General features: G+C 67.4%; 53 protein-coding genes and 1 tRNA gene. 36 read left to right on the top strand and 18 right to left on the bottom strand.

Features of this window, described 5'->3' with window-relative positions:
• Positions 1-121: 121 nt before the first annotated feature.
• The gene (locus tag NC7_RS25015) at positions 122-904 is read right to left on the bottom strand and encodes a crotonase/enoyl-CoA hydratase family protein (protein ID WP_067987320.1); all 783 of its coding nucleotides are present in this window, start codon (positions 902-904) and stop codon (positions 122-124) included.
• Between the two features lie 146 nt (positions 905-1,050).
• Between NC7_RS25015 and NC7_RS25010 the strand changes: the two genes are divergently transcribed.
• Positions 1,051-2,694 (top strand): acyl-CoA synthetase, encoded by a 1,644-nt coding sequence (locus NC7_RS25010; protein WP_067987316.1) that lies wholly within the window; start codon positions 1,051-1,053, stop codon positions 2,692-2,694.
• Between the two features lie 186 nt (positions 2,695-2,880).
• Here the strand turns inward: NC7_RS25010 and NC7_RS25005 are convergent, their stop codons facing one another.
• On the bottom strand, positions 2,881-4,059 hold the full coding sequence (locus tag NC7_RS25005; protein WP_067987313.1) for an FAD-dependent oxidoreductase: 1,179 nt from the start codon (positions 4,057-4,059) through the stop codon (positions 2,881-2,883).
• Positions 4,060-4,158: 99 nt separating this feature from the next.
• On the opposite strand from NC7_RS25005, the gene NC7_RS25000 reads away from it, so the two are divergent.
• Positions 4,159-4,734 (top strand): TetR/AcrR family transcriptional regulator, encoded by a 576-nt coding sequence (locus tag NC7_RS25000; RefSeq protein ID WP_067987311.1) that lies wholly within the window; start codon positions 4,159-4,161, stop codon positions 4,732-4,734.
• A 2-nt stretch (positions 4,735-4,736) separates the two neighbouring features.
• Here the strand turns inward: NC7_RS25000 and NC7_RS24995 are convergent, their stop codons facing one another.
• From NC7_RS24995 to NC7_RS24980, 4 genes are read right to left on the bottom strand one after another with little or no spacing between them, the layout of a single operon-like run.
• A complete protein-coding gene (locus tag NC7_RS24995; RefSeq protein ID WP_157102168.1) occupies positions 4,737-5,126 on the bottom strand; it encodes a type II toxin-antitoxin system death-on-curing family toxin in 390 nt (129 codons plus the stop codon).
• Positions 5,123-5,362 carry a type II toxin-antitoxin system Phd/YefM family antitoxin gene (locus tag NC7_RS24990; protein ID WP_067987308.1) on the bottom strand — a complete coding sequence of 80 codons (240 nt, stop codon included), beginning with the start codon at positions 5,360-5,362 and terminating at the stop codon, positions 5,123-5,125. Before NC7_RS24990 ends, NC7_RS24995 begins: the two co-directional genes overlap by 4 nt.
• A 54-nt stretch (positions 5,363-5,416) precedes the next feature.
• The gene (locus tag NC7_RS24985; RefSeq protein WP_067987305.1) at positions 5,417-6,649 is read right to left on the bottom strand and encodes an acyl-CoA dehydrogenase family protein; all 1,233 of its coding nucleotides are present in this window, start codon (positions 6,647-6,649) and stop codon (positions 5,417-5,419) included.
• 23 nt (positions 6,650-6,672) lie between these two features.
• Positions 6,673-7,866, bottom strand: a complete 1,194-nt coding sequence (locus NC7_RS24980; protein ID WP_067987340.1) for an acyl-CoA dehydrogenase family protein — start codon at positions 7,864-7,866, stop codon at positions 6,673-6,675.
• Between the two features lie 158 nt (positions 7,867-8,024).
• On the opposite strand from NC7_RS24980, the gene NC7_RS24975 reads away from it, so the two are divergent.
• The 12 genes from NC7_RS24975 to NC7_RS24920 all read left to right on the top strand — a co-directional run bounded on the left by NC7_RS24975 (position 8,025) and on the right by NC7_RS24920 (position 19,618).
• On the top strand, positions 8,025-8,213 hold the full coding sequence (locus NC7_RS24975; protein ID WP_067987302.1) for a ferredoxin: 189 nt from the start codon (positions 8,025-8,027) through the stop codon (positions 8,211-8,213).
• A gap of 43 nt (positions 8,214-8,256) precedes the next feature.
• Positions 8,257-9,159: a 3-oxoacyl-ACP reductase gene (locus tag NC7_RS24970; RefSeq protein ID WP_067987299.1), complete on the top strand. Its 903-nt coding sequence runs from the start codon at positions 8,257-8,259 to the stop codon at positions 9,157-9,159.
• A gap of 310 nt (positions 9,160-9,469) precedes the next feature.
• The gene (locus NC7_RS24965) at positions 9,470-10,234 is read left to right on the top strand and encodes an MlaE family ABC transporter permease (RefSeq protein ID WP_067492283.1); all 765 of its coding nucleotides are present in this window, start codon (positions 9,470-9,472) and stop codon (positions 10,232-10,234) included.
• 4 nt (positions 10,235-10,238) lie between these two features.
• Complete coding sequence (locus NC7_RS24960) at positions 10,239-11,090, top strand: MlaE family ABC transporter permease (RefSeq protein WP_067492284.1); 852 nt, start codon at positions 10,239-10,241, stop codon at positions 11,088-11,090.
• A 4-nt stretch (positions 11,091-11,094) separates the two neighbouring features.
• Entirely contained in the window at positions 11,095-12,294 is a 1,200-nt protein-coding gene (locus tag NC7_RS24955; RefSeq protein ID WP_067987297.1) for an MCE family protein, read from the top strand.
• A complete protein-coding gene (locus NC7_RS24950; protein ID WP_084458778.1) occupies positions 12,291-13,319 on the top strand; it encodes an MCE family protein in 1,029 nt (342 codons plus the stop codon). The genes NC7_RS24955 and NC7_RS24950 overlap by 4 nt, the downstream gene beginning before the upstream one ends.
• On the top strand, positions 13,312-14,379 hold the full coding sequence (locus NC7_RS24945) for an MCE family protein (RefSeq protein WP_067987294.1): 1,068 nt from the start codon (positions 13,312-13,314) through the stop codon (positions 14,377-14,379). Before NC7_RS24950 ends, NC7_RS24945 begins: the two co-directional genes overlap by 8 nt.
• On the top strand, positions 14,376-15,638 hold the full coding sequence (locus NC7_RS24940; protein WP_067987291.1) for an MCE family protein: 1,263 nt from the start codon (positions 14,376-14,378) through the stop codon (positions 15,636-15,638). The genes NC7_RS24945 and NC7_RS24940 overlap by 4 nt, the downstream gene beginning before the upstream one ends.
• 107 nt (positions 15,639-15,745) lie before the next feature.
• On the top strand, positions 15,746-16,972 hold the full coding sequence (locus tag NC7_RS24935; RefSeq protein WP_373861275.1) for an MCE family protein: 1,227 nt from the start codon (positions 15,746-15,748) through the stop codon (positions 16,970-16,972).
• The gene (locus NC7_RS24930; RefSeq protein ID WP_067987289.1) at positions 16,969-18,372 is read left to right on the top strand and encodes an MCE family protein; all 1,404 of its coding nucleotides are present in this window, start codon (positions 16,969-16,971) and stop codon (positions 18,370-18,372) included. The genes NC7_RS24935 and NC7_RS24930 overlap by 4 nt, the downstream gene beginning before the upstream one ends.
• Positions 18,369-19,133: an Rv1363c family protein gene (locus tag NC7_RS24925; protein ID WP_067987288.1), complete on the top strand. Its 765-nt coding sequence runs from the start codon at positions 18,369-18,371 to the stop codon at positions 19,131-19,133. Before NC7_RS24930 ends, NC7_RS24925 begins: the two co-directional genes overlap by 4 nt.
• Positions 19,130-19,618, top strand: coding sequence for a h domain protein (locus tag NC7_RS24920; RefSeq protein ID WP_067987285.1), 489 nt, complete (start codon positions 19,130-19,132; stop codon positions 19,616-19,618). The genes NC7_RS24925 and NC7_RS24920 overlap by 4 nt, the downstream gene beginning before the upstream one ends.
• A gap of 3 nt (positions 19,619-19,621) precedes the next feature.
• Here NC7_RS24920 and NC7_RS24915 read toward each other — a convergent pair whose 3' ends face one another.
• Together NC7_RS24915 and NC7_RS29645 are read right to left on the bottom strand one after the other, a co-directional pair.
• Positions 19,622-21,157, bottom strand: coding sequence for an alpha,alpha-trehalose-phosphate synthase (UDP-forming) (locus tag NC7_RS24915; protein ID WP_157102167.1), 1,536 nt, complete (start codon positions 21,155-21,157; stop codon positions 19,622-19,624).
• A 54-nt stretch (positions 21,158-21,211) separates the two neighbouring features.
• Positions 21,212-21,370 carry a hypothetical protein gene (locus tag NC7_RS29645; protein WP_166655756.1) on the bottom strand — a complete coding sequence of 53 codons (159 nt, stop codon included), beginning with the start codon at positions 21,368-21,370 and terminating at the stop codon, positions 21,212-21,214.
• Positions 21,371-21,477: 107 nt separating this feature from the next.
• On the opposite strand from NC7_RS29645, the gene NC7_RS24910 reads away from it, so the two are divergent.
• The 5 genes from NC7_RS24910 (at position 21,478) to NC7_RS24890 (ending at position 24,165) form a co-directional block, all read left to right on the top strand.
• Positions 21,478-22,311 carry an alpha/beta fold hydrolase gene (locus NC7_RS24910; RefSeq protein ID WP_067987283.1) on the top strand — a complete coding sequence of 278 codons (834 nt, stop codon included), beginning with the start codon at positions 21,478-21,480 and terminating at the stop codon, positions 22,309-22,311.
• Positions 22,312-22,416: 105 nt separating this feature from the next.
• Positions 22,417-22,653 (top strand): MbtH family protein, encoded by a 237-nt coding sequence (locus NC7_RS24905; protein WP_022565839.1) that lies wholly within the window; start codon positions 22,417-22,419, stop codon positions 22,651-22,653.
• A 127-nt stretch (positions 22,654-22,780) separates the two neighbouring features.
• Positions 22,781-22,852: transfer RNA gene (locus NC7_RS24900), tRNA-Thr, on the top strand.
• A gap of 66 nt (positions 22,853-22,918) precedes the next feature.
• Positions 22,919-23,308 carry a contact-dependent growth inhibition system immunity protein gene (locus tag NC7_RS24895; RefSeq protein WP_157102166.1) on the top strand — a complete coding sequence of 130 codons (390 nt, stop codon included), beginning with the start codon at positions 22,919-22,921 and terminating at the stop codon, positions 23,306-23,308.
• Positions 23,309-23,415: 107 nt separating this feature from the next.
• A complete protein-coding gene (locus NC7_RS24890) occupies positions 23,416-24,165 on the top strand; it encodes an SDR family NAD(P)-dependent oxidoreductase (RefSeq protein ID WP_067987278.1) in 750 nt (249 codons plus the stop codon).
• Between the two features lie 10 nt (positions 24,166-24,175).
• Here the strand turns inward: NC7_RS24890 and NC7_RS24885 are convergent, their stop codons facing one another.
• The 5 genes from NC7_RS24885 to NC7_RS24865 all read right to left on the bottom strand — a co-directional run bounded on the left by NC7_RS24885 (position 24,176) and on the right by NC7_RS24865 (position 27,753).
• Positions 24,176-24,931 carry an ESX secretion-associated protein EspG gene (locus NC7_RS24885; protein ID WP_067987274.1) on the bottom strand — a complete coding sequence of 252 codons (756 nt, stop codon included), beginning with the start codon at positions 24,929-24,931 and terminating at the stop codon, positions 24,176-24,178.
• Positions 24,928-26,262, bottom strand: coding sequence for a hypothetical protein (locus NC7_RS24880; protein WP_067987271.1), 1,335 nt, complete (start codon positions 26,260-26,262; stop codon positions 24,928-24,930). Before NC7_RS24880 ends, NC7_RS24885 begins: the two co-directional genes overlap by 4 nt.
• Before the next feature lie 14 nt (positions 26,263-26,276).
• A complete protein-coding gene (locus tag NC7_RS24875) occupies positions 26,277-26,669 on the bottom strand; it encodes a hypothetical protein (RefSeq protein WP_067987268.1) in 393 nt (130 codons plus the stop codon).
• 26 nt (positions 26,670-26,695) lie between these two features.
• A complete protein-coding gene (locus NC7_RS24870; RefSeq protein WP_067987267.1) occupies positions 26,696-27,217 on the bottom strand; it encodes a DUF3558 domain-containing protein in 522 nt (173 codons plus the stop codon).
• 110 nt (positions 27,218-27,327) lie between these two features.
• Positions 27,328-27,753, bottom strand: coding sequence for an HIT family protein (locus NC7_RS24865; RefSeq protein WP_067987264.1), 426 nt, complete (start codon positions 27,751-27,753; stop codon positions 27,328-27,330).
• Positions 27,754-28,084: 331 nt separating this feature from the next.
• Between NC7_RS24865 and NC7_RS24860 the strand changes: the two genes are divergently transcribed.
• Positions 28,085-28,678: a hypothetical protein gene (locus NC7_RS24860; protein ID WP_157102165.1), complete on the top strand. Its 594-nt coding sequence runs from the start codon at positions 28,085-28,087 to the stop codon at positions 28,676-28,678.
• A gap of 1 nt (position 28,679) precedes the next feature.
• Here the strand turns inward: NC7_RS24860 and NC7_RS24855 are convergent, their stop codons facing one another.
• On the bottom strand, positions 28,680-29,057 hold the full coding sequence (locus tag NC7_RS24855) for a PH domain-containing protein (RefSeq protein ID WP_067987258.1): 378 nt from the start codon (positions 29,055-29,057) through the stop codon (positions 28,680-28,682).
• 139 nt (positions 29,058-29,196) lie between these two features.
• Here NC7_RS24855 and purD point away from each other — a divergent pair, with 139 nt between their 5' ends.
• From purD to NC7_RS24845, 3 genes are all read left to right on the top strand, one after another.
• The gene (gene purD / locus NC7_RS24850) at positions 29,197-30,477 is read left to right on the top strand and encodes a phosphoribosylamine--glycine ligase (RefSeq protein WP_067987255.1); all 1,281 of its coding nucleotides are present in this window, start codon (positions 29,197-29,199) and stop codon (positions 30,475-30,477) included.
• An 89-nt stretch (positions 30,478-30,566) separates the two neighbouring features.
• Positions 30,567-30,782, top strand: coding sequence for an Rpn family recombination-promoting nuclease/putative transposase (locus tag NC7_RS28720; protein WP_084458776.1), 216 nt, complete (start codon positions 30,567-30,569; stop codon positions 30,780-30,782).
• Positions 30,783-30,858: 76 nt separating this feature from the next.
• Positions 30,859-31,338 (top strand): RpnC/YadD family protein, encoded by a 480-nt coding sequence (locus tag NC7_RS24845; protein ID WP_067987253.1) that lies wholly within the window; start codon positions 30,859-30,861, stop codon positions 31,336-31,338.
• A 2-nt stretch (positions 31,339-31,340) separates the two neighbouring features.
• Here NC7_RS24845 and NC7_RS24840 read toward each other — a convergent pair whose 3' ends face one another.
• The gene (locus NC7_RS24840; RefSeq protein ID WP_407940372.1) at positions 31,341-32,216 is read right to left on the bottom strand and encodes a M23 family metallopeptidase; all 876 of its coding nucleotides are present in this window, start codon (positions 32,214-32,216) and stop codon (positions 31,341-31,343) included.
• A 673-nt stretch (positions 32,217-32,889) separates the two neighbouring features.
• Here NC7_RS24840 and NC7_RS24835 point away from each other — a divergent pair.
• The 5 genes from NC7_RS24835 (at position 32,890) to NC7_RS24815 (ending at position 37,812) form a co-directional block, all read left to right on the top strand.
• On the top strand, positions 32,890-34,020 hold the full coding sequence (locus tag NC7_RS24835; protein ID WP_067987250.1) for a pyridoxal phosphate-dependent aminotransferase: 1,131 nt from the start codon (positions 32,890-32,892) through the stop codon (positions 34,018-34,020).
• 111 nt (positions 34,021-34,131) lie between these two features.
• Positions 34,132-34,785: a TetR/AcrR family transcriptional regulator gene (locus tag NC7_RS24830; protein ID WP_067492301.1), complete on the top strand. Its 654-nt coding sequence runs from the start codon at positions 34,132-34,134 to the stop codon at positions 34,783-34,785.
• Between the two features lie 6 nt (positions 34,786-34,791).
• Positions 34,792-36,213 (top strand): adenylosuccinate lyase, encoded by a 1,422-nt coding sequence (gene purB, locus NC7_RS24825; protein WP_067987325.1) that lies wholly within the window; start codon positions 34,792-34,794, stop codon positions 36,211-36,213.
• 79 nt (positions 36,214-36,292) lie between these two features.
• Positions 36,293-36,715: an HIT family protein gene (locus NC7_RS24820; protein WP_067987246.1), complete on the top strand. Its 423-nt coding sequence runs from the start codon at positions 36,293-36,295 to the stop codon at positions 36,713-36,715.
• Positions 36,716-36,879: 164 nt separating this feature from the next.
• A complete protein-coding gene (locus NC7_RS24815) occupies positions 36,880-37,812 on the top strand; it encodes an alpha/beta hydrolase (RefSeq protein ID WP_236573237.1) in 933 nt (310 codons plus the stop codon).
• Here the strand turns inward: NC7_RS24815 and NC7_RS24810 are convergent.
• On the bottom strand, positions 37,809-38,840 hold the full coding sequence (locus NC7_RS24810; RefSeq protein ID WP_084458775.1) for a DUF2330 domain-containing protein: 1,032 nt from the start codon (positions 38,838-38,840) through the stop codon (positions 37,809-37,811). The two genes, NC7_RS24815 and NC7_RS24810, sit on opposite strands and share 4 nt — an antisense overlap.
• A gap of 127 nt (positions 38,841-38,967) precedes the next feature.
• On the opposite strand from NC7_RS24810, the gene NC7_RS24805 reads away from it, so the two are divergent.
• The 5 genes from NC7_RS24805 (at position 38,968) to NC7_RS24785 (ending at position 45,303) form a co-directional block, all read left to right on the top strand.
• Positions 38,968-41,118 (top strand): S9 family peptidase, encoded by a 2,151-nt coding sequence (locus NC7_RS24805; RefSeq protein WP_067987243.1) that lies wholly within the window; start codon positions 38,968-38,970, stop codon positions 41,116-41,118.
• 63 nt (positions 41,119-41,181) lie between these two features.
• Positions 41,182-41,883: a DUF2334 domain-containing protein gene (locus NC7_RS24800; protein WP_067987241.1), complete on the top strand. Its 702-nt coding sequence runs from the start codon at positions 41,182-41,184 to the stop codon at positions 41,881-41,883.
• Between the two features lie 200 nt (positions 41,884-42,083).
• Positions 42,084-43,505 carry a glutamate/gamma-aminobutyrate antiporter GadC gene (gadC, locus tag NC7_RS24795; RefSeq protein ID WP_067987240.1) on the top strand — a complete coding sequence of 474 codons (1,422 nt, stop codon included), beginning with the start codon at positions 42,084-42,086 and terminating at the stop codon, positions 43,503-43,505.
• Positions 43,505-43,942, top strand: a complete 438-nt coding sequence (locus NC7_RS24790; RefSeq protein WP_067987236.1) for a hypothetical protein — start codon at positions 43,505-43,507, stop codon at positions 43,940-43,942. The genes gadC and NC7_RS24790 overlap by 1 nt, the downstream gene beginning before the upstream one ends.
• 8 nt (positions 43,943-43,950) lie before the next feature.
• Positions 43,951-45,303, top strand: a complete 1,353-nt coding sequence (locus NC7_RS24785; protein WP_067987233.1) for a dipeptidase — start codon at positions 43,951-43,953, stop codon at positions 45,301-45,303.
• Here the strand turns inward: NC7_RS24785 and NC7_RS24780 are convergent.
• Positions 45,300-45,944, bottom strand: coding sequence for an MBL fold metallo-hydrolase (locus NC7_RS24780; protein ID WP_067987230.1), 645 nt, complete (start codon positions 45,942-45,944; stop codon positions 45,300-45,302). The genes NC7_RS24785 and NC7_RS24780 overlap by 4 nt on opposite strands.
• A gap of 175 nt (positions 45,945-46,119) precedes the next feature.
• On the opposite strand from NC7_RS24780, the gene purS reads away from it, so the two are divergent.
• Both purS and purQ read left to right on the top strand, forming a co-directional pair.
• Positions 46,120-46,356 (top strand): phosphoribosylformylglycinamidine synthase subunit PurS, encoded by a 237-nt coding sequence (purS, locus tag NC7_RS24775; RefSeq protein ID WP_056818769.1) that lies wholly within the window; start codon positions 46,120-46,122, stop codon positions 46,354-46,356.
• Complete coding sequence (gene purQ, locus NC7_RS24770; protein WP_067987227.1) at positions 46,353-47,030, top strand: phosphoribosylformylglycinamidine synthase subunit PurQ; 678 nt, start codon at positions 46,353-46,355, stop codon at positions 47,028-47,030. Before purS ends, purQ begins: the two co-directional genes overlap by 4 nt.
• Position 47,031: 1 nt before the next feature.
• Here the strand turns inward: purQ and NC7_RS24765 are convergent, their stop codons facing one another.
• The gene (locus tag NC7_RS24765) at positions 47,032-48,096 is read right to left on the bottom strand and encodes a substrate-binding domain-containing protein (RefSeq protein ID WP_067987225.1); all 1,065 of its coding nucleotides are present in this window, start codon (positions 48,094-48,096) and stop codon (positions 47,032-47,034) included.
• Positions 48,097-48,156: 60 nt separating this feature from the next.
• Between NC7_RS24765 and NC7_RS24760 the strand changes: the two genes are divergently transcribed.
• Positions 48,157-48,588, top strand: a complete 432-nt coding sequence (locus tag NC7_RS24760; protein ID WP_067987221.1) for a MarR family winged helix-turn-helix transcriptional regulator — start codon at positions 48,157-48,159, stop codon at positions 48,586-48,588.
• The last annotated feature ends 3 nt before the right edge of the window (positions 48,589-48,591 follow it).

Raw genomic sequence — 48,591 nt, 5'->3', positions numbered from 1 at the left:
AACAAACACAGTCCAATACCTTTGTGGTGCACAAAACCCCGAGGTAGTGCGATACGGCTGAAAGCGCGACCGGCGGCCAACTCGAGTAGCGCCATGCGACTGAGACCGCCGCGACAGGACGCTATTGCCCGGTGAAGTTCGGCTTGCGCTTCTCGGCGAAGGCGCGAGGGCCCTCCTTGGCATCGGCGGATCTGAACACCTCGATGCCGATCTTCGCCTCGATAGGAAAGGCCTCGTTCTCCGGCATGGCCTCGGTTTCGCGCAGAGTGCGCAGCATCGCCTGGACGGCGAGAGGGCCATTGGCGGCGATCTGAGCGGCCAGTTCGAGCGCCTTGTCGAGGGCGGTGCCGTCGGGGACCACGTGGCCGATGAGGCCGATCTCCTTCGCCTCGGCGGCGGTGATGTGGCGCCCGGTGAGCAGCAGGTCGGCGGCTACGGTGTACGGGATCTGGCGGGCCAGGCGCACGGCGGAACCGCCGAGCGGGAACAGGCCCCAGCGGGCCTCGGAGACGCCGAACTTGGCGCCTTCCCCGGCCACGCGCAGGTCGGTGCCCTGCAGGATCTCGGTGCCACCGGCGATGGCCGGACCTTCGACTGCCGCGATGAGCGGCTTGCTCAGGCGCCGTCCCTTCAGCAGCGCGGGGAGGTAGGCCGGATCCCAGCCGCCGCTGGAGGCGGTGTCGCCGGGGTGTTGCGAGCTCATGGCTTTCAGGTCCATGCCCGCGCAGAAGGCACCGCCCGCACCGGTCAGGATCGCGACACGGATGTCGGGATCGCTGTCGACCTGGTCCCAGGCGTCGCGCATGATCGCCATCATCTCGCCGGACAGGGCGTTTCGCGCCTCCGGGCGGTTCATGGTGACGAGGAGGACGTGGTCGCGCTTCTCGACCAGACAGTGGGCCATCTGAATATCTCCTGACAGTTGAGCAGAGTCATCTGCGCGCTGGCGCGCGCAGGCTTTCGGCCTGATGTCGTCGCACTCTCCGGTCAGTCCAGAGCAAGACGCCGAAAACCTTGCCAGAAACAGTAACACGTTCTATTTTTGACACTGTGAGCTACAACATAGCCGATCTCGTCGAACATGCCGTCGACTTGATGCCCGACCGGATCGTGCTGGTCGGCGAGCATCGTGAGTCGACCTACGCCGAACTGGAGGAGCGGGCCAATAAATTGGCCCACTACCTGCAGGAACAGGGTGTGCGTCCCGGCGACAAAGTCGGAATCTACAGCCGGAACACCGTGGAGGCCGTCGAAGCGATGGTCGCCGTCTTCAAGGCGCGGGCGGTGATGATCAACGTCAACTTCCGCTACGTCGAGAACGAGTTACTACACATCTTCGACAACTCGGACATGGTCGCGCTGATCCACGAGCGCCGCTACACCGACCGGGTGGCCGCGGTCCGCGACAAGGTGCCCGCCCTGAAGACGGTGGTCGTCGTCGACGACGGCACCGACGGCCCGACCGCCGCGGGCACGGTGGAATACGAGGCGGCGCTGGCCGATTCGTCGGGCGAGCGCGACTTCGGCGAACGCTCACCCGACGACATCTACATGCTCTACACCGGCGGCACCACCGGCCTGCCCAAGGGCGTGATGTGGCGCCACGAGGACGTGTGGCGGGTGCTCGGCGCGGGCATCAACTTCGTGACCGGCGAATACGTCAAGGACGAGTGGGAGTTGGCCAAGGTCGGCGCCGCGAACCCGCAGATGGTGCGCTACCCGATCCCGCCGATGATCCACGGCGGCTCCCAGTGGGCCACCTTCCACAGCCTGTTCGGCGGCGGCAAGGCCGTGATGATCCCCGAGTTCAGCGGGCACGGTGTCTGGCAGGCCGTCGACAAGCACGGTGTGAACCTGCTCTTCATCACCGGCGACGCCATGGCGCGGCCGATGCTCGACGCGCTGGCCGAGGGGAACCCGGAAACCGGTGCGCCCTACGACCTCTCGACGCTCTACGTCCTCGCCAGCAGTGCGGCGCTGTTCTCGCCCTCGCTCAAGGACAAGTTCCTCGAGGTGCTGCCCAACCGGATGATCTCCGACTCGATCGGTTCCTCGGAGACGGGCTTCGGTGGTCTGGCGCTGGTCGCCAAGGGCGCCACCCACACCGGCGGCCCGCGCGTGAAGATCGACGCGGCCACCCAGGTGCTCGACGAGGACGGTAAGCCGGTTGAGCCGGGTTCCGGCGTCGTCGGCCTGCTCGCCCGCAGTGGTCACATCCCGCTGGGTTACTACAAGGACGAGGTGAAGTCGGCCGCGACCTTCAAGGAGTTCAACGGGATTCGCTACGCCATCCCGGGTGACTTCGCGCGCGTCGAGGAGGACGGTTCCGTCACCATGCTCGGGCGCGGCTCGGTGAGCATCAACAGTGGTGGCGAGAAGATCTACCCCGAAGAGGTGGAGGGCGCGCTCAAGGCCCACCCGGAGATCTTCGACGCGCTCGTCGTCGGTGTGGAGGACGAGCGGTGGGGGCAGCGGGTGTGCGCCGTCGTCCAGTGTCGCGGCGACAAGCGCCCGACCCTCACCGAACTGAGGCCGCTGCTCGCCCAGGAGATCGCCTCCTACAAGCAGCCGCGCAGCCTGTGGTTCGTCGACGAGATCAAGCGCTCGCCCGCCGGTAAGCCCGACTACCGCTGGGCCAAGGCGCAAACCGACGCCCGTGCGGCCGACGAACACGCCGACGCGGGCACTTCCTGAGTCCCATCACCGAATCGGCCCGTCCGGCTTCCCGCCGGACGGGCCGATTCTTTTGCGCGGATGTCCAGGACCGCATCTTTCACCGCTCAGAGCTTCGCGCTACCTGCTGGACATCTGATCACCACGCTTTGGTGGCGGAAGCCTCGCACGTTGCCGTCACCAGGGCGTGGTGATCGGGTGACAAGCTCAGCGGCTGCCGAGTTCGGCGAGTTGGTAGGCCAGTTTGGTGCGGATGGCGGGGATTCGGGTGAGGACGCTCATTGCGGTGTTGCGGAGGGTGCGGGCGGGGGCGGAGCCGAGGGTGGCCATTTTCGTCATGCGGTCGGTGAAGGCGACGACCTCGGTGGCGATCGGTCGGCGGATGGTCTCGTAGGTGTCGAGTACGGAATCCGGTTCGCCTGCGGCAACTTTCGCGAGGAGGGTGCCGAGGAGCGCGGCGTCCTGGATGCCGGTGTTCATGCCCTGACCGCCCGCGGGGCTGTGGACGTGGGCGGCGTCGCCCGCGAGGAGGACGTGACCGGCGCGGTAGTGGTCGGCGACGCGGTGGTGTACCCGGAAGCGCGAGCTCCACAGGACCTCGTCGACCTGCACCTCACCTGCCGGGCCGCGGGCATCGAGGAGGGCCTGGATGTCCTCGCGGGTCGGGTGTTCGGGCGCTTCGTCCACGGTGGCGACGACGCGGTAGCGCTCGTCGTGTGGGTCGGGCAGCGGGGCGACGACGGTGACGCCCTCGGGCGAAAGGTGCAGGGACACTTCGCTGCGCGGCGAGGGCCAGGCCATGCGGACGTCGGCGAGGATGAACGATGCGGGATAGGTGTCGCCGGTGAAGCCGATACCCGCGTGTTCGCGGACAACGCTGTGCATGCCGTCGGCACCCACCACGTAATCGGCGGTGATGCTGCCTGGCGTGCCGTCGACACCCACATATTCGACGGTGGCCGAGTCCTTTTCGTTGCGGACGGCGGTGACGGTGATCGGGCGGTGCACCTGGCCGCCTGCCTTGTGCAGCCGGTCGAGCAGGACCCGTTCGGTGACGTCCTGGGGCACCATCAGGGTGTACGGGAACGCCGTCGGCAGGCCGCCGAATTCGACGGTGGCCAGGGTTTTCGGGCCGTCGTGCATCTTGAACGTCGGGACCTTGATGCCGAGTCCGACGAGTTCGTCGGCAATGCCGAGTTCGTCGAGCACCTCGAGTGTCCTGGCGTGTACCACCGCGGCGCGAGAAGTGTTGGCGCCCTCGGCAAGACGGTCGATCAGCACGTAGTCGACGCCCGCTTCGGCGAGCACGATCGCGGCGGTGAGGCCGACGGGGCCCGCGCCGACGATGACGACGGAACTGGTTGCGGGGAGGGTGGTGACGGCCATTTCGACTCCTGGTCAACGTTTGTTTGCCAACGCTTGTAGGCATAACGATAAGCCCGGCCGCGCTAGGAAGTCAACAGTTGTTGGCCTACAATCGTTGGCATGAAATCCGCCCAGCAAGAGCATCCGATTCGCCGCTCCGACGCCACCCGTGCGGCCATCCTCGCCGCCGCCCGCACCCGCTTCGCCGCCGACGGCTATGCCAAAGCGACCATCCGTGCCATCGCCGCCGATGCCAAGATCGACCCGTCGATGGTGATGCGCTACTTCGGTTCCAAAGACGGACTCTTCGCTGCCGCGGCCCAGATCGATCTGGACCTCCCCGACCTCCGCGCGGCCGACCCGAACACGCTGGGGGAGCTCCTGATTCGCCGTTTCCTCACCATCTGGGAGGATAACGACAACACCGTCCTGCTGATCCTGCTGCGCACCTCGATCACCGATGAAGCGGTAGCGGCCCGCGTGCGCGAGATCTTCGCCGCGCAGGTCCTCCCCGCGGTCCTGCGTGTCGGTGACCCCGCCGACGCCCCCCGCCGCGCCGGTTTGATCGTCACCCAACTCCTCGGCCTGGCTCTGTGCCGCTACATCCTGCGTCTGCCCCCGGTAACAGCACTCGAGCCGGATCAGATCGTCACTGACATCGCGCCGACGCTCCGGCACTACCTCGCCGCAACGTAGCGTCAGTGCTTCAGGACGGCAACAAGTCCGGCGGCGATCGCGGCGACCTCGCTGGTCGTTCCGGTGGCCACGTCGATCATCAGGTCGTAGGCGAGTTCCTCGTCGAGTTGGCTTGTATCGATGCCGTTCCGGGCGAGGAAGACAATCGCTCCGGCGATGGCCAGCCTCTTGTTGCCGTCGACGAGTGGATGATTGGAGGCAATGGAGTGCAGCAAGGCTGCGGCCTTCTCCCGCAAGGTGGGGTACGCATCGACGCCGAAAACGGTTGTCGCGGGTCGCGCCGCCGCGGAGGCGAGTAATCCGACGTCTCGAATGGCATACTGCCCGGTGACGTCATGCGCAATGGCTCTGAGGTCGGCGACCGTGAGGTAGTAGATCGCCGCTTCGGTCATTCGGCGAGCCTGTCGAGCAGGCTCCTGTGGCGTAGGGCGAACTGCTGCGATAGGGCACGGACCTGTGCGTCTGCGGTCTCGGCCATGGCTTCCGGCACCACGGCTGCCACTCGACGGCCATGTCGGGTCAGGTGTACGACTTTGCCCGACTCCGCGGCGGCCAGCACCTCGGCCAGCCGCTCGCGAGCCTCGCTCACCGGGAGCTCCCAGTTCTCAGGTACGGGGGCACTTGTCATGCACAAAATTGTACATGTACAGCCAGATTCCGTACAGAATGCAGCGTCTCGGGTCTACCTCGCCAGTTCGGCGCCGAGGGCTAGGAGGTGGCCGGTGGCGGCGCCGAGGGCGAATTCGTGGTGTTTGGCGGCGGTGAAGTAGTTGTGGGTGATGTGGTCGCGGTCGATGCCGAGGCCGCCGTGGACGTGGACGACGGTATGCGCGACCTTGTGGCCCGCTTCGGCGGCCCAGAATTTGGCGATGTGAACCGCCTCGGTGGCGGGCAGGCCCTCGGACAGGCGCCAGGCCGCCTGGGTGACGGTGAGGCGGAGGCCGCCGATGTCGATGTAGGCGTCGGCCAGGCGCTGGGCCACCGACTGGAAGGAGCCGATGGCCTTGCCGAACTGTTCGCGGGTGCGGGTGTGTTCGGCGGTGATGTCGAGTGCGCGTTCCAGGGTGCCGAGCTGCAGGGCCGAGAGGCCGAGCCAGGCGCGCTCGCGTAGCCAGGTGAGGATGTCGGCGCCGGATTCCACGGTGCCGAGCAGTTCGGCCGGGGTGTCCGCGAACTCGACGAGGAATTCGGGGGACAGGTCGACGACCTGTTGCGGCCTCACCACGGCATTCGCCGGGTCGACCAGGAAGACCGCCACGGGCGCCGACGCTTCGCCGGAGAGCGACGCCGGCACCAGGATTCGCTCGGCACGGTCGGCATACGGGACGGTCGTCGCGACGCCGGACAACACCCACGCGGGTCCTGTGCGGCCAAGGGCTGAGCCCGCACTGACTGAAATAGCGGCCGATGCGGTGTCCGAGTCGGCGGCCGTAGTCACTGTCCCGACGGAGCTGCCGCCCATCGGATCGGCCGCAGTGGCGTTGTCGGCAGAAGCGGGGGTCGCAGTGATCCCCGGCGCGCCCATCGGATCGTGCAGCGAAGACGACAGGGCCGCCGTCAGCACCAGTTCGCCCGCGCCCGCGCGCTGCGCCAGTACCCCCTGACCCTCATCCCCGAACCGGGCGAGCGCACCCGCACCGAGCACGATCGACCACAGATACGGCACCGCGGCAACGACACGTCCGAGCTCGCGCAACACCGCGGACTGCTCGAGCTCGCCGAAATCGCTGCCGCCCAACGACTCCGGCAGGGCGGCAGCGAGAACACCGGTCTCGCCGAGCGCCTTCCAGAGCTGTTCGTCGAAACGGCCCGGTGTGTCGAGCTCACGCAACCGATCGGCGGTGACGAGTTTGGCGCACACCTCACCGGTGAGGCGGGCGAGGTCGGTCTGGGCTTCGGTGGGAGTGAAATCCATGGCGGGTTACCGGCTTTCGGGGATCAGCGGGCGGCGGCGGGCTGGCGCAGGGCGGTCATGGCGATGATGTCGCGCTGCACCTCGTTGGTGCCGCCGCCGAAGGTGAGGATGAGGGCGGCTCGGTGCATCCGCTCCAGCCTGCCGAGCAACACCGCGCCGGGGGAGTCCTGGCGCAGGTAGGCGTCGGCGCCGACCACTTCCATCAGCAGTCGGTAGGCCTCGGTGGCCAGCTCGGTGCCGTAGACCTTGCACGCGGAGGCGTCCCACGGGCGCGGCGCGGCCTCACCGCCCTGATCGGCGCGGCTGGCGATCTCCCAGTTCAGCAGCTTCAGATATTCGACCTTGGCGTGCACGCGGGCCAGATTCAGCCGTGCCCATTCCTGGTCGATCACGCGAGAACCGTCGGGCAGCAGCGTCTCTCGCGCCCACGCGGTCGTCTGCGCCACCGCGAGCGACAGCGGCCCGGCCGAGGTGAGCGCGACCCGCTCGTGGTTGAGCTGATTGGTGATGAGCGACCAGCCACCGTTCTCCGGGCCGACCATCGACGACGCCGGAACGCGAACATCCTGGTAGTAGGTGGCGCTGGTGTCGGGCCCGGCCATGGTGTGCACCGGCGTCCAGGAGAAGCCCTCGGCGGAGGTCGGCACGATGAACATGCTGATGCCCTTGTGCTTCTTGGCGGTCGGGTCGGTGCGCACGGCCAGCCAGATGTAGTCGGCGTAGGCGATGAGGCTGGTCCACATCTTCTGCCCGTTGACGACGAAGTCGTCGCCGTCGCGCACCGCGGCGGTGCGCAGCGAGGCGAGGTCGGTGCCCGCGCCCGGCTCGGAATAGCCGATGGCGAAATGCAGTTCACCGGCGGCGATGCGCGGGAGGAAGAACTTCTTCTGCTCCTCGGTGCCGTACTGCATGATGGTCGGCGCCACGGAGTTGAGCGTCAGGAACGGGACGGGCGCGCCCGCGATGGCGGCCTCCTCCACGAAGATCAGCTGATCCATGGTGGTCCGGTCCTGGCCGCCGTACTCCTTGGGCCAGCTCAGCGTGAGCCAGCCGTCGCGGCCCATCTGCCGCACCACCTCGCGGTACACATCGCCCTCGCCGTACTCGCCGGTCTGCAGGCTCAGCGCCTTCTTGCGCTCGGGTGTCATGAGCCCGGCGAAATACGCGCGCAGCTCGGCGCGCAATTCTTCCTGCTGCGGCGTGTACGCGACGCGCATGCTTCCCACCTCGGTGTCGAACTCCAGCTTCGGTGAACCGATCATTGCACAGCAACTGGAACATGTTCCAGTATTGACGGTGAATCGGTGCCGGTTCTCCCCGCGCGGGGTATGCCATCCGGGTTACTCTCGCCGAGACCGTCTGGAAGGAAGATCGCATGAAGATCATCGTCGATTTCGACCGCTGCGAAGCGAACGGCGTCTGTGTCGGAATCGCCCCTGACATGTTCGAACTCGATGACGACGATCAGCTGACCGTCATCGAGGGCGATGTCGCCCCCGACCGCGTCGCCGATGCGGAGGAAGCGGTGGCGCAGTGCCCGAAGGCCGCGCTGAGGTTGGCGTGATCGCCTCTTGTCGGATGGTGAAACACGTTCTAAAGTCGGCCCGATGAGTGTGATGAAGACTTCACTGGAGGGCCGGGTCGCCATCGTCACCGGTGCGGGCGCGGGTCTCGGCCGGGCCGAGGCGCTCGCGCTGGCCTCGGCGGGCGCGGCGGTGGTCGTCAACGACCTCACCGAGGATGCCGCGGCCGAAACAATCGCCGCGATCGGTGAACTCGGCGGAAAAGCGGAATTCGTCGGTGGAAGTATCGCCGAACGAGCCACCGCCGACGCACTGGTCGCCACCGCGCGAGAATCGCTCGGGGGCCTCGATATCGTCGTCAACAATGCGGGCATCACACGCGATCGCATGCTGTTCAACATGTCCGACGAAGACTGGGACGCGGTACTCGCCGTTCATCTGCGCGGCCATTTCCTTTTGTCGCGCAATGCTTGCTCGTATTGGCGAACGGCGTCCAAAGCGGCGGGCGAACCGGTGTACGGACGGCTGATCAACACGTCGTCCGAGGCCGGTCTGCTCGGGCCGGAAGGGCAGGCGAACTACGGTGCGGCCAAGGCGGGCATCACCGCGCTCACCCTCTCGGCGGCGCGTGGCCTGTCGCGATACGGCGTGCGCGCCAACGCGATCTGCCCCCGTGCCCGCACGGCCATGACCGAGGCGGTTTTCGCCGACGCGCCCGAGGGCGGGGTCGACCCGCTGGCTCCCGAGCACGTCGCGAAACTGGTCGCCTACCTGGCCTCCCCCGCGGCCGACGAGGTGAACGGCCAGGTCTTCGTGGTCTACGGCCCGATGGTCGCGCTGATGGCGCCGCCGACGGTCGAGCAACGCTTCGACGCCGCAGGCGAGCAGTGGGCCGAGGACGATCTCGCCTCCACCCTGCGCGAGTACTTCGCCGGGCGACCCGTCGACCACACCTTCTCGGCCCGCGCGCTGCGCGACCTCGGCTGAGATTGCCGGATGTTGGCCGGGCGGAAGGTTGCCGTCCCGGCTCGTCCCGCATCTGTTGTACGCCGGTCCAGGTATTGGTAGACATGGACGTCGGCATGTGTGGTGTCTCACAGGAGGTCTGGATGAAACGGTCAGGAGTCGTTTCAATTCCGGCGGCATTTTCCGGGAAAAACTCCTGGTACAAGTCTCCTGAAATCGCAGACATTCGTGAGAACGTGTTCTAGTCTTTGGGCAGTCTTCAGATCGGGGTGGCGGTGAAGTACGGAAACGCGGACGCCATGGTCCGCCCGTCCAACGAGGAGGATTGCCGGTGAACGACCTCCTTGCTGTCCCGTTGCGGGCGGTCGGTGGATTCTTCGAACTCGGCGCGGAAGTGGCAAGGGCCGCCTTCCGCAGGCCGTTCCAATGGCGCGAGTTCGTCGACCAGTCCTGGTTCGTCGCCCGCGTCTCCATCCTGCCGACGCTGCTGGTGGCGATCCCGTTCACCGTGCTCGTGGTCTTCACGCTCAACATCCTGTTGCGCGAGATCGGCGCGGCCGACCTGAGCGGGGCGGCCGCCGCGTTCGGCGCCGTCACCCAGGTCGGTCCGATCGTCACGGTGCTGATCGTGGCCGGAGCGGGCGCAACCGCGATCTGCGCCGACCTCGGTGCCCGCACCATTCGCGAGGAGATCGACGCGATGAAGGTGCTCGGCATCGACCCGGTGAGCCGACTGGTCGTGCCACGCGTGCTCGCCTCGATGTTCGTGGCGCTCATGCTCAACAGCCTGGTGTGCACGGTCGGCATCGTCGGCGGGTTCGCGTTCTCGGTGTTCCTGCAGGGCGTGAATCCCGGTGCTTTCGTCAACGGCATTCCGCTGCTGACCAATCTGCCGGAGCTGATCATCTCCGAGATCAAGGCCGGATTGTTCGGGCTCATCGCCGGAATGGTCGCCTGTTATCTCGGGCTGCAGGTGAAAGGCGGACCCAAGAGTGTCGGCGACGCCGTGAACCAGACCGTTGTCTTCGCCTTCATGGCGCTGTTCGTGGTGAATGTCGTCGTCACCGCGATCGGCCTGAAATTCACGGTGCGGTGAACACATGGCCTTTGTCGTTCGATCCAAATTCCCCCGGGCGGTCCGCCGGTACGAGCGGGCGTCCAAAGCGCTGGACTCCCTCGGTGACAAGGCGATCTTCTTCGTCAAGGCACTCGGCTCGGTACCGCGCGCCCTGGTGCACTACCGCACCGAGACCATCCGGCTCATCGCCGAGATCAGCATGGGCAGTGGCGCTCTCGCCGTGATCGGCGGCACCGTGGTGATCGTCGGCTTCCTGACGCTGATGGCGGGCGGCACCATCGCGGTGCAGGGCTACAGCTCGCTGGGCAATATCGGAGTCGAGGCGCTCACCGGCTTCTTCGCCGCCTTCATCAATGTGCGCATCGCGGCGCCGGTGATCTCCGGGATCGGCCTGGCCGCGACCATCGGCGCGGGCGCGACCGCCCAGCTGGGCGCGATGCGGGTGGCCGAGGAGATCGACGCGCTGGAATCGATGGCGATCCGGCCGGTGCCGTTCCTGGTCGGCACGCGGGTGCTGGCGGGCATGATCGCGATCGTGCCGCTCTACGCCCTGGCGGTGATCGCCTCGTTCATCGCCAGCCGCTTCGCGACCGTGGTGATCTACGGGCAGTCCGCAGGCGTCTACGACCACTACTTCTCGACCTTCCTCATCCCCAGCGACATCCTGTGGTCGTTCGCGCAGGCGATGGTGATGGCACTGGCCGTGATGCTGATCCACACCTACTACGGCTTCCACGCCGCGGGCGGTCCGGTCGGCGTCGGGGTGGCGGTCGGCAACGCGGTGCGGGCCTCGCTGGTCGCGGTCGTCACCGTGACGCTGCTGATCTCGCTGGCCATCTACGGCACCTCCGGCAACTTCCACCTCTCGGGATAGCGGTATGGACACCTCACGGATCGTTGCCGCACTGCAGGGCGGGCTCGGGCGCAAGCTCGCGGCGCTTGCCCTCGTCGGCCTGCTCGTCGCGGGCACCTCGCTCGCGATCGCGCTGTTCCAAGGCGCGTTCACCAACACCGCGGTGGTGCTGGTGAACGCGCCACGCACCGGCCTGGTGCTCGACCCCGACGCCAAGGTGAAGGTGCGCGGCGTCGAGATCGGCCGCGTCACCGATATCGACCTGCGCGACGACGGGGCCCGGTTGCGGCTGGAAGTCGACCCCGACCAGCTGAAGCTTGTGCCAGCGAATGCGGGCGTCGACATCCGCTCGACCACGGTGTTCGGCGCCAAGTATGTGAACTTCGTCGTGCCGGAACAGCCGTCGTCGACGGCGTTGGCCGCGGGCAGCACCGTCGAGGTGAGCGCGGTGACCGTCGAGTTCAACACGCTGTTCCAGCATCTGTCCGACGTACTGGCCCAGGTGGAACCCGAGAAGCTCAACGCGACGCTGACCGCGCTCGGCACCGCGCTCGAGGGGCGCGGCGACAAGTTCGGTGACCTGCTGGTGCGCTCGGATCGCTATCTGCGAGAGATGAATCCGTACCTGCCGACATTGCAGTCCGACCTGGACAAGACGGCCCAGGTGACCGATCTCTACAGCGAGGTCACCGACCCGCTGCTGCGCACCGTCGACAATGCGACCGTCACTTCGCAGACCATCGCCGAGATGCCGGGCCAGCTCGACAACGTGCTGGTGAACGTGATCGGGCTGTCCGACACGGTCGGCGCGGTGCTGCGCGAGAACGAACACGATCTGGTGACCGCGCTCGACCTGCTGCGGCCGACCACCGCCGTCCTCTACGACTACCGGGCCGCGGTCGGCTGTGTCGTCAACGGGCTCGGCCCGCTCATGCCCATCGCCGAGGAGATGATGGGCGGCCTGCTGCCTGGTGTCGGCATGAACGCGAGCTTCATGCTCGGTGCCGAGCCGTACTCGTACCCCAACGACCTGCCGAAGGTGAACGCCACCGGCGGCCCGCGCTGCGAGGGCGTGGTCGACCGGGTACCGGAGAGTCATTCGGACTACCTGGTGACCGACACCAGCGAAGGCGCACCGTACACGCCGAGCACCGAACACCAATTCAACGGTCTACCAAGGGTTTTCCAGCTGATGTTCGACGGGATGCCGGGAGTGACACGGTGAGGAACACGGGGACGACGATCAAACTGGCGATCTTCACCGTGGTGATGACGCTCGTTTTCGCCGGGCTGGCAATCGTCTTGAGTCAGGCGCGGTTCTCCAGCGAGAACGGCTATCACGCGGTGTTCACCAGTTCCTCGGGGATGGTGCCCGGCGCCAAGGTACGCATCGCCGGTGTGCCGGTGGGTTCGGTGACCTCGGTGGAGGTCGGCGACGACAACCGCGCGCACGTGGCGTTCGACGTCGACACCGAGTACGCGGTGCTGGCGAGTACCCGGCTCGCGATCCGGTACGAGAACCTGGTCGGCGACCGCTACCTGGAACTGCTGGAGGGACCCGGCTCGGCCCGGCGGCTCTCCGACGGTGACACCATCGGCCTCGAACAGACCGAGCCCGCCCTCGATCTGGATCTGCTGCTCGGCGGATTCAAGCCCCTGCTGCGCGGATTGGACCCCGCCCAGGTCAACGACCTGACCTCGGCGCTGCTGCAGATCTTCCAGGGCCAGGGCGGCACCCTGGTCTCGCTGCTGAACAGCGGCGGCAGCTTCGCCAAGACACTGGCCGACCGGGACGCGCTGATCGGCAGCGTGATCGACAACTTGAACACTGTGCTCGCCACCGTCGCCGATCGCGGCGACGAATTCGCCACCACCATCGGCGAATTGCAGCGCCTGGTCAGCGACCTGTCCGCGCAGCGCGACCCGATCGGCAACGCGCTGCCCCGGATCGCGGGCGCGACACAGGAGATCAACGACCTGCTCGTGCAGGCGCGCCCCGATCTGCGCGACACCATCGAACAGACCGGCAGGCTCGCCACCAACCTGGACGAAGGCTCCGACCACATCGAATGGGTGCTCGGCAAGCTACCGGAGACCTACAGGAAACTCATCCGCATCGGTTCCTACGGTTCCTTCCTGCAGCTGTATATCTGCGGCACCAACATCCTGGTCACCGGCCCGGACGGCAAGCCGATGGAAGTCCACCTGCCGGGTCTGCAGGCGACCGGAAGGTGCGCGCCCAATGAATGAGAACTCCTCGCCCGCGGCGACGATCGGCATCGTCGGCGTGGTGCTCGCCGTGACGATCTCGCTCGCGACACTGCAATTCACCGACCTGCCCTTCATCCGCTCCGGAGCGAGTTTCACCGCGAACTTCCTCGACGCCGGTGGCCTGGTCCCCGGCGACCCGGTGCACGTGGCCGGGGTGCGCTCCGGCGAGGTGCGCCAGGTCAGCCTCGACGGCGACAAGGTGCTGGTGAAATTCGACCTCGACGAGTCGATCGTGCTGGGGGAGAAGACCACCGCCGCGATCAAGACCAACACCGTGCTCGGTCGCAAATCGCTCGACGTGGTGCCGGACGGGCCGGGCGCGATCGGCGCCCGCGACACCATCCCGCTCGACCGCACCACCTCGCCCTATTCGCTCAACGAGGCGCTCAGCGAGCTCGGCGGGACGGTGCGCGATCTGGACCTGGCGCAGGTCGACCAGACTCTGGACACCCTGTCGTCGGCCTTCGCCGACACACCGGGCCCGCTGCGCAACGCGCTCGACGGTGTCACCGCGCTGTCGCGCACGATCAATGTGCGCGACCAGGCGCTGACCGACCTGCTGGCCCGGGCGCAGAAGGTCACCGCGATCCTGGCCGACCGCAGCGGCCAACTCAACACGCTGCTGCTCGACGGCAACGAGCTGCTCGGCGAGCTCGACCGGCGCCGGGCCGCGATCAACCAGCTCGTCGTCTACATCGACGACGTGTCGAGACAGCTCTCGGGTCTGGTCGCCGACAACGAGCCACAGATGCGGCCGACACTTGACCGCCTGAACTCGGTCCTCGCCCTGCTCCAGCGCAACGAACAGAACCTCAACGACGCCATCGACGGTCTCGGCCCCTACGCCGCCGCCCTCGGTGAGCAGGTCGGCAGCGGGCCCTGGTTCAACGCCTACGTGGTGAACGCGACGAGTACCGAATTGCGTCCGCTCGTCGACGCGCTGGTCTGGCCGGAACAACTGCCCCAGGACGTGATCGACATCTTCACCCATCCCAGGGCGCCGTACATCGCTCCTACCGAGGAGGATCCCCCGCGATGAGCTGGACTCAGCAGATGCGTGGATTGCCGCGCTGGACGATCGCGGTGGCGGCGGTGGTGATCGCGGCGCTGGTCGCGGTCGGCGTCTATCTCGTGACCGGTACCGGCAAGAACACCGTGACCGCCGCGTTCACCTCGACCACCGGCCTGTACGAAGGCGACGAGGTACGGGTGCTCGGTGTCACCGTCGGGCGCATCGACTCGATCGAACCGGGCCAGGGCCAGGTCCGAGTGCGGATGAGCGTCGACAGCAGCGTCGACCTGCCCGCCGACGCCCGCGCCGTCATCATCGCGCCGTCGCTGGTCTCGGCCCGTTTCGTGCAGATCGCGCCCGCCTACAGCGGCGGACCGAAACTTCTCGACGGTGCCCAGATCCCGCTCGAACGCACCGCTGTGCCGGTGGAGTGGGACGAGATCAAAGCCGAACTGACCAAACTGTCGGCGGCCCTCGGTCCGGTCGGTGACGACGCGCAGGGCTCCTTCGGTCGCTTCGTCGACACCGCTGCCGACAACCTCGACGGCAACGGCCAGAAGTTCCGCGACACCCTGCGCGAGCTGTCGGCGACCATGACCACACTGTCCGACGGGCGGACCGACCTGTTCGGCACCATCCGCAACCTGCAGAAGTTCGTCGAGGTGCTCTCGGCGAGCAACGAGCAGATCGTGCAGTTCAGCGGTCGGCTGGCGTCGGTGTCGTCGGTGCTGGCCGGTGCCTCGGCCGAACTCGGTGCCGGACTGGACAGCCTCGACGTGGCACTCGCCGATGTGCGGCGCTTCCTCGACGGCACCGGCGGCGAACTCACCGAGGGCGTGGAGAAACTCGCCGATGTCACCCAGACCCTGGTCGACAAGCGGCCCGAGATCGAACGGGTGCTGCACTCGGCGCCGACCGCGATGGTGAACTTCTACCAGCTCTACAAGCCCGCCCAGGGTTCGTTCACCGGCTCGGTGTCGCTGAACAACTCGGCCAATCCGTTGAGTTTCCTCTGCGGCTCGATCCGCGCACTCGAGCACAACAACTCGGACCGATCCGCGGACCTGTGCGCGGAGTTCCTCGCCCCGGTCATCAGCTCGCTGGCGATGAACTACGTGCCGATCATGACCAACCCCGCCACCGGCGTGACAGCCTTCCCCGAGCAGCTGGTCTACAGCGACCCGAGCCTGGCCGGTGCGGGACAGCCGAACCAGGCGCCTGTCGCCGCGCCGATCACCGTGCCCGAAGGTCTTGCCGGGCTTGCCGTTCCAGGAGGACCGCGGTGAACATCAGCGGCTGGCGCCGCGGGCTCCCGGTCCGTCGGCCTCGATTCCTCCCTCCCTCCGGGCACTCCTTCGTCGCACCCTCCAGTCAGTCCAGAATCGAGGCGGCCGTGAGCCTGAGGCGCCACCACACCATCGCCGCGCTGGCCGTCGCCGTCGCGCTCGGCGCCACCGGCTGTCAGTTCGACGGACTCAACTCGCTGCCCATGCCCGGCTCCGAGGGCCGCGCGCCGGGTTCCTATACCGTGCGCATCCAGATGCCCAATGTCACCACCCTCACCCGCAATTCGCCGGTGCGGGTGGACGACATCGAGGTCGGCAATGTCACCGGGATCGAGGTCGAGGGCTGGCACGCGCTGGTGACGGTCTCGCTCAACCCGGAGGTCCGGCTGCCCGCCAACGCGGTCGCCAAGATCGGCCAGACCAGTCTGCTCGGCAGCAACCACGTCGAGTTGTCCGCGCCGACGACCGGTGCGCCGACGGGCGAGTTGCGCGACGGCGATGTCATCCCGCTCGAGCGGGCGGGCGCCTATCCGACCACCGAGCAGGTGCTGTCCTCGCTGTCGGTGGTGCTCAACGGTGGCGGTATCGCGCAGCTCGAGACGATAACCACCGAACTGAACGCGATGCTCAACGGCCGCGAGGACGAGATCACCGACCTGCTGCCGCAGCTCAACGAGCTGACCACCGGGCTGGAACGGCAGACCGGCAGCATCATCGCCGCCATGGAGGGGCTCGACCAGCTCTCGGTCCAGCTGGCCGGTCAGAAAGCGGTGATCGCCGAGGCGATCGAGCAGATCCATCCCGCGCTCACCGCGTTGGCCGACCGCTCGGCGAACATCACCTCGGCGATCACCGCCCTCGGTGAGCTCGGTGACGTCAGCGAACGCCTCATCAAGGCCAGCGGCGACGACCTCGTCGCCAACCTGCGCAGCCTCGGTCCGGTGCTGCGGACGCTGGCGGACACGGGTACGAACCTGGTGCAGGCGATGGGCATCCTGCCGTCCTTCCCGTTCCCGATCAGGAACATCGACAACGCCATCAAGGGCGACTACATGAACCTGTTCATCACCTTCGACCTGACCGCCAGTCGACTCGACAGCAACTGGCTCACCGGCACCCCGCTCGGCGGACGCTTCGGTGGCGTCGAGGGTGTCGTCGGTTCGTTCGCGCCCTCGACCGCCACCGACGCGGGCGACCCGGCCACCGCGCCGTTCGCGGCCCCACCGACACCCGCCCCCGCACCGAGTATCCCTGGGCTGCCGTCCATTCCTGGCCTGCCCGCGATTCCCGGTATCACCGCGCCGCTGCCCGGCCAGGAAGGGGCGGGTCGATGAAACTCACCCGGTTCGTGCGAGCCCAGCTCGCGATCTTCGCGGTGCTCACCGTGGTCGGTCTCGTCGTGATGGGCGGCACCTACCTGCAGGTGCCCGCGATGTTCGGGATCGGCCGGTACGCGGTTACGGTGCGACTGGCCGCCACCGGCGGGCTCTATCCCACCGCCAATGTGTCCTACCGTGGCCAGAACATCGGCAAGGTCGAGGCGGTTCGCCTGACGACGGCCGGAGTCGAAGCCGAGCTGTCGATCGACAGCGATTACCAGGTGCCCGCCGATTCGAGCGCCTGGGTGCGCAGTGTCTCGGCCATCGGCGAGCAGTACGTCGATCTGGTGCCGAGCGAGCAACCGGCCGACGGACATCTGCGCGACGGCTCGGTGATCCCCGAGCAGCGCACGCACCTGCCCCAGGATGTCGGCGCGATGCTCGACCAGGCCGACAAGTTGCTGGCCACGGTCGCCGACACCCGTCTGCGTCAGGTGATCGACGAGGCGTTCCTCGCGTTCAACGGTGCCGGACCCGACCTGCAACGTTTCATCGATTCGGCGGCGCTGCTGGTGCAGCAGGCCGAGACCGATATCGAACCCACCAAGAAGCTGCTCGACCAGATCGGTCCGCTGCTCGACACCCAGACCCGATCCGCCGACGACATCCGTTCCTGGACAGCGGATCTGGCCACCGTCACCGATCAGCTGCGCGAGCACGATCCCACCCTGCGCAACCTGTTGAACAACAGCCCCTCGGCGATGGAGACGGTGAACAAGCAGTTCCAGGACCTGCGACCCACGCTGCCGTTGCTCGCCGCCAATCTGGTGAGCCTCGGGCAGGTTGGCGTGACGTACAACGCGAGTGTGGAACAGCTCATGGTGGTCTTCCCGCCGCTGATCGCGGCGCTGCGAACCGGCATCCGTGGACCGACGAAGTACGGCCTGATGGTCGACTTCATGACCGCGGTGCACGACCCGCCCGCCTGCACCACCGGCTTCCTGCCCTCGGAGCAGTGGCGCGAGCCGAGCGACCTCACACAGATCGACACCCCGCCCGGGCTGTACTGCAAGGTGCCGCAGGACTCGGAGATCGCCGTGCGCGGCATCCGCAACACGCCGTGCATGGAGTTCCCCGGGCGTCGCGCACCCACGCCCGAACTGTGCCGGACCGGGTACGTGCCGCAGGGCAACAACCCGCCGTTCGGTGAGGTCGAGCCGGTCGCTCCGGCCTCGGCCCCGGCAGGCGCATCGACGGGAACTGTGACGCCCGCCGCAGCGCGCCCCTATGATCCGTCGACGGGTACGTACCTCGGAACCGACGGACGCACCTACCGCCAAGGTGATGTCGCCACCGACGGCTCGGGCACCGTTCCGGCCAGCTGGCAGGCGATGTTGGAGGAGCAGCAACGATGAACGACAACGACAACCGCCGCCCCCGGCGGCGGGCCGCCCGCTCGGCCGGACCGCCGGTCGAGGAGACGGCGGCCGCGACGGACGCGACCGGGCCCGCCGCCGTGACGGTGAAGTTCGACATGGTTGCCGCGGAGCCTGCCGCACCGGCGGCGAAGAAGGACGAGGCCGCCGTCGATTCGGCTGCCCCGACCGTGAAACTGAACAAACCCGTCGGAGACCCGCCCACGCCGATCGCCGACGCGACCGTCCAGATCGTCCGCGACCCGGAGAAGAAGGCGCGCGTGCGGCGCGTCCTCGCGGTGGTGGCGGCGGCCGTTCTGGTGCTCGCGCTGATGGTCGGTGCCGGAGTCTCCGCCGTCGCCGCGTTCATGACCGACGCCGAAGAGGACCTGCGCGCCCAGTACACCGACACCGCCCGTCAGGCCGTGCTGAACCTGACGACCATCCGCGCCGAATCGGCCAAGGAAGACATCGACCGCATCCTGGCCGTCGCCTCGGGTGACTTCAAGTCCGAATTCGACGGCCGGGTCGACCCGTTCATGGACGTCGTCAAGCAGGCCAACGTCGTCTCCAACGGCACCGTCGTCGAGTCGGCCATCGTCTCGGCCGACTTCGAATCCGCGCAGGTGCTCGTGGCCGCCAAGCAGACCGTGAGCAACAACGGTTCCCGCGAACCCCAGGCGCGCCAGTACCGATTCCGGATCACCGTGTCCAACGGTGAGTCGGGCATGACCGTGTCGAAAGTGGAGTTCGTCGGATGAGCCGCACCAGCGCCCAGATCTTCTGCGGCATCCTCGCGGTCTTCGGGCTGCTCGCCGCCGCCGTCCTCGGCATCAGCAGCTACCAGATGTGGCAACACGACCGCACCGAACAGGCCCGCAGCGACGCGATGAGCACGGCCAGCCGGACCGTGAGCGCGATGTTCAGCTACGAAGCCGCCACCGTCGACACCGAACTCCCCAAGGCGGCCGACGGTCTCAGCGAGTCCTTCCGCAACGACTACCTGCGGCTCATCGAGGAAGCCATCGCGCCCGGCGCCAAGGAGAAGCAGCTCACCGTCAAGGCGACCACCCAGGCCGAAGGTGTGATCTCCGCCGAACCGGAGCATGCCGTGGTGCTGCTGTACCTGAATCAGGTGACCACCAGCAAGGACACCCCGCAGGGCACCGCCTCGGGCAGCCGGGTCCGGGTCGCGCTGGACAAGACCGGCGATCGCTGGCTGGTTTCCCAGGTCACGCCGGTCTGAGTCCTATCGACTGGTGTCGGGGTAGTTGTCGTCGTCTTCGCTGAGCAGTGCGGAGCCGGCGACATTGCCCTGGGAGAGCGCGTCGAGGAACGCGCGGGCCCAGCGGTCCACGTCGTGGGTGAGGACCTGGCGGCGCATGGAGCGCATGCGGCGGCGTTTGGTGTCGCGGTCGTCGTCGAGGGCGCCGACGATCGCGTCCTTCACACTGTCCAGGTCGTGCGGGTTGCACAGGTAGGACTGACGCAATTCGGCTGCGGCACCGGTGAATTCGCTGAGGACCAGCGCGCCGTTGAGGTCGCTGTGGCAGGCCACGTACTCCTTGGCGACCAGGTTCATGCCGTCGCGCAGCGGCGTGACGAGCATGGCGTCGGCGGCCACGAAGAAGGCGATCAGTTCGTCGCGCGGGATCGGGCGGTGCAGATAGTGCACCACCGGATAGCCGACGCGGGCGAATTCGCCGTTGATCCGACCCACCTGACGTTCGATGTCGCCGCGCATTTTGATGTAGCTCTGCACGCGCTCACGCGAGGGCGTCGCCAGCTGGACCATGACCGTCTCGGCGGGGTCGACGCGGCCTTCCTCCAGGAGCTCCTGGAGGGCATTGAGACGGATGTCGATGCCCTTGGTGTAGTCGAGGCGGTCGACGCCGAGCATGATGTTCTTCGGGTTGCCAAGTTCGGCGCGGATCTTGGCCGCGCGCTCACGCACCGATCGGCGACGGGAATGCTCGTCGAGTTCGGCGGAATCGATCGAGATCGGAAACGCGCCGACGCGCACCGTGCGGAAACCGACCTGGACGACACCCAGCTTCGACCGCACGCCGATGGTGCCGCGCGAGGTGGGCTGACCGGCCAGCCTGCGGGCCAGGTACAGGAAGTTCTGCGCGCCGCCGGGTAGGTGGAAACCGATCAGGTCGGCGCCGAGCAGGCCCTCGACGATCTCGGTGCGCCACGGCATCTGCATGAACAGCTCGACCGGCGGGAACGGGATGTGCAGGAAGAACCCGATCGTCAGATCCGGGCGCAGCATGCGCAGCATCTTCGGCACCAGCTGCAGCTGGTAGTCCTGTACCCAGACCGTCGCGCCCTCGGCGGCCACCTTCGCGGTCTCCTCGGCGAAGCGCCGGTTGACCTCCACGTAGGCGGCCCACCAGGCCCGGTCGTACACGGGCCGCACGATCACGTCGTGGTAGAGCGGCCACAGGGTGCCGTTGGAGAACCCCTCGTAGTAGTCCTCCACCTCCTGCGACGACAACGGCACCGGATACAGCTCCAGCCCGTCCTCGATGATGGGCTCGACGTCCACATCGGGAACGCCCGCCCAGCCCACCCAGGCACCCTTGTTGCTGCGCAACACCGGTTCCAGCGCGGTCACCAGGCCGCCGGGGCTGCGCTTCCACCGGGTGGTGCCGTCGGGCAGTTTCTCGAGGTCGACCGGGAGCCGGTTGGCGACGACGACGAATCCCGACCCCGCACCCGAAGGTGCCACGGATTCCTCGGACGGACGGTCGCTGGACTGTTCATCGATCATCTGGTCCATTCACGCATCCTTTGCGTCGCAGGGTGCCGTTTTGAGGTTGTAGTGACGCGTTCGTCAGCTGGGGCCGATGCCGAGCATCGACAGCAGCATGCGGCACTCGTCGGCGTCCTCGGCATATGCCGCGACCACGCGCTGTGCCTGCCGAGCGGTCTCGTCGGCCAGCGGCTCGAGCTCGTCGTCGGCGATGTCGTTGGCGGTGCTCTTCGCGGCCATAGTGGTTCGTCCTCCCGGTTTTCCAACGCTCTTCGTGCGAGTAGTCAATAGTATCGGGCGCCGGTTACCGTGGATTGGTTCGTCAACCCGACCGAAAGGTTTCCCCCATGCCACTGGCCACGGTGAACGGCATCGCACTGAATTATCAGGTCAAGGGCGACCGTACCAAGGGCACCGACGTCAAGGGCGGCGGTCCGCTGGTGGTGTTGATCATGGGGACCGGTTCGCCCGGACGGGTCTGGGAACTGCACCAGGTGCCCGCGCTGATCGCGGCCGGATACCGCGTGTGCACCTTCGACAACCGGGGCATCGCGCCGTCCCACGAGGCCGAGGGCGGTATGCGCATCGAGGAACTGGTCGCCGACACCGCCGCGCTGATCGAACTCCTCGACGAGGGCCCGGCGCTGGTCGCGGGCACGTCGATGGGTGCGCGGGTGGCTCAGGAATTGGCGCTGGCCCGCCCCGATCTGGTGCGCAAGGCCGTGTTCATGGCCGGTCACGGTCGCCTCGACCAGTTCCAGAAGACCCTCTCCGCCGGTGAGCAGGACCTCGACACCGCGGGCGTGCGACTGCCCGCCAAGTTCGAGGCGGCCGTCACCGCGGTGATGAACCTGTCCCCGGCGACCATGGCCGACCGCAACGCCGCCCGCGACTGGCTCGACCTGTTCGAATTCACCGGCGGACCGGCCACCGCCGGAATCCGCGCCCAGCGCGCCATGGACCACGACTTCGACCGCCTCGCCGCCTACCGCGCGATCACCGTGCCCTGCCTGGCGATCGGTTTCGCCGACGACCGGATGATCCCGCCGTACCTGTCGCGCGAGGTCGCCGAGGCCATCCCCGGCGCCCGGTACCAGGAGATCCCCGACGCGGGTCACTTCGGCTACCTCGAGCGGCCCGAGGCCGTGAACAAGATCCTGCTCGATTTCTTCGCGAGCTGAGGTAACCGCCTACGCGTAACGTATCCCTTGCTAGGGTCGACATAACGCTCGGGGCTCGAAGGCCTCAGCGATCCCGTACACAGCGCCAGTATCCAGTGAGGTGAAATGAGCACCAACCCCTTCGACGACGAGGACGGCCGCTTCTTCGTTCTGGTCAACGATGAAGAGCAGCACTCCCTGTGGCCCGCGTTCGCGGAGGTCCCGGCGGGTTGGCGCGTCGTGTTCGGCGAAGAAAGCCGGGCCGCGTGCGTCGAGTATGTCGAGAAGAACTGGACCGACATGCGTCCCAAGAGTCTGCGTGACGCCATGGCCGCCGACGATGCGGCACGCGCCCAGTCCTGACCGGTACCTTTTCGATACTGCGCCGGGACTCACTCGCTGAGCGCCGCCGCGTGACACCGAACTCGGTGTCACGCGGCGCACGCGCCCAGCTATGATGGTCGCTGCCCTCCGGGGCTCATCAGTACCCGCCTCCTTAGCTCAGTGGTAGAGCACCGCTCTTGTAAAGCGAAGGTCGTCAGTTCAATCCTGACAGGGGGCTCTTCCCGCCCTGGCCCGAAGTTCGGGTCAGGGCTTCGTCTTGCGAGGCCGACCCTGTGCTCGGTCTGTGGGAGGTAAAGAAATCCGACGCACCATCGAGCAGGTGGAGGGAATCTGGCCCCCGCCGGATCGCGATGCCACACGACTGATGCGACGGGTGAGCGAGCTGCGGTGTGCGCCGATCTCCGAGCTCGAGGTCGAGGATTTGCGACTTCTGGTCGGGCAGCGTGTCGGTCTTCCTGTCATTCTCACCCGGGTTCTCGAGGAGCTCGAACGGAATCCGCTGGCATCGGGGGACATGTATCCCGGCGACCTGTTGGTGAACGTCTTGCGGAAAGCCGGTCCCGATCTCGACCCTTCCCAGCGACGGCGGCTCCGAGCTGTCGCCGAGCGCGCTCAGCGAAACGATGCCGAGGCGACGCCCGCGGAGGTCTCGGAACTACTTCGACTGCTCTGACCGCGCCGGTTAGGTGCGCGCTGCCGCCGGGGCGATTCGCTGTCTACTGTGACAGGGTGAGTTCGTCCTGATTCATCGGTGCGGTAGCGACGGGATGGAGGATCGGCATGGCTGTGTACGAGGTGGGGAACCGGTCGGCTGTGGTGAGTGGGGCGGGGTCGGGGATCGGGCGGGCGGTGGCGCTCGGGCTGGCGGGGAACGGGGCGTCGGTGGTGGTGTTCGATCTGAACGAGGGAGCGGCGCGGGAGGTCGCCGACGAGATCGTGGTCAACGGGGGGACGGCCGTCGCCGTGGCGGGAGACGCGGCCGACCCGGGGGATGTGGCCAGGAGTGTGGCGGCGGCGCAGGAGATGTTGCCCCTGGGGATCGCGGTGAACAACGCGGGGATCACGGGGGAGCGCAACGCGATCGGTGACTATTCGATCGAGGGGTGGCGCAAGGTGATGGCGGTGAATCTGGACTCGGTGTTCTACGGGATGCGCGAGCAACTGCCGGTGCTCGCGGCCAACGGCGGCGGGGCGATCGTGAACATGGCCTCGATCCTGGCCAGTGTCGGAAACCCGGAATACGCGGGATATGTCACCGCCAAACACGCCCTGCTCGGTCTGACGAAGAACGGTGCGCTCGAATACGCCCGGCGCAACGTCCGTGTGAACGCCGTCGGTCCCGGCTACATCCGCACCCCACTTCTGGCCGACGACCCCGAGACCACGAAATTCCTGGAAGACAAGCACCCGATCGGCCGCCTCGGCACCCCGGAAGAGGTCGCCAACCTGGTCCTGTTCCTGGCCAGCGACGCCGCCGGCTTCATCACCGGTAGCTACCACCTGGTGGACGGTGGTTACACCGCGCAGTGAAAGTGACTGCCTACCACGCTGACTGGCGTTGATTCGCGGTCGCGCGAGTGACGAGGTCCTGTAGTTCGTTGTTCAGGTGGTCGGAGGTGAGCGGGTGGGCCGAGACGCGGTCGGCGTCTCGGAGGAGGTAGCGGCCGTCCTCGACATAGTCGATGACCTGGAGCGTGGTGCCGCCCTCCTGCCAGCCGTCCAGTGCCGGTCCGGTGTCCACACGGAATTCGGCGTAGGTGCGGAACGGGCGTTTCAGGAAGGCGAGGGCGTGTTCGGAGGGGGTGCGGCGGCGCGCGTAAGGGTCGGGGGTGGTGGTGAATTCGTCGCGGTGCAGATCGAAGCCGGGGGACGAGCCCGGGGGAACCGTCGGCAGGATCGCGACCAGCCGCTGGGTGACGGTGCGGGCGGATCGCAGGTAGATGAGGATGTTGCCGCCCTGGCCGTATTCGGGGCCGGGGAGTTGGGCCGCGACCGTCCCGTTGGTGGATTCGGTTGTCGCGCAGGCCCGGATCATGCGGGTGCGGCCGTCGAAACGGTGACCGAACAATTCGACCCGGACTTCCGGATGCGCCAGCGCGTGCAGGGCGTGGTAGAGCGACTCGTCGTCGCCGATCTTGGCGATGAGGGAGTCGGCGGCGACCCGGCACTCCCGGTCGAACTCGGCCTGGGTTTCCACGCCGGTGGTGAAGGTCAGCGGCCACGGCATCCGGTCGCGGCCGAGAGTTTCCCAGGCGACCCAGAATTCGAACTGGGTGAGTTCCCAGTTGTCGGTCATGCGTCGCCACCGATGACCGGCGGAACATGTGCTCGGTCCGGACCGAGCAGTTCCTCGTGCACGCCGCGCAGATAGTCGGGCGCCGAGTGCTCGTTCTCCTCGTCCTTGCCGCCGCGCGCGCCCGGTGCGCCCATGCCACCCATTCCGGGCATCCCCGCCCGGCCCGACCCGCCCGCTGACGCGGCGAGCTTCTGACCGGCCCCGGCGCCGGGCGCCGCACCGCCCGCGCCGGGGAGGGAGCTGCCCGCGCCGGGAACGCTGGGGCTGCCGCCACCGCCACCCGCGCCCCCGCCCGTGCCAAGGCCGTTCGGTGTGGTGCCCGCGGGTGTGGTCGTCGCCGGTGTCGTGGCGGGCGCTGAGGCGGGTGTGGTGTCCTCGGGCGTCGTGGCGGCGGGGTCGTCCGTCGACGGCGAGGAATCGTCGCCGCTGTCGTCGTCGCCCGGATCGGTGGTGGTCGGGTCTTCCGGCTCGCTGATGTTGGCCGGGTTCGTGCCGGGGGCGCCATTCGAGTTGTTGTTGTTGTCGTTGGTGTTTCCGCCACCGGGACCGGCACCGGGATCGCCGTTCGCCGGATCATCCTGCTGGGGGTTGGCCGGTTGCGGCACCTTGGGAACCTGGGTGTCGGCCTGTTCGGCGACCGGTTTGTACACGGTCTGCATGACCTGGCGGGCGGCGGCTTGGGCTGCCTCGGCTCGGCCCGCGCTCTGGCTGTCGATGATCAGGCCGGTGACAGGAGAAAGCACCGAGACAACCGTGCCGAGCACGGTGTCACCCTGATTCTCGGATTCGTGCGGCACCGAGTACTTGACCTGCTGCAAACCGGAGCGAGCCTCGTCCATCTTGTTGGCGATCAGCTTGGCCGCCTGGTCGACCTTGTGGATGTCGGCGAGGTACGCCTTCGTGCTGGCCAGCGCCTGAGTGGCGGCGCTCCCGGCCCAGCCCCGCTCCATTTCCTTGCTGATGTTGTCGTGGAAGGCGGTCGCTTTGGCCGTGGTGTCGGTCGCCAACTGGTTCCAACCCTGGATGCTGGTGCTCAGCTGACCCACATCGATCGATTCGACGAATTGCATGATGCGGGAATGCGACATGTCGACGAAGCTTTCCATCACCGGCGGCACCACCTGCTGGGTGTATTCACCGGAGAACCCGGAAGCCAGCGCCTGGTTCTGGGCATAGAGTCGCGTCCGCTCCGAGTTTCCGTCCGCCTGCGCGTCCAGCTCGGACTGCGTCGGCGCGATATCGGAATCGAACAGCGAACCAACGCGCTCCGTGACGGTGCTCGCGAAGGTGCTCGGATTCGAGAGCCCTACCAGAAAACTTCCGAACGACATGTTTCCCCCAGTTGTCAGTCGAGCTTGTTGGTCTGCTGCTTGATCGCCTGCTGAGAGGCTTCGTCGCAGGCTTGGAAGGCGGCGCCAGCTTTGCGGTACATATCGGCCATCGCCTTGAGAATCTCCTGGTGCTGGCGGATCGCCTCTGTGTACGAGCCGCTACCCGGCCCACCCTGTGCCAGCTGAAAGAACTTGTCGCCGAGTTCAGCCGCCGAGTTGAGGTCTCCGAATGAATCGACGAAGACCATCGATTTCGCCCGCTGGCTGAGCGCATCGAGTTCGGTGATGTAGTCGTCGCACCATTTCGCACAACGTTCAGCTGCGTCGTGCTCTATTATCAAGCGGCCACCGGCCGCCTCACCGGCCAGTCTCTGGAACTCTTTGGCCGTCTCATTCGCCTCTGCCATGGAAAACTCCCTCGGATCTGACGTTGCTACTTCGGAAGCACTTCAACGAAGTGCGGGGCAGCATTGTTCAGAACCAGACATGGATCAACCGTCGAATCGCTGCTGGAGGCCTTACTCGATTGCAGGGTTATGGTGCCTTGGCCGGACGCGAAGACCAGCCCGCATTCCTCCGGTGGATTTCTGTCTCCGATCAGGTATTGGCTGCCTGCTCGCCCCTCGACAGTCACCTCCTGGAAATCGCGAAGGAGGGTGTTCTCCCGAAACTTCTCCATCGTGTAGGTGGTCGAGAAGATCGAGATGAAGAAGTCGCTGGCACGCCATCCGCACCCCTTCCACTCAGCCCTCGGCACCGAGAACGGATTGTCGTCCTTGGACGCGGGATCAGCCCCCGCCGCGACCAACGCACTCTCCGGCACCGTGCACGGATCGAACAACTGCTCCTTCGTGAGCGGAGCCCCACTCACCTCGGGCTGCCCGTCCACACTCTGCCCACACCCGGAGAGCACGAGCACAACGCCCACCCCCGCGGCGAACCCCACCAGTCGCATCGTCTCTCCTCTTCGCACAGAACCACTCGATATCTTTGGACGCACGCCACCCCACTTCGGTTCCATCCGCTGTGCGGTGATGCCCGCGTGGAGGCGGGCACCGGAGGCGATCAGTCCGGGACGTTGGCGCCGTAGCCCAGGTCGCGGAGGGCGGCTTTGATCTTGGATTGGGCTTCGTCGAGGGATTCGGTGGTGGGGGAGGGGTCGGCTCCTGAGATGTCGAAGTTGCCCATGGAGTAGGCGGGGAAGACGTGGGTGTGCAGGTGGGGGACCTCGAGACCGGCGATGAGCAGGCCTGCGCGCGGGGCGTCGAAGGCGGCGCGCACGGCTCGGCCGATCTTCTGGGCGACCCCGGTGAGGCGGGCCATCACGGCGGGGTCGATGTCCTGCCACTGGTCTATCTCGGCGCGGGGCACCACGAGGGTGTGGCCCTGGGTGACTGGGGCGATGGTGAGGAAGGCGACGAATTCGTCGTCCTCCCAGACGAACCGACCCGGAATCTGACCTGCGATGATCGCGCTGAAAACGGATGCCATAGAGCGAGCCTAATGCGCCTCGGGCGCCCCCGACGGCTGACGTCGAGAGCGAGTGGTCACCTCCCGGTGTTGTCTGCCAGGCCAACATCGATCTGCGACGCACCCCGGCTCGGGTTGGTTCGCGGTCGGGTGTCAAGGGCGTGGTCATGGGGCCGCATGAGTGCTCGGGCAGGTGGCCCGCGACGGATCGACCGCCGAGCATCGCCTGACGGGTCGACGGTCCTGCATTACAGTACTGTCGGCACGATTATGGCGGGGAGGTTCGCTTGCCAGATGTACACGCTGGTGAATGAGAGTTCGGCGAACGGAAATACGGAGCATCGGCATAACGATGGAACAGTCTGATCCCCAGCGGCCACCTCTGCCGATGGTTTGGAAAATTCCGATATCGGTGGCCACGGTCGCGACGCTCGCTAGCTGCGCATGGTTTTTGTGGGCGTGCTACAAGGTTTTCGATGATGACGAGGTCGAGTTTTGGGCAGGGGTGGCCGCTGCCGTTCCGATCATGGTGTGGCTCGTAATGTCGATCATTTCTGCCCTGCGGTATTCGGGGTGGTGGCGCTGGAGTTCGGTTCTGCCGCTGTGCGTGATCATCACCGTGTTGCTGACCGAGTTCTATGTACCTGGTCGAATCGGCTGGAAGATGTCGCGAGGTGATATGGAAAGTGCCGCAGCCGAATGTGAAAGACTGGGCTCCCAGTACAGGGATGCGACGTCCGGCGACCCCGCCGCACTGATCGGGCAGTATGAATTCCACCATGTAGAAGACGAGCCGGACGGAGAATGTGAGTTTCATTTTCCGAAGGGCTATCAGGGTGTCGGCAACGGGTTTATTTATGTCCCCTCCGGCCGAAATCCGGACGGAAGTGGTAGTGGTGATACAAGTTATGTCCACTTGGGTGGATACTGGTATTACTACAAGTGACTCACACGGCGACGTAGTGGGACAGGATGGCCTGTACCTCGTAGATGTCGACCTGACGGTTGAATCGCTGCTTCACCGGGTCGTGGCTGCCGCTGAGCCAGATGTAGAGCTCGGCGTCGAGGTCGAAGGTGCCCGCTGTTTCGACGGCGAAGTGGGTGATCGACCGGTACGGGATGCTGTGGTAGCTCACCTTGCGGCCGGTGACGCCCTGTTTGTCGATCAGGATGAGACGGCGGTTGGTGAACAACATCGCGTCGCGGACCAGGATGTAAGCGGCGTACACCTGCTCGCCCTGGCCGAACAGTTTGGCGTACTCCTGCTGGGCGGCGGCGGGGTCGATGCGACCCGCGTTGCCCATCATGCCGTCGAGCAAGCCCACGATCGTCCCCCGCTTCCGCCGTTGGTTCCATTGTGGCCCAAGCCGACCCGATACGGCCAGGGTGAACTGTGGTGAACGGGCAGATGTCGGGATCAGGGGGTCGCGAGTGGGCGCGCGGCGGCGCGACTAATCTGTTGCGGTGCGCGTACTCGTCATCGGTTCCGGAGCCCGTGAACATGCCCTCGTCCTGGCCCTGCGCCGGGATCCGTCGGTCACGGCGGTGATCGCTGCCCCGGGAAACCCGGGTATCGGCCAGCAGGCGGAGCTGCGGCCGGTTGATCCCTGCTCGGCCGAGGACGTGACCGCGCTGGCCCGAGAGGTCGCCGCCGACCTGGTGGTGATCGGGCCCGAGGTGCCGCTGGTGCTCGGCGTGGCCGACGCGGTGCGCGCGGCCGGGATCCCCGTGTTCGGCCCGTCGGCCGACGCGGCGCGGATCGAGGGGTCGAAGGCGTTCGCCAAGGATGTGATGGCGGCGGCTGGTGTGCGGACCGCGCACAGCGAGATCGTCGACAACCCGGCCGACCTGGATGCCGCGCTCGACCGCTTCGGCCCCACCTGGGTGGTCAAGGACGACGGCCTGGCCGCGGGCAAGGGTGTTGTGGTGACCGCCGATCGCCGGGCTGCCCGCGATCACGGCGCCGAGCTGCTCGAGCAGGGGCATCCGGTGCTGCTGGAGTCGTTCCTCGACGGGCCGGAGGTGTCGCTGTTCTGCCTGGTCGACGGCGAGACCGTGGTACCGCTGCTGCCCGCCCAGGATCACAAGCGCGTCGGTGACGGTGACGCGGGCCCCAACACCGGCGGCATGGGCGCCTACACCCCGCTGCCGTGGCTGCCCGCCGAGACGCTCACCGAGATCGTCGACGATGTCGTGAAACCCGTTGCGGCCGAACTGGTTCGGCGTGGCAGCGGGTTCTCCGGGCTGCTGTACGCCGGTCTGGCGGTCGGCACGAACGGTCCAGCCGTCGTCGAATTCAACTGCCGCTTCGGCGATCCCGAGACCCAGGCGGTGCTCGCACTGCTCGACAGCCCGTTCGCCGAACTGCTGCACGCCACCGCAACCGGCCGACTCGCGGAGGTCGAACCGCCGCGCTGGAAGGACGGTGCGGCGATCACGGTCGTTCTCGCCGCCGAGAACTACCCGGCCCGCCCGCGCACCGGCGATGTCATCACCGGCGCCGAGGAAGGCGCCCTCGACGGCGACACCCTCGTCCTGCACGCGGGCACGGCCCTGCGCGAGGACAAGGCCCTCCTCTCGGCCGGTGGCCGCGTCCTCAATGTCGTCGGCATCGGCGAAAACCTGGCCGAGGCCCGCGAACGCGCCTACGCCCGCCTCGCCAAGATCAAGCTCCCCGGCAGTCACTTCCGCACCGACATCGGCGCCACCGAAGTCGTTGTCCCGGAACGGGCGTCCGCCGAGTAGGCGTGAAAGCTATTTACGGGCAACACTATTCACGGTAGCTCTCGCCTGGCCGGATTGGTTTTGCCACACCGTCGGCGTACGGTGTGGCAATGCCTGAGCGGCCGACGAGCCCGCATGACGCGCTGTGCCGTCGTATTCTCGGCCAGCCCGAGAACGCGACGGCCGAGCTTCGTTCCGCATTGCCGGAAGCCTTTGTCGTGCAGGCGGATTGGTCGACCTTGCGGGCGCTGCCGTCCGGTTTCGTTTCCGATCATCTCGACCCCCGGTATGGCGACATGCTCTTCTCGGTGGAGGTCGATGGCTAGGGAACATACAGAGCTGTCCGAACTTTTCGGACTCACGCCGAGCGTTCGAAAGTCTCTCGGTGACCTCGTTCCGAGGATGCGCTATCTGGTCGACGATATCGCCGCCACCGATCTCGCGGCCTTGCGCAAGCGTGAGATGACTCCCGCCGTCGTGGTGCTGCTGTACGTCCTGTCGGTGGCGCCGGGTCGTACCGACGCGGGCGAGCGGTTGTTGCCGCTGGTCGACGACATTTCGGCGATGTTCGCTGCCCCGAATGGGCACCGTGACCTGCGGGCGGTGGTGGAGTACATTATGACTGTCAGCGAGACGAATCCATCGAGTCTGAATCCGCTGCTCGATCGACTCGAGCCGCAGGTAAGGGAGGCTGTCGTGACTACCGCTGAAATGTTGGAGGTTCGGGGCGCGGCGAAGACACTGCTTCGTCAGCTGGATCGTAAGTTCGGCACGCCGTCCGAGGCGACGATCGCGCGGGTGCGTGCGGCCGACATGGGCGACCTCGAGCGGTGGGCCGATCAGATTCTGACGGCGGAGACGGTCGAGGAAGCGCTGGCCTGAGATCAGGTCAGGCTGAGGCCGTGGCGGGCCAGCCAGGCTTGGGGGTCGACGTGTTGGCCGTTCTGGACGATTTCGAAGTGTAGGTGGGGGCCGGTGGAGTCGCCTCGGTTGCCGATGCGCGCGATCTGCATGCCTGCGGGGACGCGTTCGCCGGGGGAGACGAAGAAGTCGTACATGTGGCCGTAGATGCTGATGGTGCCGTCGTCGTGGCGGATGCGGACCCACAGGCCGAAGCCCTGGGCGGGGCCCGCCTCCACGACGGTGCCATCGGCGACCGCGTAGATGGGGCTGCCGATGGGGCCGGCGATGTCGATGCCGCGGTGCATGGTTCCCCAGCGTGAACCGAAGCCGGAGGTGAACAGGCCCTTGGCGGGGAGGCTGAATCCGCCGATCGAGGGGGTGCTCGCGCCGGGAACGAGGACGCCGGGCACCACGGGGGCGCGTTCGCCCATCCAGTCCTGCCACTGGCCCGACGACGCGGCCGCCGCCTCGGCCTTGGCCCGTTCCAGGGTGGCGCGGGCCGCGGCGGCGACCACCGCGGCCTCGCGACGCTTCTCGCCGTTGTCGATGGCGACGAGCAGGCGGCGCACCGACTGCGGGTTGGGCGGGATCTGCGGGGGATAGGCGAAGGCGACACGCTGGGCCTCGCCCGGGGCGAGCGGCCGGTCGACCAGCCCGTTGAACTGTCCGTCCGACGCGACGAGCACGGCGACGACCGCGACTCCCGCGATGAGCACACGCCGCTCGATGAGCACCGCACGCACCCGCTCGCTACTCGGCCTGCGTGCCCACAGGGCCGCTGCCCGCCGAGACGGGCGCTCCCAGAACGCTTTCCGCATGTCACCGCGACGCACATCGGCCGCGATCTCCCCGAGCATCGGATGCTTCGCGACCCATGCCGCCGACCGCTCCCGCAGCGGAACCCGTGCGGGCAGGTGCTGACGCCAATCAGCCCGCAACACACGCCCGTTCATGCTCACGCGGCGAGCGGCCAAGGCGCCCAGCGTCTTCGGCGGAAGGGATATCTCCGCATCGTCGGCCGACTCCGGCTCGGTCGATTGCTCTGCGGTGATGGTCGCGGGGGTTGCGACTGGGCAGGCGGCATCGGCGGTCGGCTTTGTCGCGCGCTCGGGGTTAGTCGCCGCTTCGTCTGCCCCCACCTTGAAGGCGGTGCAGCCGATCTCGGTTGCCGCGCCGATCTCGGTGGCTGCGCGGGACTCGGTGGCTGCGCCGGACTCGGTGGCTGCGCAGGACTCGGCATCGCTGCTCCCCGGCACGGCCGTCCGGCCGCCCTGGACCTGCGCCCCATTGCTAGGACCTACAGCCGCACTCCTACCGGACGCGAGGTCGTGCACCTCGCCCGTCTCAGCTCGCCTCATACCGCCCCCCACGACCCTGCCCGGCGCCCCACTGACCGGGGCGTCGGTGCCTGCGTACTCGCTGTCGGAGCCATTGTGCCGACCATATCCGCGCAGGCGCGCGATCGGGTGATCTACCGTCTCTCGGGTGTCCAGAGAATCGCTACGATCGACCATCCCGCCCTTCTACGTGATGGATGTCTGGAAGGCGGCCGCCGAACGGGCCAGGTCACACGGTGATGTGCTGGTATTGGCGGCGGGCCAGCCGTCCACGCAGGCGCCCGCTCCGGTGTTGCGGGCGACACGGGCGGCGATCGATCACGAGCTGCTCGGCTACACCGAGACGTTCGGGATCCTGCCGCTGCGCGAGGCGATCGCGGGCCATCACAGCGAGACCTACGGCTACGATGTGCACCCCGACGAGGTGGTGGTGACCACCGGGTCGTCGGGCGCGTTCACGCTGATCTTCCTCGCCGCCTTCGACGTGGGTGACACCGTGGTGGTCGCCCGGCCCGGCTACCCGGCCTACCGCAACACACTCACCGCCCTCGGCTGCCGGGTCGTCGAACTCGACTGCGGACCGCAGACCCGTTTCCAGCCGACCGTTGCGATGCTGGAGGCGCTCGCGGAACCACCCGCCGGACTGGTGCTGGCGAGCCCGGCGAATCCGACCGGAACGATGATCGACCCGGCGGAGCTGGCGGCCATCGCCCGCTGGTGCGAAACGCACGGCACCCTGCTGATCTCCGACGAGATCTACCACGGCATAACCTACGCGGGCGCGAGCACACCGACCTCCTCGGCGTGGGAATTCTCCCGGGACGCGGTGGTGATCGGCTCGGTGTCGAAGTACTTCTCGATGACCGGGTGGCGACTGGGCTGGATGCTCGCGCCCGCCCACCTGCGTCCCGCGTTGCAGCGGCTGGCGTCGAACATGACCGTATGTCCGCCCGCGATCTCGCAGTACGCGGCGGTGCACGCCTTCGGTCCCGAGGCCAAGGAGGAACTCGACGGGCACGTGCGTCGGTACGCGACCAATCGGGCCCTACTGCTCGAGGGTTTGCCCGCGCTCGGCATCACCGATCTGGCACCGGCCGATGGCGCCTTCTACGCCTATGCCGATATCGGTCATTTGACCAGTAATTCACTGGAGTGGTGCGCGCGGGTTCTCGCCGAAACGGGAGTGGCCGTGGCACCGGGTCTCGACTTCGATACCGAGCGCGGTCTTCGCACGATTCGCTTTTCCTTCGCAGGCGCCACAAACGACATTTCCGCAGCGCTGGACCGGTTGTCAACCGTGATGTCGCACAACAACTTTCCCTAGTACGAACACATCGGTGCCGGGATGCGGTAAAACTCAGATATCCCGAATTCCCAGCTTTCCCCGATGACGATTGCGCACGGTTGAACTGATGATGACTGGCACGATGGCACGGTGACCACCGCGACGACTCCGAAAGGCGAACGACGTCGCCAGGCTCTGGTGGCGGCGGCGGCTGAACTGTTGCTCGAAGGCGGCTTCGACGCCGTGCGACATCGTTCGGTGGCCTCGAGAGCCGATCTTCCCCTCGCGTCCACCACGTACTACTTCGCCTCCCTGGAAGATCTGATCGCCAGCGCCGTCGAGTTCAGCGGCGCCCGCGAGCTCGACGCGATGCGCCGCCGCGTCGGCGATGTGAGCCACCGCCGACGCGGTACCGAGGCGACGGTCGACCTGGTGCTCGACCTGTTGGTCGGCCCCGACGACAGCGACCTGGACGCCCGTGGGCAACTGATCGCCCGCTACGAACGGTCGGTCGCCTCCGCGCGGCACCCCGAGCTACGCGAGGTGCAGCTGCGACTACGCACCCAGCTCGAAGACCTGCTCGCCGACGTGTTGCGCCGCTCCGACCGGGTGGTGCGCCCCGAGCAGTTACGCAGGCTCGTCGCCGTCGTCGACGGTGCCGTCGTCGCCGCGCTGATCGAGGGACACCCCGAACCGCGCCGCCCCGCCCGAGCCGGATTGCTCGAGATGATCGACATCGTCGCCCCGCCCGTGGTGCCCAACATGATGCCCCAGCAGGGCGAACGGGTCAGGCAACTAGACTGAGTGCTCGTGAGCCTCGTCCCGAATGTCCTCGCCACCCGATACGCCAGCCCGGAGCTCGTCGCGCTCTGGTCGCCCGAGAACAAGATCGTGCTCGAGCGCAAGCTGTGGCTCGAGGTGCTGCGCGCCCAGTCGCAGCTAGGGATCGACGTTCCCGCCGGGGTGGTCGAGGACTACGAGCGGGTCATCGAGCACGTGGACCTGGCCTCCATCGCCGAACGCGAGCGGGTCACCCGCCACGATGTGAAGGCGCGCATCGAGGAGTTCAACGCGCTGGCCGGGCACGAGCACGTGCACAAGGGCATGACCAGCCGCGACCTCACCGAGAACGTGGAGCAGTTGCAGATCCGGCTCTCGCTCGAGCACGTCTACGACCATGGTGTCGCCATCGCCGCGCGGCTCGGTGAGCGGGCGGCCGAATACCAGGCGCTGGTGATGGCGGGTCGCTCGCACAATGTCGCCGCGCAGGCCACCACCCTCGGCAAGCGCTTCGCCTCGGCCGCCGACGAGGTGCTCGTCGCGCTGACCCGGCTGCGCGAACTGATCGACCGCTACCCGCTGCGCGGCATCAAGGGCCCGATGGGCACCGCCCAGGACATGCTCGACCTGCTCGACGGTGACGCGGGCAAGCTCGCCGCCCTCGAACAGCAGGTGGCCACGCACCTCGGCTTCAAGAACGTCTTCACCAGCGTGGGCCAGGTGTACCCGCGCTCGCTCGACCACGACGTGCTCTCGGCGCTGGTGCAGCTGGGTGCCGGGCCGTCGTCGTTCGCGCACACGATCCGTCTGATGGCGGGCCACGAGCTGGTCACCGAGGGGTTCCAGCCGGGTCAGGTCGGTTCCTCGGCCATGCCGCACAAGATGAACACCCGGTCCTGTGAGCGGGTGAACGGTCTGCAGGTGGTGCTGCGCGGTTACGGCTCGATGGCCGCGGAGCTGGCGGGCGCGCAGTGGAACGAGGGTGACGTGTTCTGCTCGGTGGTGCGTCGCGTCGCGCTGCCCGATGCCTTCTTCGCCATCGACGGGCAGATGGAGACCTTCCTGACCGTGCTCGCCGAGTTCGGCGCCTACCCGGCGGTCGTCTCGCGCGAGCTCGACCGGTACCTGCCGTTCCTGGCCACCACTCGCATCCTGATGGCGGCGGTGCGCGCCGGGGTCGGCCGCGAGACCGCGCACGAGGTCATCAAGGAGCACGCGGTCGCCGTCGCGCTCGCCATGCGTGAGCAGGGGCGCGAACCCGATCTGCTCGACCGTCTCGCCGCCGACGACCGGATGCCGCTCGATCGCGCCGGGCTCGACGCCGCGCTGGCCGACAAGTCCGCGTTCATCGGCGCCGCCACCGATCAGGTGTCGGAGGTGATCGCCCAGGTGCAGAAGCTGGTCGAGGCCAACCCGGACGCCGCGCGGTACACGCCCTCGCCGATTCTGTAGAGCCGTGCGCGTGAGCCCGCCACTGCCCGCCCTGCGGCGGCGGTGGCGGGCTCTTGCGCGTTTTCGATACCGTGCGCGAATGAATCCCTACACGATCTTCGCCGATATCGTCGCCGGTCGGGCGCCCGCTTCCAGGGTGTACGAGGACGATGATGTGCTCGCGTTCATGGACATTCGGCCCGTGACGCCAGGGCATGTACTCGTGGTGCCGAAGGTCGCGGCGACGAGTCTTGCCGAACTCGATCCGGCGTTGGGCGGCAAGCTCTTTCAGGTGGGTCAGCGGATCGCGGCGGCTCTGCGTGACAGCGAGGTCGCCGCCGACGGGGTGAATTTCTTTCTCGCCGACGGGGTCACGGCCGGGCAGGAAGTCTTCCACGTGCACCTGCACGTCATTCCGCGTACGCCGGGAGACGGCTTCGGGCTGCGCGCACGACCCACCTCGCCCGCCCGCGCTGATCTGGACTATCTCGCGGGGTCGATTCGGGGCGCACTCACCCGCTGAACTGCAATTTCGGACGAAGCGGTCATCCCATACCGGAAAGTTTGCTGAAGAAACGCCCAAATCGCCGAATGCTTCCTTGACGTTCATCGGTGGGTTACTTTGGACTGTCATTGGCATGCGGTTATGGAGGGTGGATCGTGCGTCGTACAGGTGTTGCTGCTTCAGTGCTGGCATTCGCCATAGCGTTCATCGGTCCGGGAGTTCTACAACCCGCACCCGCCGCGGCCGCGGACATCGTCGGAGAGCGCGCGCTCACCCCGAACCGCACCGCGATCACCGTCACCTCGCCCGCGATGGGGCGCAATATCGAACTGCAGGTCCTGCACCCGGCGGGTGGCGGCGCGCGTGGCACCTACTACCTGCTCGACGGCCTGGATCCGGGCATCGGCCAGAGCACCTGGACCAATGCCACCGACGCCGAGGCGTTCTTCCGCGGCAAGCACGTGAACGTGGTGCTGCCGATGGGTGGGCAGGCCAGCTACTACACCGACTGGATCGTCGACGACCCGCGCTTCGGCCGGTACAAGTGGGAAACGTTCCTCACCCGTGAACTGCCCGGCCTGATCGACGCCCGCTTCGACGGCAACGGCGTGAACGCCATCGGCGGCCTGTCGATGGGTGGCAACGCGGCCTACATCCTCGCCGCCCGCAACCCCGGCCTGTACCGGGCCGTCGCCGGGTACAGCGCGTGCCCGGACATGGGCATGGCCGCGGGCGCGATGATGTTCTCCATCACCAATCGCGGTGGCAATCCACTCAACATGTGGGGCGCGCCGGGCAGCCAGGAATGGGCGGCGCACGACCCGGCTCAGCTGCTCGACAACCTGCGCGGCAAGGCGCTCTACATGTCGACCGGGACCGGCATCCCCGGCCCCTACGAAGCCCAGCTCAAGCCGCAGTTGCCGGAGAACATCGTGCTCGGCGGGCCCATCGAGGTCGGCGTCAACGGCTGCATGGCCGCCTTCGGTCAGCGTCTCGCCGCCGCGGGCATCGGCGCCGAGATCGACTACCACCCCGTCGGCACCCACTCCTGGGGCTACTGGCAGGACGCCCTGCACCACTCCTGGCCGACCATCGGGCCCGCGCTCGGGGCCTAGCGGGCCGAGCGGCGGCGCAGCAGTGCGCCGCCGACGACGGCCAGGATCGCCGCCGCGACGGTGATCAGGACGTACCCGGCGGGGAAACCGAGGAGCTCGACATACTCCTTGCGCACGACGCGATCGCGCACGGGAGCGTCGGTGGGAGACACCGCGAAGGTGAAGTCGGTGGTGATGGTCGCGGGTCGGGGGATGGAGATCGACAGCTCCGTCAGGTAGGTCTTGCCCGCGGCGAGGGTGACGAGGTCGGGGTCGGTGAGCGCGGGCACCGGCGAGGCGAATTCGGTGATCGTGGACTGGGATTCGGTGTCGGCGTCGGTGCGAGTGAGGCGCTGGTCGCCGAAGACATAGAGGTGGACCGACTGCGGGGTGGTCGCCGCGGCGGACATGCGCATCGGGTAGACGAGACGGTCGGAATCGAAGGTGAGGCGGACCGGGTCGAGGGCACCGTCGAGCGGATCGGTGCTCGTCAGACGCATGGCGACGAACGACCACCCCTCGCGCAGGTACGGGTCGAGCGTGGCGCTCACCTCGGGGCGTAGCTGATAACCATTGGCGGACAACCATTCCCGTACGCCGGTGAGGTCGCCACCGCGCAGGGTGGTCGCCTCGAGTGGTCCCAGCTGTACTCGGCCGAGCACCTCCGGGCCGGAACCCGGTGCGGCGCCCGAACTCTCGTAGTCCGAGCTGTCGAACCAGTGGCGTTCGGTGACCACCTCCGGCGCGGTGAGCCGCGACAGCTCGGCGAACGCGGCCGCACTTCCGGTCGACACCGTGGCCGGGGTGGGAGTCGGCACGATGAGCGCCGCGTCGCCACCGGCGAACCGCATTCCCAAGCGCATCAGCACGGTCTCGCGTCGCCCGTCCCAGCCGAGCACGGCGGTCTCGCTGTCCACCCGGGCCGAACCGTCGCCGCTCACCACCCCGCCGCACGCGCACGCCACGGCAGGCGCGACCACGACCGAACCGGAGGCGCACAGCACCGCACCGGCGACAACAAGCGAACGAACCGCTCCGCGAATCCCCATGCGAGCAGGCTACGGACCCCGCCACGACCTGCCATCCGCAGAAATACTCACCCCGACGAGCACCCCCGGAATCCGCTGACGGCCGAGTTGGCGGGCCGGTGTCGAGGTCGGCGACTACGGTGGACCCATGGCTGGCGAGAATCAGACGGTGGTGTCGGCGCCGATCGCGAAGAAGGTGCCCGTGGAACGGGTGCACCACGGCGACACGTTCGTCGACGAGTACGAGTGGCTGCGGGACAAGGAAGATCCCGAGGTCATCGCGTACCTGGAGGCCGAGAACGCCTACACCGCGACGCGCACGGATCAGCTGCAGCCGTTGCGGGACAAGATCTTCGACGAGATCAAGGCGCGGACCCAGGAAACGGACCTGTCCGTGCCGACCCGGCTGGGGGAGTACTGGTACTACTCGCGCAGTTTCGAGGGCAAACAGTACGGCGTGCACTGCCGCTGTCCGATCGACGCGCAGGCCGGGGGCATCGACGCCTGGACGCCGCCGCAGCTCGAGGCCGATACCTCCATCGACGGTGAACAGGTGCTGCTCGACAGCAATGTGCTCGCCGAAGGGCTCGACTTCTTCTCCCTCGGCGCGTTCTCACTGAGCCACGACGGCAACCTGCTCGCCTACTCGGTCGACAGCACCGGCGACGAGCGCTACACCCTGCGCATCAAGGACCTGCGCACCGGTGAACTGCTGGCCGACGAGATCGCCGGGGTGGCGCCCGGGGCCACGTGGTCGTTGGACGGCACGCACATCTTCTATCAGACCGTCGACGAGTCCTGGCGCCCCGACACGGTCTGGCGCCACCGCGTCGGAACCGCCGCGGGCGAGGACGTGACGGTGTTCCACGAGCCCGACGAGCGCTACTGGGTGAGCGTCGGCGCGACCCGCTCCGAGAAGTACCTGATGATCTGGCTCGGTTCCAAGATCACCACCGAGGGCTGGGTGCTGGAATCGGACAACCCCGAGGGCGAGTTCCGGGTGCTGCTGCCCCGGCGCGAGGGCGTGGAGTACTCGGCCGAGCACGCGGTGATCGGCGGTGAGGACCGCTTCCTGATCCTGCACAACGACGTGGTCGACGGCGTGAAGGCGGAGAACTTCGTGCTCGCCGAGGCTCCGGCGAGCGACCCGTCGCGGATGACCGTCCTGATCGGGCACCGCGCGGACGTACGGCTGGAGGACATCGACGCCTTCGCCGACCACCTGGTCCTCGGCTACCGTCGCGACGCGCTGCCCCGCGTCGCGGTGTGGCCGCTCACCCCGGCGGGCTACGGCGAGCTCACCGAACTCGAGTTCGGCCTCGAATTGTTCTCCGCCGGTGCGGGTTCCAGCCCGGAATGGGAGCAGCCGACGTTGCGGGTCGGGGTCACCTCGTTCATCACCCCGACGCAGGTGTTCGACTACGTGCCCGCCACCGGCGAGCTGCTGCTGCGCAAGGAGCAGCCGGTGCTCGGCGGCTACAACGCCGAAGACTATGAACAGCACCGTGATTGGGCACTCGCCTCGGACGGCACCCGAATCCCGATCTCGATCGTGCAGCGGCGCGGACTCCCGGCGGGCCCGAAACCGACGCTGCTCTACGGCTACGGTTCCTACGAGGCCAGCATCGATCCGTCCTTCTCGGTGTCGCGGCTGTCGCTGCTCGATCGCGGCATGGTGTTCGCGGTGGCGCACGTGCGCGGCGGCGGTGAGATGGGCAGGCTCTGGTACGAGCAGGGCAAGACGCTGTCGAAGATGAACACCTTCACCGACTTCGTCTCCGTCGCAAGTCATCTCGTCGACGCGGGCGCCACCGCACCGGACCGGTTGATCGCCGACGGCGGCAGCGCGGGCGGGCTGCTGATGGGCGCGGTGGCCAACCTGGCGCCGGAACTGTTCGCGGGCATCCTGGCCAACGTGCCGTTCGTCGACCCGCTCACCTCCATTCTCGACCCGTCGCTGCCGCTGACGGTGATCGAATGGGACGAGTGGGGAAACCCGTTGGCGGACAAGGACGTCTACGAGTACATGAAGTCGTACTCGCCGTACGAGAACGTCGCGGCCAAGGACTATCCGCCGATCCTGGCGATCACCAGCCTCAACGACACCCGCGTGCTGTACGTGGAACCGGCCAAGTGGGTCGCCAAGCTGCGCGCCACCAAGACCGGCGACAGCGAAGTGTTGCTGAAGACCGAGATGAGCGCCGGTCACGGCGGGGTGAGCGGTCGCTACGAGAAGTGGAAGGAAGTCGCGTTCGAGTACGCCTGGGTGCTCGACACCGTCGGCCTGGCCGACGAATAGACGCTCGCCAGGTGTTCATCACACAACCACGCGGTCGTCATCTCAGGCTGCCATCGTTGACACATGAACGGCGAGCTGATCGTTTCGGTCTCGGGAATCCGGGATACCACGCGCGATGCCGCGATCGAGTTCGCGGAGCTGATGGATCAGCGTGGAGTGCGGCTGTCGCTGCTGGTCGCACCCCGGCTGAAGGGCAAGTACCGGCTGGTCGACGATCCGGCGACGCAATCCTGGCTGCGCGGACGGCGGCTGGCCGGTGACGCGATCGTGCTGCACGGCTACGACCAGGCCGCGACCAAATCGCGGCGCGCCGAATTCGCCGCTTTGCCCCGGCACGAAGCGACCTTGCGGCTGAAGGCGGCCGATCGGGTGATGGAGCGGGTGCAGTTGCGTACCCGGCTGTTCGCCGCCCCGCGCTGGGATGCCTCGGCCGGTGCGCTCGCCGCGCTGCCCGAGGTGGGTTTCCGCCTCGCCCTCGGTCTGACCACCATGCTCGACCTGGAGAGCAATATCGCGCAGCGTTCCCGGGTGTACGGCATCGGTGAGGGCTTTCGGGCCGAGCCGTGGTGGTGCCGGGCGCTGGTGATGGGCGCGGCCCGTACGGCCAGGCGCGGCGGTGTCCTTCGCCTGGCGATCTCGGGTGCGCAGTTGCAGCGGTCGGGTCCGCGCCAAGCCGTGCTCGACGCGGTCGACCTCGCGCTGTACCACGGTGCCCGCAGCAACGTTTATCGCTGGGAGCCGCTCCCGGCGAGCAGAGCCGCCTGACCGGCCCCCGCCGCGCGCGAATCGGCGATCACCCGCGCGCGGCGGTGGCCTATCGGCTGCCCTCGGTCTCGCCCGCCCAAACAATCGCGCTGTAATCGTGCCCGTTTCGAAGCCGTCGAACTGCTGCCATCCGGTTACGATCCTCGAGCGTTCTTCGAGGGTTTCCGCTAGTTGTGTGAGCACAGCAGGAGGCAGCGCTGATGACGGGCACCGCGACGAAAGCCGCGACCACCACGAAATACCTGTCCTGGGTGACATTGGCGCTGATGACCACGAGTTCGGTGGCCAGCCTGCGCTCCGCCCCGACAATGGCGGTCTACGGACTGGCCTGTGTTTTCCTCTACATCGTTCCCGCCGTTCTGTTCCTCATGCCGACATCGCTCGTGGCGGCGGAATTGGCTTCGGGCTGGGACGGTGGGGTCTACAAATGGGTGGGCGACGGGTTGAGCAAACCGCTGGGATTTCTCGCGGTGTGGTGTCAGTTCGCCATGACGATTTTCTACTATCCGAGCCTGTTGGCTTATGTGGCAAGTACTTTTGCCTACATCATTCATCCGTCGCTCGCCTCGAACGGGCCGTATGTCGCGATCGTCATCATCACCATCTATTGGGCCGGGGTGTACGTGTCCTCGCGCGGCACCAAGACGGTGGCGGGCTTGTCCAGCATGGGGTTGATCATCGGCACGCTGATTCCCGGCACGCTGTTGGTGGTGCTCGGGCTGGTCTTTCTCGGGCAGGGCAATGCCTCGGCGGCGCCGATGGATTCGGCGCATCTGCTGCCCGCGTGGACCGGGTTGGCGAGCCTGGTGTTGATCGTCAACAACTTCCTGTCGTACGCGGGTATGGAGATGAACGCGGTGCACGTGTCGTCGCTGCGCGACCCAGGTAAGGAATTCCCCAAGGCCATGGCGTTGGCGGTGGGCCTGGTGCTGGTCATCTTCATCCTGCCCGCGCTGGCGATCAGCTGGGTGGTGCCCTCCGCGAGCCTGAGTCTCACCGCAGGCGTTATGCAGGCGTTCGACGGCTTCTTCAGCCATTTCCACATCGGATTCCTCACCCCGATCGTCGGCATCGCGCTGGTCGCGGCCGCGCTCGGTGGGATGCTCACCTGGCTGGCCGGACCATCGAAGGGGCTGCTGCTGATCGGGCGCAGCGAGGGGTATCTCCCGCCGATCCTCACCCGGCTCAACAAGCACGGCGTGCAGCAGAACATGCTGGTCGCGCAGGGCGTGTTCACCACGGCCATCGCCTTGCTCTACGCACTGATTCCCAATGTGTCGAGCGCGTACTGGATTCTGTCGGTGATCACCACGCAGGTGTATCTCATCATGTATGTGTTGATGTTCGCCGCGGCCGCGAAATTGCGCCGCGACGATCCGGATCATCCCCGAGGTTATCGGGCTCCGGCGTTGTACGCGCTGTGCCTGCTCGGTGCGGTGTCGTCGGTGGCGGCATTCGCCATCGGTTTCGTACCGCCCTCGCAATTCGGTAGCGGGAGCCCGCTGGTGTATGTCGCCATTGTCGGCGGCGGGATGGGAATCGTCGGGTTGCTCATTCCGTATCTGTTCTATCGGAATCGTCGGGAAAGCTGGAAAATCGCCGTTCCGCAGGAGGCCGAGTGATGAGTACCGCCGTAGACCACGGTCACCCCGCGCGCTGGATCTATATCACCGCCGCCGTTCTGCTCGTCGTCTTCGCGGTGATCGCCGTGCTCACCTTCGACGAGATCCATCAGAACAACGAGGCGAACGCGAAAGCCGAACAGCTGCACAGCAATCTGCTCGCCGCGGGTCTGCCCGCGCCCGAGCCGGATGTCATCGCCTCGGCGCTCGGCGACAACGGCGGTTCGGTGTGTCAGGACCCCGACGCCGCCCACATCAAGGCGAAGTACCAGGCCGCGCTCACCAATGGCGCCGCCGGACCGGGGCAGCGTCCGGTGATCGGCTCGCGGGAAGCCGCCGAGGCGGTCGGCCAGGCCATCGCCGTGTACTGCCCGGAGCACCTGGCCGACTACCGTGCGCATCTCGACTCCCTGAATCTCGACGACACGACGAAGTGAGGCGACCTATGACCGACGCTCCCGATGTCGACGCACTGCGCGCAAAGGTCTCCGCGCTGATGGGCGAGGCTAAAAAGGACCTCGCCCAACTGGTTTCGTTCAAATCGGTGGCCGACCCGCGCCAGTTCCCACCGGCGGGATGCGCGCAGACCGCGCAGTGGGTCGCCGACGCCTTCACCGCGGTCGGGTTGACGGTCGGCTTGCACGAGACGCCCGACGGCAGTCAGGCGGTGATCGGTCACAAGCCCGGTCCGCCCGGCAGTCCGACCGTGCTGCTGTACTGCCACTACGACGTACAACCGCCGCTCGACGACGACGCGTGGGAAACCCCGGTCTGGACCCTCACCGACAAGGACGGTCGCTGGTACGGGCGCGGGGCCGCCGACTGCAAGGGCAATATCGTCACCCACCTCACGGCGCTGCGGGCGATCGGCCCGGACTTCCCGGTAGGCATCAAAGTGGTGTCGGAGGGCTCGGAGGAGCAGGGCACGGGCGGGCTGGAGAAGTTCGTCGTCGCCAACCCCGAGTTGCTCGCCGCGGATGCCATCCTGGTCGCCGACTGCGGGAACTTCGCCGTCGGCCTGCCGACCTTCACCCAGACGCTGCGCGGGTTGGTGAATGTCGTGGTCACCGTGAAAACGCTCGACGGTCCCGTGCACTCGGGCATGTTCGGCGGGCCCGCGCCCGATGCGCTCGCGGCGATGATCCAGCTGCTGTCGACACTGCGTGACGAGCACGGCAACACCACCATCGATGGACTCACCACTGACCAGCAGTGGACCGGGGTGCAGTACCCGCCCAAGGACTTTCGGGCCGACGCGGGTGTGCTCGACGGGGTCGACCTGGTCGGTGGCGGCACCGTCGCCGACATGCTGTGGGCCCGCCCCGCGCTGACCGTGCTCGGCATGGACGTGCCGGCGGTGGTCGGCTCGTCGGCGGCGATCCAACCGAGCGCCAGAGCCCGGCTCAACCTGCGCATCCCACCCGGCACGGACCCCCGACAGGCCTACGACCTGCTGGACAAGCACCTGCGGGCACACACCCCGTGCAACGCCAACCTCGACATCGAACTGGAGGGTCTGGGCGAACCGTTCGTCGCCGCCGAACACGGACCCGCCCGCGACGCCCTGTCCGAGGCCATGGAGACCGCGTACGGGCGCCCGACCACCACCGAAGGGCAGGGCGGTTCGATCCCGCTGTGCAATGTCTTCGCCGACACCTATCCGAAGGCCGAGATCATGCTGATCGGGGTCGAGGAACCCAAGTGCCTCATCCACGCGCCGAACGAGAGCGTCGACCCGAGCGAGATCGAACACATGGCGCTGGCCGAGGCGTTGTTCCTGAGCACCTACGCGCGCTAGAACTGCCCCTGGTCCTCGGGTTCGATCACCCGGAACTCGGTGCCCGCCGGGGCCATCTCGGCGAGGCGGCCGAAGTAGATGCCGTAGGCGGCCTGGTCGATGATGCCGTAGTGGATGGGCACCGCGGTGCGTGGGTTGACCGCGCGCAGGTAGTCGACCGTGTCCCAGATCCGCATCCAGGGGGCGACGGCCGGGATGGCCAGCACGCCGACCGGGACCGGCGGCACCCACAGCGAGTCGCCCGGGTGCACGAGCTGGGCGGGATCGGCGGCGGTGCCGAGCTGGAAGACGGTGTTGTCGATCACGGGGAGCTCGGGGTGGATCACCGCGTGACGGCCGCCGCCACCGGTGATCTGCAGGTCACCGATGTCGAGCACCTGACCGGCCGACACCGGCTCCCACCCCTCGCTGCGCTGCTGGGCGGTCTGCGGGTCCGACAGCAGCCGGGCACCCGGATTGGCGTCGATCAGATCGGCGATCCGGTTGGGGTCGATGTGGTCGGGGTGCTGGTGGGTCACCGCGATCGCGTCCAGACCGGTGATGCCCTCGAAACCGTGCGCGAAGGTGCCGGGATCGAACAGCACTTTCGCGCCGTGCAGTTCCACGAGGACGCAGGAATGGCCGAAGTGGGCGATACGCATGCCCCGATGCTAGGCCGATCCCGGTGGAGCCGGAGGAGGTAGCGCAGCGTGTCCACGCAGGGGCCTCGGGGGTCGGCCTCATCGAGCACAGCGCCACAGACCCCGGAGGGCTGGCACGACGGCCGGGTCAACTAGGATTTCTGCTGTAACCCCCACACCACATGAGGAGCATTGCGTGGCACGAGTCGTGGTCGAGGTCATGCCGAAGGCCGAGATTCTGGACCCCCAGGGGCAGGCCGTGGTCGGCGCGCTCCCCCGTCTGGGATTCGCCGGTATCTCGGATGTGCGGCAGGGCAAGCGATTCGAGCTCGAGGTGGACGACAGCGTCTCCGACGCCCAGCTCGAGCAGATCGCCGAGGCGCTGCTGGCCAATACGGTGATCGAGGACTGGAAGGTCGTCCGGGTCTCATGAGTGCTCGCATCGGGGTCATCACCTTCCCGGGCACGCTCGACGATGTCGACGCGGCCCGCGCGGTGCGCCTGGCCGGTGCCGACGCGGTGAGCCTGTGGCACGCCGACGCCGACATCAAGGATGTCGACGCTGTGATCGTGCCCGGCGGCTTCTCCTACGGCGACTACCTGCGCTGCGGTGCCATCGCCCGGTTCGCGCCGGTGATGGGTGAAGTGGTTCGCGCCGCCGGTCAGGGCCTGCCGGTGCTCGGCATCTGCAACGGTTTCCAGGTGCTGTGCGAGGCCGGGCTGCTGCCCGGTGCGCTCACCCGCAACGAGGGCCTGCACTTCATCTGCCGGGACGAGTGGCTGACGGTCGAGGCGACGAACACCGCCTGGACCTCGCGCTACGAGCCGGGTGCGCAGATCCTCATCCCACTGAAGTCCGGTGAGGGCCGCTACCAGGCGTCGGCGCAGGTGCTCGACGAGCTCGAGGGCGAGGGCCGCGTGGTGTTCCGCTACGCCGGTGCCAACCCGAACGGTTCGCAGCGCGGCATCGCGGGCATCTCCTCGGCGAACGGTCGGGTCGTCGGCCTGATGCCGCACCCCGAGCACGCCACCGAGGCGCTGACCGGGCCGAGCGACGACGGTCTCGGGATGTTCTTCTCCGTGATCGACAGCTTCGTCAACGCCTGACTCAATCCAACCGGTCGATGATGTCGAAGTCGACCCCGTCGGCCCGCGCCAGGTGCGTGGGACCGACGGCCTGATTGCCGAGGAAACCGCGCCGGGTGACCGGTCCGTCCACGGCGAGACCTTCGGCCAGCCGCGCCCGCACGGTCGGCACATCGAGCGTGCCGACGGTGTCGGCCACGCCGCGTAGCAGATGCACCGCCTCGTAGGTGGAGTTGCCGAACGTGGTGAGCACCGGCGCGAATTTGCCCTGGTGGTGGCGGTAGCGGGCGCGACGACCGTCGTTCTCGTCGAGGAAGAAGCTCGAGGCGACATACAGGTTCTTGTTGGCTCCGGGGCCCGCGCTGAGCAGCACGTTCTCGTCCACCGCCGGGCTGAGCCGGGGCAGGAAGTCGGCCAGACCCACGGCGGTGAACTGCTTGTTGAAGCGGGCGGTGTCGGCGCCGACCATCAGGATCAGGACGGCATCGGCGAACAGCAGGGCCGGTTCGCCCAGGAAGCTCGCGAAATCCGTGGTGCCCATCGGCACATACCGTTCCAGCACGATGTCGGCGGGCGTCGGCAGGGCCCGGCGCAGCGCGTGCGCGGTGTGGCGCGGCCACACGTAGTCGTTGCCGATCACCGCCCACCGCCGCACCCCGAGTTCACGGCGCATCCACGCGGCGGCGGGCACGGTCTGGTGATCGGGATGTTCGCCGACCATCAGCACCCCCGCGCGTTCGTCGGGCAGACCCTCGTGATCGGTGGCGTACAGGTACGGCACCCGGCCGCCGACGGCGGTGGCGACCGCCCGCCGCACCGCCGAGGTGTGCCAACCGGTGATCGCACCGACCATTCCGGTGGCGAGCAGAGCCTCGACTTCGGTGGCGACCACGCCGGGCGGGCGGCCGCCGTCGATGGTCGTGAGCCGGATCTCGCGGCCGAGAATTCCTGTGCCGCTGTTGATTTCGTCTACCGCCAGGGATATCGCCGCAGTACACGACGGGGCGATGATGCCACCCGGGCCCTGGGTAGGCACGATCGAGAGGATCTCGATCGTCTCATCCCGGCTCTCGTCGAAGGTGGGCATTCTGTACTCTATCGCCTAGCTCGAGCAGCATTGTTCGAATGAATTTCTCGGCAGGTGGGAATGCGATCGGTGTCCATCATAAGTGGCGGTTCCACGCTGCACGGCGCGCTGCGCTCGGCGGAGCGTAATTGGGTGCGCCGATTAGACGCGGCGCTGTCGGCCGACAATCTCACCGACGACCACTGGGCGATCCTCACCCAGCTGTCCACCGAGCACGGCGTGACCATGTCGGAGCTGGCGTCGCAGGCGCGCCTGGCCCCGTCCTCGGCCACCAGGCACGCCGACAATCTCGCCGAACGCGGACTGATCTTCCGCGTCGCGGCCACCGACGACCGGCGGCGGATTCTCATCGGGCTGAGCAGCCTCGGCGCCAAGCTCGTGGCCAGGATCCGGCGGGAAGAACTGCTGGCCGAAGAGGAATTGAAGGCCCGTCTCGGAGCGCGACGGTACAACGATCTGTTCGCCGCGCTCACCGTGATCGCCGAGCAGTAATTT

Source organism: Nocardia caishijiensis NBRC 108228 (assembly GCF_001612825.1).
Taxonomy (GTDB): domain Bacteria; phylum Actinomycetota; class Actinomycetes; order Mycobacteriales; family Mycobacteriaceae; genus Nocardia; species Nocardia caishijiensis.
Note: the sequence above shows the minus strand (reverse complement) of the source record. Positions and strands in the feature narration are given on the sequence as shown.

Coding starts and splice junctions, on each gene's coding strand:
- NC7_RS24945 (WP_067987294.1), top strand. CDS start 13,312: ATGAATGAGAACTCCTCGCCCGCGGCGACGATCGGCATCGTCGGCGTG.
- NC7_RS24865 (WP_067987264.1), bottom strand. CDS start 27,753: ATGGCATCCGTTTTCAGCGCGATCATCGCAGGTCAGATTCCGGGTCGG.
- NC7_RS24765 (WP_067987225.1), bottom strand. CDS start 48,096: ATGCCCACCTTCGACGAGAGCCGGGATGAGACGATCGAGATCCTCTCG.
- NC7_RS24860 (WP_157102165.1), top strand. CDS start 28,085: ATGGAACAGTCTGATCCCCAGCGGCCACCTCTGCCGATGGTTTGGAAA.
- gadC (WP_067987240.1), top strand. CDS start 42,084: ATGACGGGCACCGCGACGAAAGCCGCGACCACCACGAAATACCTGTCC.
- NC7_RS24910 (WP_067987283.1), top strand. CDS start 21,478: ATGCCACTGGCCACGGTGAACGGCATCGCACTGAATTATCAGGTCAAG.
- NC7_RS24820 (WP_067987246.1), top strand. CDS start 36,293: ATGAATCCCTACACGATCTTCGCCGATATCGTCGCCGGTCGGGCGCCC.
- NC7_RS25000 (WP_067987311.1), top strand. CDS start 4,159: ATGAAATCCGCCCAGCAAGAGCATCCGATTCGCCGCTCCGACGCCACC.
- NC7_RS24985 (WP_067987305.1), bottom strand. CDS start 6,649: ATGGATTTCACTCCCACCGAAGCCCAGACCGACCTCGCCCGCCTCACC.
- NC7_RS24915 (WP_157102167.1), bottom strand. CDS start 21,157: ATGGACCAGATGATCGATGAACAGTCCAGCGACCGTCCGTCCGAGGAA.
- NC7_RS24845 (WP_067987253.1), top strand. CDS start 30,859: ATGCGCTATCTGGTCGACGATATCGCCGCCACCGATCTCGCGGCCTTG.
- NC7_RS24960 (WP_067492284.1), top strand. CDS start 10,239: ATGGCCTTTGTCGTTCGATCCAAATTCCCCCGGGCGGTCCGCCGGTAC.
- NC7_RS24890 (WP_067987278.1), top strand. CDS start 23,416: ATGGCTGTGTACGAGGTGGGGAACCGGTCGGCTGTGGTGAGTGGGGCG.
- NC7_RS24920 (WP_067987285.1), top strand. CDS start 19,130: ATGAGCCGCACCAGCGCCCAGATCTTCTGCGGCATCCTCGCGGTCTTC.
- NC7_RS24880 (WP_067987271.1), bottom strand. CDS start 26,262: ATGTCGTTCGGAAGTTTTCTGGTAGGGCTCTCGAATCCGAGCACCTTC.
- NC7_RS24980 (WP_067987340.1), bottom strand. CDS start 7,866: ATGCGCGTCGCGTACACGCCGCAGCAGGAAGAATTGCGCGCCGAGCTG.
- NC7_RS25015 (WP_067987320.1), bottom strand. CDS start 904: ATGGCCCACTGTCTGGTCGAGAAGCGCGACCACGTCCTCCTCGTCACC.
- NC7_RS24970 (WP_067987299.1), top strand. CDS start 8,257: ATGAGTGTGATGAAGACTTCACTGGAGGGCCGGGTCGCCATCGTCACC.
- NC7_RS24955 (WP_067987297.1), top strand. CDS start 11,095: ATGGACACCTCACGGATCGTTGCCGCACTGCAGGGCGGGCTCGGGCGC.
- NC7_RS24790 (WP_067987236.1), top strand. CDS start 43,505: ATGAGTACCGCCGTAGACCACGGTCACCCCGCGCGCTGGATCTATATC.
- NC7_RS28720 (WP_084458776.1), top strand. CDS start 30,567: ATGCCTGAGCGGCCGACGAGCCCGCATGACGCGCTGTGCCGTCGTATT.
- NC7_RS24800 (WP_067987241.1), top strand. CDS start 41,182: ATGAACGGCGAGCTGATCGTTTCGGTCTCGGGAATCCGGGATACCACG.
- NC7_RS24835 (WP_067987250.1), top strand. CDS start 32,890: ATGGATGTCTGGAAGGCGGCCGCCGAACGGGCCAGGTCACACGGTGAT.
- NC7_RS24875 (WP_067987268.1), bottom strand. CDS start 26,669: ATGGCAGAGGCGAATGAGACGGCCAAAGAGTTCCAGAGACTGGCCGGT.
- NC7_RS24995 (WP_157102168.1), bottom strand. CDS start 5,126: ATGACCGAAGCGGCGATCTACTACCTCACGGTCGCCGACCTCAGAGCC.
- NC7_RS24810 (WP_084458775.1), bottom strand. CDS start 38,840: ATGGGGATTCGCGGAGCGGTTCGTTCGCTTGTTGTCGCCGGTGCGGTG.
- NC7_RS24925 (WP_067987288.1), top strand. CDS start 18,369: ATGAACGACAACGACAACCGCCGCCCCCGGCGGCGGGCCGCCCGCTCG.
- NC7_RS24760 (WP_067987221.1), top strand. CDS start 48,157: ATGCGATCGGTGTCCATCATAAGTGGCGGTTCCACGCTGCACGGCGCG.
- NC7_RS24990 (WP_067987308.1), bottom strand. CDS start 5,362: ATGACAAGTGCCCCCGTACCTGAGAACTGGGAGCTCCCGGTGAGCGAG.
- NC7_RS24870 (WP_067987267.1), bottom strand. CDS start 27,217: ATGCGACTGGTGGGGTTCGCCGCGGGGGTGGGCGTTGTGCTCGTGCTC.
- NC7_RS24905 (WP_022565839.1), top strand. CDS start 22,417: ATGAGCACCAACCCCTTCGACGACGAGGACGGCCGCTTCTTCGTTCTG.
- purQ (WP_067987227.1), top strand. CDS start 46,353: ATGAGTGCTCGCATCGGGGTCATCACCTTCCCGGGCACGCTCGACGAT.
- NC7_RS24940 (WP_067987291.1), top strand. CDS start 14,376: ATGAGCTGGACTCAGCAGATGCGTGGATTGCCGCGCTGGACGATCGCG.
- NC7_RS25005 (WP_067987313.1), bottom strand. CDS start 4,059: ATGGCCGTCACCACCCTCCCCGCAACCAGTTCCGTCGTCATCGTCGGC.
- NC7_RS24780 (WP_067987230.1), bottom strand. CDS start 45,944: ATGCGTATCGCCCACTTCGGCCATTCCTGCGTCCTCGTGGAACTGCAC.
- NC7_RS24785 (WP_067987233.1), top strand. CDS start 43,951: ATGACCGACGCTCCCGATGTCGACGCACTGCGCGCAAAGGTCTCCGCG.
- NC7_RS24805 (WP_067987243.1), top strand. CDS start 38,968: ATGGCTGGCGAGAATCAGACGGTGGTGTCGGCGCCGATCGCGAAGAAG.
- NC7_RS24840 (WP_407940372.1), bottom strand. CDS start 32,216: ATGCTCGGGGAGATCGCGGCCGATGTGCGTCGCGGTGACATGCGGAAA.
- NC7_RS24975 (WP_067987302.1), top strand. CDS start 8,025: ATGAAGATCATCGTCGATTTCGACCGCTGCGAAGCGAACGGCGTCTGT.
- NC7_RS29645 (WP_166655756.1), bottom strand. CDS start 21,370: ATGGCCGCGAAGAGCACCGCCAACGACATCGCCGACGACGAGCTCGAG.
- NC7_RS24885 (WP_067987274.1), bottom strand. CDS start 24,931: ATGACCGACAACTGGGAACTCACCCAGTTCGAATTCTGGGTCGCCTGG.
- NC7_RS24930 (WP_067987289.1), top strand. CDS start 16,969: ATGAAACTCACCCGGTTCGTGCGAGCCCAGCTCGCGATCTTCGCGGTG.